Below are 55855 nucleotides of genomic sequence, written 5' to 3'. Positions count from 1 at the left end.
GGAGTACGGGCAGTTGTCCGGGCACAAGATCGACGACGTCCACCAGGGCGAAGGCGTGGCGACCTGCAAACGCGATCAGCGTGACTTCACGCTGTGGAAGGCCGCCAAGCCCGGCGAGCCGTCCTGGCCCACCCCGTGGGGCCGCGGGCGCCCGGGCTGGCACCTGGAATGCTCAGCGATGGCCCGCACGTATCTGGGGCCGGAATTCGACATCCATTGCGGCGGAATGGACTTGGTCTTCCCGCACCACGAGAACGAGATCGCCCAGAGCCGCGCCGCTGGCGACGGCTTCGCCCGCTACTGGCTGCACAACGGCTGGGTGACGATGGGCGGCGAGAAGATGAGCAAGTCGCTGGGCAACGTGCTGGCCATACCGGCGTTGCTGCAGCGGGTGCGCGCCGCCGAACTGCGCTACTACCTGGGCAGCGCCCACTACCGGTCGATGCTGGAATTCTCCGACAACGCCCTGCAGGACGCCGTGAAAGCCTATGTCGGCGTTGAGGAATTCCTGCACCGCGTGCGGGTGCGGGTCGGTGGCGTCGAGCCCGGGCAGTGGACGCAGAAGTTCGCCGACGCGCTGAACGACGACCTGGCGGTGCCCGCCGCGCTGGCCGAGGTGCACCACGCCCGCGCCGAAGGCAACCGGGCGCTGGACTCCGGCGATCACGAAGGCGCGCTGCGACACGCCGGCGCGATCCGCGCGATGATGGGCATCCTGGGCTGCGACCCGCTGGACGAACGCTGGGAAACCCGCGACGAGACGTCGGCGGCGCTGGCCGCCGTCGATGTGCTGGTCCAGGCGGAGCTGGAGAACCGGCAGAAGGCGCGCGAGGAGCGCAACTGGGCGCTCGCCGACGAGATCCGCGACCGGCTCAAGTACGCCGGCATCGAGGTCACCGATACCGCCGACGGGCCGCAGTGGGAGCTTTTGGCCCACGAAGAAAAGCGCGACAAGTAGATGGCCGGCAACTCGCGTCGCCGTGGGGCGATCCGCAAAGAGGGCACCAAGAAGGGCCCGACCGTAGGTTCGGGGGGCCAGCGCCGCCGCGGCCTGGAAGGACGTGGCCCCACCCCGCCCGCGCATATGCGCCCGAACCATCCGGCCGCCAAGCGTGCCAAGGCCCAGAGCCGTCGGCCGGCGCGGGGCCGAACCGACGAAGCCGAGACGGTGCTGGGCCGCAACCCGGTGCTCGAATGCCTGCGCGCCGGGGTGCCGGCCACCGCGCTCTACGTGGCGCTGGGCACCGAGGCCGACGAACGGCTCACCGAATCCGTCACCCGCGCAGCCGATTTGGGGATCTCCATCCTCGAGGTACCGCGTACCGATCTGGACCGCATGACCAGCAACCACCTGCATCAGGGGATCGCGCTGCAGGTGCCGCCATACGACTACGCCCACCCCGACGACGTGGTTGCCGCCGCACTCGCCTCGCCGCCGGCGCTGTTGGTCGCGCTGGACAACATCTCCGATCCCCGCAACCTGGGCGCGATCGTCCGTTCGGTCGCGGCATTCGGCGGCCACGGGGTGCTGATCCCGCAGCGCCGGTCGGCCTCGGTGACCGCGGTGGCCTGGCGCACCAGCGCCGGGGCCGCGGCCCGCATCCCGGTGGCGCGCGCCACCAATCTGAACAGGACACTGACAGATTGGGCCGGCCGCGGCCTGCGGGTGATCGGTCTGGACGCCGGCGGTGACACCACGCTCGACGACATCGACGGCACCGATCCGCTGGTGGTCGTCGTGGGCTCGGAAGGCAAGGGACTGTCGCGGTTGGTGCGGCAGAACTGCGACGAAGTCGTGTCCATCCCGATGGCCGGAAACACCGAATCGCTGAACGCGTCGGTGGCCGCCGGGGTGGTACTCGCCGAAATCACCCGCCAGCGCAGGAGTTAACCCCGGTGCCCGACCGGCCTGCGCGCCTTCGAGGGGCGCTGGCGGTGGTGCTGCTGGCCATCGCGCTGTGGCCGGTCGGCGTTGCCCGGGCCCAGGCGCCCGACTTCGACCTGCAGGCCCACCGTGGGGGCCGGGGCGAGACCACCGAGGAGTCCCTGCGCGGGTTCGCCAAAGCGCTCGAATTGGGCGTCAGCACATTGGAACTCGACATCGTCCTGACCGAAGACGGGCAACCGCTGGTGTGGCATGACCCGACGATTCAGGCCGAGAAGTGCGCCGACACCGCGCCCGCATTCGCCGGTGACCCGCGGTACCCATACGTCGGCAAGCGCGTGAACGAGCTCACCCTGGCGCAGGTCAACACCCTGGACTGCGGCCGCCTGCTCGGCGAGTATCCCCGGGCCGAGGTGGTGCGGGGCAACAAGATAGCGACGCTGCCGCAGGTTTTCGCGCTCGCCGACTCCTACCGCGCCGACGGGATCCGCTACAACGTCGAAACCAAGGTGGAGGCCGACCGGCCCGGCACATCGGCCGAGCCGCAGGAGTTCGTCGATGTGATCCTGGCCGCCGTCAGGTCCGCGGGCAAGGTAGACCGGGTGGAGATCCAGAGCTTCGACTGGCGCACCCTGCCGCTGGTGCGGCGCGCCGAGCCGTCAATTCCGTTGGCGGCCCTGTACGACGGGCACACCTGGGTGCCGGACTCACCCTGGCTGGGCGGCGAAAACCCCACGCTCATCGGCGATCCGCTGATCGGTGCGCGGATGGTGGGCGCCGCCATCGTCTCACCGGATTATCGACTGGTCACCGGCCCGGCGTACGTTGACCGTGCACATGCCTTGGGGCTCAGGGTGATTCCGTGGACAGTCGATGACACCGACGCCATGCGTCAGCAGATCGGATACGGGGTCGACGGCATCATCACCGACTACCCGACGCTGCTGCGCGGCGTGCTCGCCGAATTGGCGATGCCGTTGCCGCCGGCCTACCGGCGGGGCTAGCGGGCGACGCTGCCGGCCAGGTCGCCGTTGTCGCGAGCCGGCTGCTCGTCGCCGCCTCGCGGTCGGCGAAGGTTCGCGCACGCGGCCCGCCACATCATGCCCGGGCGCAGCAGCCGGGAAGCGGGATCGAGAAGTGCGGTGACCCTGACGAACCGATCGACCGCGACGGCGTCGTATTCGGTCGCGGTGAGTATGCGATCGATGTAGCCGTTGAGCAGCCGGGTGAGCAGCGGTGGCGTGCCTTCGATCTCGGGCAGGCACAGATCCGGGTTGGCCGACAGCTCCCACGCCTGGCGGATCGGAACCGCGGCGGCCCGGAAGAATCGCCGCGCCAAATCCTCCGCGCCCTCAGACAGGCAGTCGCGCAGCGCCGCCGCCTCCAGCGCGGCGACCGTCATGCCCTGACCGTAGATCGGGTTGAAGCTGCAGATCGCATCGCCCATCACCAGCAGGCCTTCCGGGAAGCGTTGCACCTTGTCGTAGCGGCGCCACCGGCTGGACGGCTGACCGTGCCGGGTGGGCTCGCCGATGGGTTCGGCGGCTCGGACCGCGGCCAGCAGATGGGCCGGCGCGCAGTCCTCGACGAACTCGCACATCGATGCGAGGTCCGGCTGCGGCCCGTGACCCGCGATGCCGTACACGGTGAACATCCAGGTGTCGTTTTCCGAGCGCAACATGCCCAGCCCGCGCGGCCGGCCCGGCACCGCTCCGACGATGAAACCGAATTCGTGCAGCGCGCCCGGCGCCATGCGCAGGCGTTGGCTCACGTAGGTCAGCTGTACCGGCACATGAACCTCGGCCGGGCGCTGGTAGCCCAGGGTGGTCAGCCACGCCGGGGTGCGCGCGCCCCGCCCGGTGGCATCGAGCACCAAGTCCGCGCTCAGCGTGACGTCGTCGTGGGTGCGACGGTCGACCACCCGGACGCCGGTCACCCGTCTGCGGTCTGATGTCGTGGTCAGGTCCACGATGTCGTGCTCGTCGAGCAGCGTGACGGTGGGGATCCGGCGCAGTCGCGCTCGGACATGCTCCTCGAGGAACGGCCGGGTGGCCAGATAGGCGGCGAACGAAGGGGCACCCCCCGAACGCACCATCAGATGGTCGCCCAAGCAGTAGTACAGCTGCGAGAGATTACGGCCATCCAGGTGATGCGCGCCGTCGATGACCATCGCATCGAGGACGCCGGGGAACAATTGCTCGAGCACCAGGGCGCCGCGAGGCAGCAGGCCGTGCAGATGGCGACCCTGCGGCACACCGCGGCGAGCGCAGGCCGTGTCGGGAGGGATGTCGGGCAGCGGATCGCGCTCCACCACCGTGACCGTGCCGAAGAACTCGCTGAGCGATCGCGCGGCCACCAGACCGGCCATGCTCGCTCCCAATACCACCGCGTGATTGCCGATCCTTGCCATAGCCCACCGCCTGTGCTGAGCGCGTACCCGACGAAGACCATGCTCATGGCCCGAAACGGGGGCCGACAGCGTAGTCGACTACGCCACTGCCCCGGGCCGGCCACTCGCGATGCCAGCGAAGCCGACAAAGCGGCCCCTGGCGATGCCCGCGGCCCGTTATAGTCGCCGAATGATCGGCACCGAGCCGCTGGCCGGGCGTGCCAGCGAATTGGGAACCATTCGCCGCGCCCTGAGTGCGGGCGGCAACCACACGGGCGTGGTGATCGCCGGAGCCCCCGGAGTGGGCAAGACCTGGCTCGCCCACGAGGCGCTGCGGCGCGCCGAGGCGTCCGGGGAGCGGACCAGGTGGATCGTCGGCACTGACTCGGCGCAAGCGCTGCCACTGGGCGCGTTCATCGGGTCGATGACCGAGGCTTTGAATGAGGCGCAGTCGGATCCTTTGACCGATGTGCGACGGGTGATCAATTCGTTTGTCGCGCAACAGCGTCAACGCCGCGTGCTGATCGGGGTCGACGACGCGCACCTGTTGGACGGATTGTCCGCAATGGTCGTCCACCAGTTGGCGCAGTCGGGTGGGGTCCGGCTGGTGGTCACCGTACGCATCGGCCTCGACGAACCGGACGCGGTGACGGCGCTGTGGAAAGACGGGCTGTTGGAAAGGCTTGATCTCAAACCTTTTTCGGCCGCGGCGACACGCGAGGTCATCGAGAGCAAGCTGGACGGTCCGGTCGATGCGCCCAGCGCAGCGCGGTTCCAGAAGCTGACCGGTGGCAACGCGCTGTTCCTGCGACAGCTGCTGGCGGATCAGGTGGCCGCCGGGCGGATGCGTAAGACGGCCGGGGTATGGATGTGGGACGGCGACGTTGCGGTCTCGTCGAGCCTGTCCGAAACGGTGGGCCGTCAGATGGGGCGGCTCAGCCCGGAAGTGGCGATGGTGATCGACACGCTGTCGCAGTGTGAGCCGCTGGCCGTCGAGGTGCTGTGCGATTTGGCGCGGCGCAGCGACCTGGCGGCAGCCGAGCGGATGGGCCTGGTCAGCATCGAACGCACCGGCGCCGGTTTGACGGCCAGACTTGCCCACCCGCTGTTCGGTGAGCTGCGCCGCGCGAGCGCAGGCGAGCTGTATCTGTCGGAGATTCGCGGCAGGCTGGCGGCGCGGCTGGGCGACGACGGCGACGCCGACATGCAGGCAACGGTGCGCCGCGCGTTGCTGCGCCTCGAGTCGGACCTCGATCCCGACCCCGGGCTGTACCTGGAATCGGCGCGGCATGCGATGACCCTGCTGGATCTGGATCTGGCCGACCGGTTCGCCACCGCCGCAACGGAAGCCGGTGCGCCCGGGGCGGCGGGGGTGCGGGCCATGAACCTGGCGCTGCAGGGACGCGGCGAGCCGGCTGAGTTGGCGCTGCGCGCGATGGCCGACAGCGACCTGCCCGACGGCCATCACTGGGCGACCGTGCGGGCGGCCAACCTGATGTGGAATCTCTTCGACCCCAGCGGCGCGGTCGAGATCCTCGACGGGCTTGCCGCGCTTGACTCCGAGGCCCCCGCCCAGCGGGCGGAGCGGTTGGCGGTGCAGGCGTGCCTGGATGCGGTGGCGGCGCGCTGCGAGAGCGCAGCCGCAAATGCCCGGGCCGCCTTGGGTTTTCCCGACCTGCCCGGCTTCCACACGATGATGGCTTCGCTCGCGTTGATCATGGCGATGGGGGCGCTGGGTCAGGTCGACGAGCTCGCGCGCGTGGCGGATCAGACGCTGCGGCGCGCGACGACGTCGTTCCAGGCATCGCATATGCGGTTCTGGTTCGGCGCCGTCTACGGTCGTGCGTGCCGGTTGACCGGTCGGATCGATGAATTTGTCGGCACGGCAACGCAACTGGCCGAATCGTCCCGTGACATCCCCGGCCTTGCGTATGCGAACCTAGCCCTACTGTCCGGCACCGCCGAGCTGGCTCGCGGCGCCGTCGCCGAGGCGGCCCGGCTGGTGCACGAGGCGGTGGCCGGGGTGCAAACACACTATGTGACAACCGGTTTGCGACCAGCGAGCTATTTCGCGCTGGCCGAGGCGCACGCCAAGCTCGGGCAGCCCGACGATGCGAACGCCGCGGTCGCCACGGCGCGGTCCTGCGTGCCGGCCGACTTTCTGTTCATGCACACCGCCCTGTCCCTGGCCGAGGGGTGGGCGATGGCGGCGAGCGGCCGGCTGGGCGAGGCCGTGGCATGTGTGACGGACGCGGCCCGACTGGCCCGCGACCGTGGCCAGCCCACCCACGAGCTCGCCTGCATCCAGGCGGCGGCGCAATGGGGCGACACCACGCACGCGGCGCGGGCGCGGGAGTTGGCCGGCGCGTTGTCGCTGCCGCTGGCCGATGCCGTCGCGGCGCACGCGGAGGCGCTGTCGGCTCGCGATGGGGAGGGCCTGCTGGCGGCCTCGGCGGCGTACCGGGGGATCGGTGATCGGGTCGCGGCCGCCGATGCGGCGGCGCAGGCTTCGGTGGTGTTCGACGAACACCAACACCACCGCCGTGGTCTGTACGCGGCGGCGTTGGCCAGGGAACTGGCCGACGAGTGCGGTGGTCTGCACACGCCGGCGCTGCACACCCCGACAGGCCTCAAGTTGTCTGGCCGCCAGCGCGACGTCGTCGAACTGGTGGTGGCCGGTCTGTCCAATCGCGAGATCGCCGAGAAGCTGGTGATGTCGGTGCGCACCGTGGAAGGCCACGTGTACCGGGCCTGCCAGCGCGTAGGGGCGCAGTCGCGCGAGGAGCTGGCGTCCATCATCCGATCGGGACCCTGCGGCTCGCCCGCGCCCTAGAGACCCAGTAGCCGCGCCGAGGCCCACAGCGCGAGCACCGCCACCGTCAGCGAGGCGGGCACGGTGCACACGCCGAGGCGGGTGTACTCGCCGACACCGGCGTCGACGTCGTGCTGGCGTAACACGCGCCGCCACAACAGGTTCGACAGCGATCCGACGTAGGTCAGGTTGGGGCCGATGTTCACCCCGATCAGCACCGCGAGAACCGCCACCGGCCCGCTGGGGGCGACGAGCGGCAGCAGCACCAGCGTGGCGGGCAGGTTGTTGACGACGTTGGCCAGCAGGGCGGCTATCGCCGCGATGGCGAGCAACGCCGGCAGGCCCGAACCCGACGGCAGCACCGCCGACATCGCCCGGTCCATCCCGTTGCTCATGACCGCCTGCACGACGACGCCGAGCGCCAGCACGAACACCAAAAACGACACGTTCACCGAACGCGCGATGTCGGACACCGAGGTGTGCCGGTGGCGCAGGCTGCGCACCGCCAGGGCGACGGCGCCGCACAGCGCCACCCAGGCCGGCGCGATCCCCACGGATTGGGCGACGGCAAACCCGGCCAGCGTCAGCGCGACGACCACCAACACGAACACCGGCGGGCGCGGCGGCGCGCCCACCTGCTCCGGGTCCGGCTGCACCCGCAGGTCCTTGGCGAAGAACCACCGGAAGATCAGGTAGAGGACGGCCACCGCGCCCACCCACGGCGCCGCCATCACGAGCGTGAACTGGGTGAACGAGATGTTGGCGGTGTGGAAGGCCAGCAGGTTGGTCAGGTTCGACACCGGCAGCAACAGCGAGGCGCCGTTGGCCAGATGGGCGGTGGCGTAGGCGTACGGCCGCACCCGGGTGCGCTGTCGCCGCACGGCGGCCAGCACCACCGGCGTCAGCAACACCACGGCGGCGTCCAGGCTCAGCACCGCGGTGATCACCGAGGCGATGACGAACACCCGCCTCAGCAGGCCGCCCGACCCGACCCGTCCCCGTGTGATCGCCGCGCCAGCGGCCTCGAACAGGCCCTCGTCGTCGCACAGCTTGGCCAGCACCAGCACCGCACCCAGGAACGCCACCACCCCGGACAGGTCGGCGATCTGCTTGGCCGCCTGATGGACCGAGATCGCGCCGACCGCGATCAGGATCAGGGCCGCTGGGACCGCCGCCAGCGCCTCGGGCCAGCCCCCGGGGCGCGCAACGGCGAACGCCAGGACAACAGCAAGCAGCAACAGCGCAAGCGTCAGGGCCAAGGTCAGAACCGCTTCACTGCCACGGGTCTTCGCGTCGCCACACGGTGGGCAGGTGCACCGCGATACCGTCCTGTGCGGCCAGCTCGTCGATGATGCCGACGGAGACGTTCAGGTCGTCACCCGCATAGGGTACGGCGCGCAACGGTTTTGTCAGCGGGCGGAAAAAGTCGTCCCAGTGGATGAGGATCACCCGGCGCGCCCCCACCGCCCGTACGGTCTCGGTCCAGTAGTCGACCAGGTACGACCGCGGCTGCAGCCCGAGCTGCCCGACGGACAGGTACACGGCGTCGGCGCGGTGACCGGCCAGGGCGCCCTTGACGAAGCCGGCACTGCCCTGGATGAGCAGCCGCCGGTCGGTGGGCAGGTGGTGCACCAGCGTCGACCAGGCTTCCCCGCAGCGATACGCCGACGCCTTCACCGGCGGGGTCACCGGTTGGTCGATGACGCCGGGGAACCGGTCGGGCGGGCAGTGGTGCGATTCGATCAGGGTGACGTCGTAGGCGCCCAACCGAATCGGTTCGCCGTCGACCGCGACGACGATCCGGTTCTCGGGCAGCCCGTACCCGCGCCCGACATTGGCCGCGGACTGCCCGCCGACCAGCTGCGCGCCGGTGCGATCGGCGACCAGCGCGGAGTCCAGCACGTGGTCGATGTGGGTGTGCACCGGAATGACCGCCGCCAGCCGCGAGACCTTGGCCCGGGCAAGGCATCCGTCGACCCGCGCCGGCGAGGGCGCCACCTTGCCGGCCACGATCCTGGCCAGGCTCGGCCGGGAGAAGTAGCCGTCGGTCATCAACGCCGACGAGCCGTCGTCGATCAGCAGGGTCGCCACACCTATCCAGGTCACCGAGGGCGCGCCGGGTTCGGCGGCGGGCGCGTCGAACCGGTCCGCGTACCGCGCGATGTCGGGGCGCCCGAGTTTCAGCCGCATCAGCAGAAGGCCCCGATCTCGACGCCGGACGCCTCGAGGCGGTCGCGAACGGCAGCGGCGATCTGTACGGCGCCCGGCGAATCACCATGCACGCAAACGGATTCCGCCTTCAAAGCGAGCTGCGTGCCGTCGGTCGCGGTGACCCGCCCCGAGGTGACCATGTCGGCCACCCGGTCGGCGATCTCCGCCGGGTCGTGCAGCACCGCGCCCTGCTCACGGCGGGACACCAGCCGGCCGTCGGACCGATATGCCCGGTCGGCGAAAGCTTCTGCGACCGTGCGTAACTCGCGGCGGTCGGCTTCGTCGAAAAACGCCGAGCCCGCCATGCCCAGGACCGGCAGCCCGGCGTCCACCAGGCGCACCGCCTCGGCCACGGCGGCGGCCTGCTCGGGGTGGGTCACGATCGTGTTGTACAGCGCGCCATGCGGTTTGACGTAGGACACCGACGTGCCGGCCGCGTGCGCTATCGCCTGCAGCGCGCCGATCTGGTACACCACGTCGGCGATCAGGTCCTCGCCGGCGACGTCGATGAAGCGCCTGCCGAACCCGGCCAGGTCGCGATAGCTCACCTGCGCCCCGATGCGGACCCCGCGCGCGGCGGCCGACCCGCATACCCGCAACAGGCCCGCGGGGTCGCCGGCATGAAAGCCGCACGCGACGTTGGCGCTCGTGACGATGCCGAGCATGGCGTCGTCGTCACCCAGGCGCCAGACGCCGAAGCCTTCGCCCAGGTCGGCGTTGAGGTCGATACCGGCCACCTGCCCAGCTTATGGGGGCGCGGTCGCGCCGGCCCAGGCGAGGAGGCGGTTTGGCGCCCGGCTACTGCTCGCTGACCTTGGCCGCGATCTGCTGGGCGAGGTCGACCGCGGACCCCCCGGGCAGGAAGGAGCCGCAGGTGGCGACGTCGATGACGACGTTGTTGCGCGCGGTCAGCGCCCGCTGGCACGTCCAGCCGTCGCTGCTTTCCTGAACCTCGGACGTGCTGAGCGTGCCCCCGACCTTGTGAGCCTCGCCCACCGCCCACACGATTTCGGGCTTGCCCGGGGGACGTTCGGAAAACTTGCGATTGGCGCAGGCGAACCACCGTCCCACCGAGGCGTCGTAGAACGTGTTTGCCTTCCGCGCGGACGGGTAGGCGATCACCGCCTGGATGGCGGAGTCGTTGCGGACCGCCGGGTCATCGAAGTTGTCGTCGAGGCGCTGGCCGCGCATCGCGGTCCAGCCGGTGTCCGCGTAGACCGCTGCCTGGGCCGGGCCGTCCATTGCCAGGCAGCTCTTGTCGCTGAAAGTCGAGCTCCAGTCCCACATCTCCTGCACGCCGTAGCGGAGCCGCATCCCCGCGCTGAGCAAGGAGTTGATCTGGTCCTTGTCGAGCAGCAGCCCATCGAGGGCCGCGGCGGTCAGCGGGGTCTGGGGCAGCGGGCCGGAGGTATCCGCGGGCGACGCGCGGCCGCCGACCACGGTGGTGCAGCCGGCCGTCACCGCGCACACCGCCGCAAGCATCAGGAACGCGATTCGCCCGCGCACCACTGCCTTCTCCGACGTGGGGCCAATGTGTGCAACCCAGCTTATGCGGCGGCCTCTCGCCGGCGCCCGATCATCCAGCAGACCAGATAGATCAGAAACGAGATGCTGGCGACGAAGACCGACACCGGCACGCCGGGGGCCAGCGACAGCACCAGGCCGCCGACGGCGGACACCTCGGCGAACACCACGGAGGTCACCATCGCCGCTGCGGGCGAGGCGACCACCCGGGCCGCCGCGGCCGCCGGCGTGATGAGCAACGACATCACCAGCAGCGCGCCGACGATCTGCACCGCCTGGGCCGCCACCACGCCGACCAGGGCGGCGAACACGATGCCCAGCCCGTAGACCGGCACGCCGCGGGCCGCGGCGACATCGGGATCGACGGTGGCGAACAGCAGCGGCCGGTAACACGTCGCCAGCACGGCGATGACGAGCAGGCAGACCAGCGCCAGCATGGTCAGGCCCGTGTAGCCCACCCCGACGATCTGGCCGGTCAGCAGGGCGAAGCTGGTCGAGGTGCGGCCCGGGTAGAGATGGATGAACAACACCGCCAGGCCCAGCCCGAAGGCCAGCACCACGCCGATCACCGAATCGCGCTCCCGGTCGCGCCGACCGAGCACACCGAACAGCGCCGCGGCCAGGGCGCTGCCGATCAGCGCGCCCACCCCCACACCGAAGCCGATCAGCAGCGCGAAAGCGGCTCCGGTCAGCGACAATTCGCTCGAACCGTGCACGGCGAACGACATCTGCCGCATCACGATGAACGGCCCGATCAGCCCGGCTACCAGTCCCAGCAGGGCGGCGGCCGCCAGCGCCTGCTGCACGAAGTCATGGCCGAGCAGGTGGGCGGTGATGTCGAAGGAGAACAGATGGTCCAGCAGGCCGGCGAGCCGATGCTCCATCAGCAGTACCCGTCGTCGCGCGCGCCGGCCACTACGTAGCCGTCCTTGACCTTCACCACCTGGATGTCGGATTGGTACAGCGCCGAGAGCGTCTGGCTGGTCATCACCTGCTCGACGGTGCCGACCTCGAACCGGCCGTCGACCAGGTACAGCAGCCGGTCCACGTACGGCAGGATCGGGTTGAGCTCGTGGGTGACGACGATGACCGTGGTCGCTGCGTCCTGGCGGCGCCGCTCGATCAGCGCCGACACCAGCTTGGCGTTGGCGGGGTCCAGCGTCAGCAGCGGCTCGTCGCACAGCAACAGCAGCGGGTCGCTGACCAGCGCCTGGGCGATGCGCACCCGCTGCAACTCGCCGCCCGACATCATCCCGACCCGGACGTCGGCCAGATGTTCGCCGTTCACCTGCCGTAGCGCTTGGCGCGCGGCCGCGCGCCGGCGCTCCCGATCGGCGGACCGCAGCGGGATGGCGCCCCAGCGCGGCCCGTCGATGCCCAGCCGGACCAGGTCGCGCCCGCGCAGCATGACGTCGGCGTCCATCGGACGGTGTTGGGGCACATAGCCGATGCGTCCGCTACCCGAGGTGATCGGCTTGCCGTCCACCAGCCCGGTGCCGGCGCTCAGTGCCAGCTGCCCGAGCAGGACCTTGAGCAGCGACGTCTTGCCGCTGCCGTTCGGGCCCAGCACCGCGATGAATTCGCCGCGCGACACCGACAGGTCCAGCTGGTCCCACAGCACGCGGTCGCCGAACGACAGCCGCGCGCCGCGCAGCGATACGGTCTCCGCGGGGTTTTCGATGGCCGCGACGGGTTCGAGGCTCATGACGGCGGCCGGCTCGACTGCAGTGCGGACTGCAGCTGGTTGACCGTATTGCGTTGCCAGGTCAGGTAATCCGTGCCGTCTGTCAGCGTTTCGGACACGTCGGTGACCGGGACACCCGCGTGCCGCGCGGCGTCGCGCAGGCCGTTGATCGCGGTCGTGGAGGTCTGCGGGTTGATCAGCACCGCCGACACCTGGTGCCGGTTGACCAGGTCGAGGACCGTCGCCATGTCGGCGGGCGCGGGATCGGTCTCGTTCTCGGTGGCCGCCTCGAACGTGGGCGGGGTGCGGTTCACCAACCCCGAAGCCTTCAGCAGGTAGAACGCGACCGGTTCGGTCGCGATCACCGAGGTGTTGGGGTGGGCGGTCGCGATCGCGTGCTCGGCGCCGGCGATGGCGTCGGCGTCGCGGCCGAACGCTGCGGCGTTGGCCCGATAGTCGGCGGCGTTGCCCGGGTCGATCGTCGCGAGGCGGTCGGCGATGGTGGCCGCGACCGCCTTCGCGACGGCCAGGTCGTAGAAGACGTGCTCGTTGCGGGGTTGCCCGCCGTCCAGGAACGAGTAGGCATTGACCGGCTTGGCGTCGGGGTGGCGGGCCAGCACCTCGTCGACCCAGCCGTCATAGCCGCCGCCGTTGTAGACCACCAACGGGGCGTCGGCGATCGCGGCGGCGTCCGCGGGGCTGACGTCGTAGGAGTGCGGGTCGACGTCCGCCCCGCTGAGAATGGATTTGACGGCGACATGGGAGCCCGCGATGGCGCGCGCCACGCTGCCCCACACATCGGTGGAGGCGACGACGGAGATGGCGCGCGAATGCGCGGTGCCGCTGCAGGCAGTGAGGATCGCCCCGCCGGTCAGCACCAGGGCGGCCGCCAGCCATCGCGTCGCATCGGCGGGCGTAGCCTTCGCCGTTCGCCGCCGCGTCGGTGCCATGCGCACGTCCGATTCCTCCCGCCGGCCAGTCAGCCGATCCATAATACTAATGAAAACCGTTTCCATTACAAAGCCGCAAGCTGAAGCGCGTACGCGCGGGCCCCGATCCGCTGTAGCCTCACCGAACGTGAGTCCCACACCGCGCCGGCGTGCGACTCTGGCGTCGTTGGCGGACGAGCTCAACGTTTCGCGCACGACGATCTCGAATGCCTTCAATCGGCCCGATCAGCTCTCGCCGGACCTGCGTGAGCGCGTGCTTGCGACGGCCAAGAGGCTCGGATACGCCGGCCCCGACCCGGTGGCGCGATCGCTGCGTACCCGCAAGGCCGGCGCGGTCGGCCTGGTGATGGCCGAACCCCTGACCTACTTCTTCAGCGACCCCGCCGCGCGGGACTTCGTCACGGGGGTGGCGCAGTCGTGCGAGGCGCTGGGCCAGGGACTGCTGCTGGTCGCTGTCGGGCCCAGCCGCAGCCTCAAAGACGGGACGTCCGCGGTGCTTTCGGCCGGCGTGGACGGCTTCGTGGTCTATTCGGTGTGCGACCAGGATCCCTACCTGCAGGTGGTGCTGCAGCGCCGGCTGCCGGTCGTGGTGGTCGACCAACCGAAGGGGCTGGCCGGCGCCTCGCGGGTGGGCATCGACGACCGCGCCGCGATGCGTGAGCTCGCCGACTACGTGCTGGGCCTGGGGCACCGCGAGATCGGGCTGCTGACCATGCGGCTGGGCCGCGACCGGCGCCAGGGTCTGGTGGACGCTGGCCGGCTGCGGTCACCCGCCTTCGACGTGCAGCGCGAGCGCATCGTCGGCGTGTGGGAGGCGATGACGGCCGCTGGGGTCGACCCCGATTCCCTGACCGTGGTGGAAAGCTATGAGCACCTGCCCGAATCGGGCGGCGCGGCCGCCAAGGTGGCCCTGGCGACCAATCCGCGGATCACCGCGCTGATGTGCACAGCGGACATCCTGGCGCTGTCCGCCATGGATTACCTGCGGGCACACGGAATTTACGTGCCCGGTCAGATGACGGTCACCGGATTCGACGGCGTGCCCGAGGCCATCAACCGCGGCCTGACCACGGTGTCGCAATCCAGCCTGCAGAAGGGCCGCCGGGCCGGGGAGCTGTTGCTGAAGCCGCCGCGATCCGGACTGCCGGCCGTGGAACTGCTGGACACCGAGCTCGTCCGGGGCCGCACCGCCGGCCCGCCGGCGTGAGCCGGTTGGAGACTAGGCCTGTTCGGTGTCGCCGATCAGCAGCCGCACGGCCAGGTCCAGCCGCTTGCTGACGTCGGTGGCCGAGGCCCGCCGGGTGAGCCACGCCAGCAGGTTCGACAGCCACACGTCCGAGATCACCCGGGCGATGTGGTACTGGTCCTCGGTCGGTTCGCCGTCGGCCATCGCGCGCGCGAACATCGAATCGATGAGCTTCTCAACCTGGTCGACCTCGCTGGCCGCCGACGCGTCGGCGAACACGTAGGCACGCGTCATCGCCTCGGTCAGCAGGGGATTGCGCTGCATCGCGCGGTTCAGCTTGCCCACCATGAAGCTGAGCCGCTGGAAGGGTGTGCCCCCGGTCATCGCCGAGCGGTCCGTCTTGGCATCGATGCGGCTGAACTCGCGGCCCAGCGCCGACACCAGCAGGTGCACCTTCGACGGGAAATACCGGTACAGCGTCCCCACCGCGACGTCCGCGCGATCGGCCACCGCACGCATCTGAACCGCCTCGTAGCCGCCCTTGGAAGCGATGGCCATGGTGGCGTCCAGGATGCGCTTGCGGCGTTCCCGCTGCGCCTCGGACCCCAATTCGGATTCCGCCAGTACCGCCACGTTTACGACCTCGCGCGGCTGCGCGTCCGACACGCGGCTCGGATTTGCGTTGGCTGGCATGTGACGGTTTGCTCCTGTTCCCGGCGGTTCGTTTGCAAACGATACGCATTCTGCGTGTGAATTTCCCACCTCCATACCGCCGCGGACAAGCGCTGTGCTGGTGTAATGGCGTTCGACTTGACGGTCGATCACTGGCACTATTAGAACACGTTCTAGTCTGCGGAGAGCGGGTTGCGTGCCAACACGTGCTGGAGACATACCCGCTTGGCGGGCAGATCGCACAATCAGGACAGGGGTTCGACCCCCTTGTCACGTCGAGCCAAGGACGCGGAGGTCCTCTCAGGTGGTAGCGACCGTCACCGACGAACAGTTTGCCGCGCGCGCCCTGGTGCGCGACTGGGCCCGCAATTCGACGTCGGGGCCGGGCGGCACCGCGGCGATACGCGACGTGGAGCAGGGCAAGTCCGACGCATGGCGGCCGGTGTTCTCCCGGCTGGCCGAGCTGGGGATCTTCGGCGTCGCGATCCCGGAGGAGCTTGGCGGCGCGGACGGCAGCATCGAAGACCTGTGCGCGATGGTCGAGGAGGCGGCGAAAGCGCTGGTTCCCGGGCCGGTGGCCACCACCGCGCTGGCCACTGTGCTTCTCTCCGAGGCGGGCTCGGATCCCGAGTTGCTGGGCGCCCTCGCCTCCGGGGAACGCTTCGCCGGGCTGGCGCTGGAAGGCGACATCGAGTTCGACGGCGCGACTTCGACGGCGTCGGGCACCCTGCCATTCGCGTTGGGTGTCGCCGAGGGCGCCGTACTCTTGGCGCCGGCCGATGGGAAGTGGCTGCTGATCGACACCAGCGGTGCCGGTGTGCAGATCGAGCCCCTGGCTGCCGGCGACTTCTCCCGGCCGTTGGCCCGGGTGGTGCTGAACTCCGCCCCGGCCGCCGTGGTGTCGGAGAGCCGCGCACGCGTCGAGGAGCTGGCCGCGACGGTGCTGGCGGCCGAGGCGGCCGGCATCACCCGCTGGTCGCTGGAGACCGCCGTCGACTACGCCAAGGTCCGCGAGCAGTTCGGCAAGCCGATCGGTAGCTTCCAGGCCATCAAGCACATCTGCGCCGAGATGCTGTGCCGCGCCGAGCAGGCCGAGGTGGCCGCCGCCGACGCTGCGCGCGCCGCCGCCGAGGGCGACGAGTCCCAGTTCTCCCTAGCCGCGGCCCTGGCCGCGAGCACCGGCATCGCCGCGGTGAAGGCCAACGTCAAGGACTGCATTCAGGTGCTCGGCGGCATCGGCTGCACCTGGGAGCACGACGCGCACCTGTACCTGCGCCGGGCGCATGCCATCGGCCGATTCCTGGGCGGGGCCGAGACCTGGTTGCGCCGCATCACCGCGCTGACCCAGGCGGGTGTGCGGCGCCGGCTGGGGATCGATCTGACCGAGGTGGAGGACCAGCGGGCGGAGATCGCCGCGGCCGTGGCCCAGATCGCCGGGCTGCCCGAGGAGAAGCGGCAGGCGGCCCTGGCCGAGGCGGGCCTGCAGGCGCCGCACTGGCCGCCGCCCTACGGGCGCGGCGCGGGTCCGGCCGAGCAGCTGCTGATCGATCAGGAGCTGGCGGCGGCCGGGGTGGCCCGGCCCGACCTGGTGATCGGCTGGTGGGCGGCGCCGACCATCCTCGAGCACGGCACGCCGGAACAGGTCGAGCGGTTCGTGCCGGGCACCACGCGCGGCGAATTCCTTTGGTGCCAGCTGTTTTCCGAGCCCGGGGCCGGTTCTGACCTGGCCTCGCTGCGCACCAAGGCTGTCCGCACCGACGGGGGCTGGAACCTGACCGGGCAGAAGGTGTGGACGTCGGCCGCGCACAAGGCGAAATGGGGCGTGTGCCTGGCCCGCACCGATCCGGATGCGCCGAAACACAAAGGCATCACCTACTTTTTGGTGGAGATGAGCTCCCCGGGCATCGAGATCCGTCCGCTGCGTGAGATCACCGGTGACTCGTTGTTCAACGAGGTGTTCCTGGACAACGTGTTCGTTCCCGACGAGCTGGTGGTCGGCGAGGTGAACGACGGTTGGAGGCTGGCCCGCACCACGCTGGCCAACGAGCGGGTCGCGATGGCCAACGGAACGGCCCTGGGCAACCCGATGGAGGAACTGCTCGAGCTGCTGGCCGAGCTCGACCTGGACGCCGCTGAGCAAGATCGGTTGGGACGGTTGATCGTTACCGCGCAGACCGGCGCGCTGCTGGACCAGCGGATCGCCCAGCTGGCCGTCGGCGGCCAAGACCCCGGCGCGCAATCCAGCGTGCGCAAGCTCATCGGTGTCCGCTACCGCCAGGCCCTGGCCGAGTTCACGATGGACGTGTCCGAGGGCGGCGGCCTGGTTGACCGCCGGGCGGACGGCGACCGAGCGGTGTTCGACTTCCTCAACACCCGCTGCTTGACCATCGCCGGCGGCACGGAGCAGATCCTGCTCACCGTCGCGGCGGAGCGACTTCTCGGCCTGCCTCGCTAGCCGCCGTTGCGCCGAGCCGTAATCCGGCAGGCCTTACTCGCAATTTCTCTGCAGGATTACAGGGTCGGCGACTACCCCGAATAGGGGTCAGGAGAACGTGGTGACCGCGCAGGTGCTTGGCGACGTGATGTTGACCCCGGAGTAGACCACCTGGATGTGGGTGCAGGCGATGACGTTGTTGTCGGTCTTGGGTTGCCCCGTCTGCCAGTCGGTGGAGTCGATGCGCCCGTTCGTCTGGTACTTCTCCGGCGGGCCCTCACCCATGTAGATGGTGGTGATCTCGTCGGAACCCATCGATTTCATCACCCGCTCGTACTGGCCGTCGGCGTGCGCGTCGAGGTAGGCCAGCCGGTTCGAGGACCGGATCTCGGTGGTTTGCCGGGCCCACAGGCCGGGCGGGAAGCCGGTCACCCCGCCGGGGGTCAGCATGTCCGCCCCGGCGGTGAAATCGCAGTGGCCGTCGGCCTTGAAGCAATTGAGGATGGCCCGCGTCTCCAGCTGGTTGGGCCCGTCGAGCGGGAACAACGTGGTGGCGGTGTTGCTCGACGCCGCGCACACCGCGGCGGGCAGAAACATCGGCATCACTGCGACGACTGCGATGCCCGATACCAGCCGCATCATCGATGCTTCCCTTCCCGCTGACCCAAGGGTGAACTTAACCCTGCGACTATTCGTCGTAGGTGACTTCTACCGAATCAGATTCCGGGTGAGATTGACAGGCCAGGATCAGACCCTCGTCCAGATCCTGCTGCTCGAGCACGTCGTTGACCTCCATGCTGACGTTGCCCTTGCGCAGCGTGCACGCGCACGCGCCGCAGTGACCCTCGCGGCAGGAGAACGGCGCGTCGAGGCCCTTGGCCAGCAAAACGTCGAGCAGCTTGGCGTTGCGCGGCCACGACACGGTGTGCGTTTCGCCGTCCAGTTCGACCACCGCGGTCGCCGGCGGCTCGTCGCCTTCGGCGGTGTCCTCGATCTTCACGGCTGCGAACGGGTCCGAGTCCAGCGACTTGAACACTTCGATATGTACTTGCGGCGCAGGCACTTTCAGTGTTTCCAGCGCTTCTTTCGCCGAGTCCATGAAGGCGCCCGGGCCGCAGATGTACACGGGCCGATCCGTGTAGGGGGCGGCCAGCTTGGCCAGCGCGGCCACGCTGGGCAGGCCCTGCAGCGATTCCAGCCAGTGCAACACCGTGAGCCGGTCGGGATATTTGGCGGACAGCTCGCGCAGGGCTTCGGAGAAGATCACCGACCGGTCGTCGCGGTTGGCGTAGATCAGCGTCACCTGCCCGCTGCCCTCGGCCAGCGCCGACTTGCAGATCGACATGATCGGCGTGATCCCGCTGCCCGCGGCCATCAGCAGGAAGTCGTCGCCCAGCGTCTTGGGGACGAAGTTGCCCGACGGGGCCAGCACGTGGATCCGCATGCCCTTGTGCGCGTGGTCGCACAGCCAGTTGGACGCGTAACCGTCCGCGGTGCGTTTGACCGTGACGGTGAGCGCGTCGTCGGTGAACGGCGAGCTGCACAGCGAGTAGCAGCGGGCCACCGAGCCGGTGCGCTCGCTGGGCACGCGCAGCGTCAGGAACTGGCCCGGCGCGTACCGGAGCCGCTCGGGTGGGATGGTGGGGTCGCCCGCGTCGTCGGGTACCGCGAACACCAGGGACCGCGCATCGTCGGTCTCGGCGATGACCTCGGCGACCTGCAGTTCAAGGACGTGGTCACCGAGAGGCTCGTCCGGAATCGCCTCGGTCAAGGCCCGTCCCTTCCTTTCGTTGCAACTAGAACATGTTACAGAAAAGCGGATTCGTATCGCTACCAGCCGCAGGATTACCCTGCTCGACACAAATCGGAACGTGTTCTAGTCTCTGGTGTAAGTCCGCTGAGTAAGTCTGGCGCAGGAGGCAAACGTAAGTGACGTCCATTCAACAGCGTGATGCGCAGTCGGTTTTGGCTGGCATCGATGATCTGCTCCCGCAGATTCGCGAACGCGCTCAGGCGACGGAGGACCTGCGCCGGCTGCCCGACGAGACCGTTCAGGACCTTCAGGATGTGGGCTTCTTCACCCTGTTGCAGCCCGAGCAGTGGGGCGGGCTGCAGTGCGATCCGACGCTGTTCTACGAGGCGGTGCGGCGGCTGGCCAGCGCGTGTGGTTCCACCGGCTGGGTGAGCTCGATCATCGGCGTGCACAACTGGCACCTGGCGCTGTTCGACCAGCGGGCGCAGGAGGAGGTCTGGGGCGAGGACCCCAAGACACGCGTCTCGTCGTCGTATGCCCCGATGGGTGCCGGCGTGGTGACCGAGGGCGGCTACCTGGTCAACGGTTCGTGGAACTGGTCGTCGGGATGTGACCACGCCACGTGGGCGTTCCTCGGCGGTCCGGTGATCAAGGACGGGCGTCCGGTCGACTTCGGCAGCTTCCTGATCCCGCGCAGCGAGTACCGCATCGACGACGTGTGGCATGTCGTCGGCCTGCGCGGCACGGGCAGCAACACCGTCGTCGTCAAGGACGTCTTCGTGCCGCGGCACCGGTTCCTGTCCTACAAGGCGATGAACGACGGCACCGCGGGCGGATACGAGAACAACACCGCGGCGGTCTACAAGATGCCTTGGGGCACAATGCACCCCACCACGATCTCGGCGCCGATCGTCGGCATGGCCTACGGCGCGTACGACGCGCACGTCGAGCACCAGGGCAAGCGGGTGCGCGCCGCGTTCGCCGGTGAGAAGGCCAAGGACGACCCGTTCGCCAAGGTCCGCATCGCCGAAGCGGCCAGCGACATCGACGCGGCGTGGCGCCAGCTGAGCGGCAACGTCGCCGACGAGTACGCGCTGCTGTCGGCCGGCAAGGAGATCCCGTTCGACCTGCGTGCGCGCGCTCGCCGCGACCAGGTGCGTGCCACCGGCCGCGCCATCGCGTCCATCGACCGCCTGTTCGAGGCTTCCGGCGCCACGGCCCTGGGCAATGACCAACCGGTGCAACGGTTCTGGCGCGACGCACACGCGGGCCGGGTGCATGCGGCTAACGACCCCGAGCGGGCCTACCAGATCTTCGGGAACAACGAGTTCGGGTTGCCGCCCGGCGACACCATGGTCTGATCCATGACTGCGACCGAGGAATTGACCTTCGAGTCCACCTCGCGCTTCGCAGAGGTGGACGTGGATGGGCCGCTGAAGCTGCACTACCACGAGGCGGGCGTGGGCAACGAGCAGACGGTGGTGCTGTTGCACGGCGGCGGCCCGGGTGCGGCGAGTTGGACGAACTTCTCGCGCAACATCCCGGTGCTGGCGCAGCAGTTCCACGTGCTGGCCGTCGACCAGCCCGGCTACGGCCACTCCGACAAGCGCGCCGAGCACGGGCAGTTCAACCACTACGCGGCGCGGGCGCTCAAGGGCCTCTTCGACCAGCTTGGTCTGGGACGCGTTCCGCTGATTGGGAATTCGCTCGGCGGCGGCACCGCGGTCCGGTTCGCGCTCGACTATCCGGACAAGGCCGGGCGCCTGGTGCTGATGGGGCCGGGCGGGGTGAGCGTGAACCTGTTCGCGCCCGACCCGACCGAGGGCGTCAAGCGACTGGGCAAGTTCTCGGCCGAGCCCACCCGCGAAAACCTCGAGGCTTTTCTCCGGGTGATGGTCTACGACCAGAAACTGATCACCGACGAATTGATCGACCAGCGTTTCGAGTTGGCCAGCACGCCCGAATCGCTGACGGCGACCCGTGCGATGGGAATGTCGTTCGCCGGAGCGGATTTCGAGCTCGGGATGATGTGGCGCGAGGTGCATCGGCTGCGTCAGCCGGTGCTGCTGATCTGGGGCCGCGAGGACCGGGTCAACCCGCTGGACGGCGCGCTGGTCGCACTGAAAACCATTCCGCGTGCACAGCTTCACGTTTTCGGGCAATGTGGGCACTGGGCGCAGGTGGAGAAGTTCGACGAGTTCAACAAGCTCACCATCGATTTCCTGGGAGGTGCGCGATGAGCATCTGCTCTCTGGGTTACTTGCGTATCGAGGCCACCGACATGGCGGCCTGGCGCGAGTACGGCCTGAAGGTCCTCGGCATGGTCGAGGGCAAGGGCACGACCGAGGGTGCGCTGTACCTGCGGATGGACGATTTCCCGGCCCGGCTGGTGATCGTGCCCGGTGAGCACGACCGGCTCATCGAAGCGGGCTGGGAATGCGCGAACGCGGCTGGCCTGCAAGAGATCCGGAACCGGCTCGACGTCGAGGGCACGCCCTACAAGGAGGCCACCGCAGCCGAGTTGGCCGATCGCCGGGTGGACGAGATGATCCGGTTCTCCGACCCGTCGGGCAACTGCCTGGAGGTGTTCCACGGCGCCGCCCTGGAGCACCGCCGCGTGGTCAGCCCGTACGGCCACAAGTTCGTCACCGCCGAGCAGGGCCTGGGGCACGTGGTGCTGACCACCCGCGACGACGAAGAGACATTGCACTTCTACCGCGATGTGCTGGACTTCAAGCTGCGCGACTCGATGCGGCTGCCGCCCCAGGTGGTCGGCCGGCCCGCCGACGGTCCGCCGGCCTGGCTGCGGTTCCTGGGCTGCAACCCTCGCCACCACAGCCTGGCGTTCATGCCCGGCCAGACCCCCAGCGGCATCGTGCACCTGATGGTCGAGGTCGAAGAGGCCGACGACGTCGGGCTGTGCCTGGACCGGGCGCTGCGTAAGAAGGTGCCGATGTCGGCGACCCTTGGTCGCCACGTCAACGACCTGATGCTGTCCTTCTACATGAAGACACCCAGCGGGTTCGATGTCGAATTCGGCTGCGAGGGAAGGCAAGTCGAAGACGACGACTGGATCGCCCGGGAAAGCACCGCGATCAGCCTGTGGGGCCACGACTTCAGCGTCGGCTTCAAGGGGTAATTCGAGGTATGACTGCCGCGCCGATCGACCCGCGCACGTTCCGTAGCGTGCTCGGCCAGTTCTGCACCGGGATCACCATCATCACCACCGTGCACGACGACGCCCCGGTCGGCTTCGCCTGCCAGTCCTTCGCGGCGCTGTCTTTGGACCCGCCGCTGGTGCTGTTCTGCCCCACCAAGGTGTCCCGGTCGTGGAAGGCCATCGAGGCGAGCGGCCGGTTCTGCGTCAACATGCTGACCGAGCAGCAGAAGCACGTCTCGGCCCGATTCGGCTCCAAGGAGCCCGACAAGTTCGCCGGGATCGACTGGCACTTCTCTGAACTCGGCTCGCCCATCATCGACGGATCGTTGGCCCACATCGACTGCACGGTGGCTTCCGCGCACGACGGGGGCGATCACTTCGTGGTTTTCGGTGCGGTGCAGTCGCTTTCGGAGGCACCGAAGATCAAGCCCCGGCCGTTGTTGTTCTATCGCGGCGAATACACCGGGATCGAGCCGGACAAGACGACGCCCGCACAGTGGCGCGACGATCTGGAAGCGTTCCTGACCACCACCACGCAGGACACCTGGCTCTGAGCTGCCCCTGCCATCCGCGTGTCTGACCACTGGTAAGGCGGGGTATGTAATACGACGAGGTCGGTAAATCACCCCAGCCCGGGAAGGCGGGTCGTCGTTGATTCGAGTCGGATGCGTTGCTGTGCTCGTCGCCGTTTCGGCGGTATCGGCATTCCTGGCGATCATGGGATCGTGGGGCTGGTGGATCGTGGCGGCGATGATTGCGGCGGTGGCCGCCGTAGGCGCTTACGACCTCATCCAGCGCAGGCACTCCGTTCTGCGCAACTACCCGGTGCTGGGGCATCTGCGGTTCATGTTGGAGGCGCTCCGCCCGGAAGTGCAGCAATACTTCGTTGAACGCAACTTCGACGGCCGGCCATTCGACCGCGACGTCCGCTCGCTGATCTACCAGCGCGCTAAAGGCACCGTCGCCGAGCAGTCATACGGCACCGAGCGCGACATCGATTGGGACGGCTACGAATACCTGGTCCACTCGACAGCCCCGGTCGAACCGCCGCCGGAACCCTACCGGGTTCGAATCGGTGGACCTGACTGCAAGCAGCCCTACGACATCGCCCTGATGAACGTCTCCGCGATGAGTTTCGGTTCGCTGTCCGCAAATGCGCTACGGGCGCTGAACAACGGCGCCCGCAAGGGTCGCTTCGCGCACGACACGGGCGAAGGTGGGCTGACGCCTTACCATCTCGGCGGTGCGGACGTGATCTGGGAAATCGGATCCGGTTACTTCGGAACCCGGACCAAGGACGGTGCGTTCGATCCAGTTCAGTTCGCGGACAAGGCCGCTCACGAATTGGTGAAATGCATCTCGATCAAGCTCAGCCAAGGCGCAAAACCTGGTATCGGTGGCGTCCTTCCAGCGGCAAAGGTCAGCAGGGAGATCGCCGAGTACCGGGGTGTGCCGATGGGCGAGAAGTGTGTGAGCCCGGCGGCACACTCGGAGTTCGCCACTCCACGCGAACTGATCGGCTTTGTGGCGCGGTTGCGTGAGTTGGCCAAGGGCAAGCCGGTGGGCTTCAAATTGTGCGTGGGGTCGAGGACCGACGTGCTGGGGATCTGCAAGGCGATGCTCGCGGAGGGGGTGACACCCGATTTCATCATTGTCGACGGCGCCGAAGGCGGCACCGCCGCCGCGCCGCTGGAATACGAAGACCACGTTGGTCTTCCCCTCACCGATGGGCTGATGATCGTCCACAACGCGCTGGTGGGCACGGGCCTGCGCGACCGGATCCGAATCGGCGCGAGCGGCAAGGTCGCAACCGGAAACGACATCGTCAAACGTCTCATCCAGGGCGCCGATTACACCAACTCCGCCCGGTCGATGATGATGGCGGCAGGCTGCATCCAATCCCAGCGATGCCATACCAACCGCTGCCCGGTAGGGGTGGCCACCCAAGACCCGGCCCGGGCGCGCGCACTGGACGTCGAGGACAAAAGCGAGCGCGTCTACCGCTACCAGCGGGCGACCGTCGCCCAGGCGATGCTGATCATGGGGTCGATGGGCGTCTCCGACCCGTCCATGCTGAACCCCCACATGCTGCGCAAGCGCGTCTCGGCCGTCGAGCAACGCTCGTACGCAGAGCTTTACGAATGGCTGACAACCGGCGTGCTGCTAGAGAATGCTCCTGCGACCTGGCGGTCAGATTGGGACGTAGCCGATCCCGACTCATTCGCTCCGGTCGGTACTTCGCGTCCGACGCTTTTCTAGAGACGCCGGGCTCTGACTCCGATATTTCGCAGGCGCTGGGACGGGAATGCGTGATGCATGCACGCGACCGCGCCATCACAGGTCCGCACGGTCCGGGGCAACCGGACGCTGGTCGACTATCTCAATACGCAAATCGATCGGACAGAGGCGGGCGACGCCGCTCTGCGCCACGGTGCGGCGACGACACCATTCACGACACCCGGGTGGCGATCCGGCGGTTGCGCAGCACCCTGCGGGTGTTCGCCAAAGCGCTGGACGCATCGCTACCGGAGCATGATGACCGCGCTACGACGCTGGCGCGCCGAACCTCCTATCGCCGGGGCCGTGGCGACCGGAACGCTGCGACAGCGGGCGCGCCGCGCACAGCGCAAGGCGGACCGGCGGTTGGCGGCCGCGCTCGATTCGGAAGACGCCGCAATGCTGCACCGAGCGCGCAAAGCGGCCAAGCGTGCCCGCTACGCCGCCGAACTCTGCCAATCTTTGGGCAAGCCAAATCGCGCCACACGAACCATCAAGCGTTACAAGCGGATACAAAGCACGCTGGGCGTTCATCAGGACGCCGTCGTCGCCGCGGAAGCGCTCCGTAGGATGGATTGGCGGCGGGAACCACGGTCGGAGAGAAGGCTTCACCTTTGGCATGATGTATGCGCGCGAACGGCAGATCGCTAGCGAATGCCGTCACGACGCCCGGCAGCTCTGACCGGCCGCGGCAAAAGCGGTGACTATCGCGTGTCGCGATAGTCGGAGGATTTGCCGTGCTGCGGCACGTCGGCGTCGGTTGGCTGTTCTCCGCTCCGCGCGGTATCGCGCTCGGAGCCGGATTGATCCGTGGCCGCACCCCGGTCGGCGTCCACCCTCGGGTCGATCCTGTCGGCGCGCTCCCATTGCTCTTGGACTTGTTCGCGTGACGTCGCGGCTGCGCTCTGGTGCGCGCCCGCCCGGTCCTGCAGTCGCGCTGCCTCCGCGGCCTTGGCCTCGGCCTCCGCCTGCGCGGCACGCGCCTTTGCTGCCGTCTCCGCGGCAAGCGCCTCACGGCGTTCGACCTTCTCCGTCTGCACACTGGCCTCTTGACGGATCTGTGCGGCTTGGCGCTGACGGCGGTGGATCGTGGCCCTCCTGGCCACGATGATCAGGACAACGATCAAGACGACCGCTACTGCGGCGATCACTATCCAGGCGATCTGGTGGGTACTCATGGCGAGCTCCGTTTGATGTATCGATCTTTGCTATTTCCGGGCTGGCCCGTCCTAGTCGATTGCCCTCTTCGGCACGAATCAAACAAGACGAACGGTTACCCCGAGGTCAGCCACGTCTCGCCGATGGTCCCTTGATCCGCAATCGGCAGCTTGGAAATTCGACCGCACCAGGATGTTGGGGCTCGCCGGCTCGGACAGAATGGTGTCATGACGCTTGACCTGGACGGGTACTTCGACCGCATCGACTATCGCGGCGCCGCCGAGCCGACCCTCGAGGTGCTGCAGGATCTGATGACCGCGCACACGGGGTCGATCCCGTTCGAGAACCTCGACCCGCTGATGGGCGTGCCGGTCGACGACCTGAGCCCGGAAGCCCTGACCGACAAGCTGGTCCGCCGCCGCCGCGGCGGTTACTGCTACGAGCAGAACGGCCTGATGGGGTACGTGCTGACGGAGATCGGGTTCCGGGTGCGACGGTTGGCCGGCCGGGTTGTCTGGATGCTGCCGCCCAACAGCCCCCTGGGCGCCCAGACGCACACGGTGCTGGCGGTGACGTTCCCGGGATCGCAGGGTTCGTTCCTGGTAGACGTCGGGTTCGGTGGCCAGACCCTGACCTCACCCATTCGCTTTCAGACCGGGAACGCGCAGCAGACCACGCACGAGCCGTACCGGCTCAACGACCGCTGCGACGGCCTGGTCCTGCAAGCCCTGGTCCGCGACGAGTGGCAACCGCTCTACGTTTTCGGCACCCAGGCCGTGCCGCAGGTCGATCTGCGGGTAGGCAGCTGGTACGTGTCCACGCACCCGTCGTCGATCTTCGTCACCGGCCTGATGGTCGCGCGGACCACCGCCGACGCCCGCTACAACCTGGCCGGGCGGAACCTCACCATCCATCGCGCCGACGGTAGCGAGAAGATCCGCCTCGACGACGCGGCCGCCGTCATCGAGGTGCTCATCGAGCGGTTCGGCATCGACGTGGCGGGCATCGGCGACCGCGGCGCGCTCGAGGCGCGCATCGCGCAGGTGCTCGACGCGTAGGCGGTCGGCCGCCTTTCGCTAGCGGGCCGACAGCCAGGGACCGAGGCGCCGCACCGCTTCCTCGATGTCGTTCGTCGGGCCCGCGAAAGACAGCCGCACGTACGAGCTTCCGCGCACGGTGTCGAAGTCGATGCCCGGTGCGATTGCAACGCCGGTCTGTGCCAACAACTTTGAACAGAACTCCATCGAGTTGTCGGTGAATTCCGAGACGTCGGCGTACACGTAGAAGGCACCGTCGGTCGGGGCCAGCCGTCCGATGCCGATGCTGCGCAGCCCGTTGAGCACCAGCGAGCGATTGGTCGCGTAGTGATGCAGGTGGCCGTCGGCTTCGGCGGTGGCCTCCGGGGTGAAGGCCGCCACCGCGGCGAGTTGGGACAGCACGGGCGGGCAGATGGTGAAGTTTCCGGTGAGGCAGTCCACCGCGCGGCGCAGCTCGGGCGGCACCAGCAGCCAGCCCAGCCGCCAGCCCGTCATTGCGTAGTACTTCGAAAAGCTGTTGACCACCACCGCATTTCGCGATGTCTGCCACGCGCAGCTGGTCTGCGGTGCCCCTTCGTAGACCAGGCCGTGGTAGACCTCGTCGCTGATCAGCCGCGCTCCGGACGCGTCGCACCAGGACGCGATGGCGGCCAGCTCCGCCGGCGCGATGACCGTGCCCGTGGGATTGGCCGGGCTCGCCACGATGACCCCCTGCACCGGCGGGTCGAGCTCGGCGAGCATCTGCGCGGTCGGCTGGAAACGCGTCTCGGGGCCGCAGGGGATCTCCACGACCTCACATCCCAACGCCGACAGGATGTTTCGGTAGCACGGGTAGCCGGGGCTGGCCAGCGCCACCCGGTCACCGACGTCGAAGCACGCGAGGAAAGTGAGCAGGAAGCCGCCCGAGGAGCCCGTGGTGATCACCACCGCGTCGGGTTCGACGTCGAGCCCGTGCTGGCGCTGATAGTCTGCGGCGATCGCGGCGCGGAGGTCGGGCGTGCCCAACGACACCGAGTAACCGAGCTCGTTGGAATGCACGGCGGCGGCCGCGGCCGCGCGCACTGGCTCGGGCGCCCCCACGCTGGGCTGGCCCGCCGACAGGTTGACCAGGTCGCCGTGGCTGCGCTGGCGTTCCGCGGCCGCCAGCCAGACATCCATCACGTAAAACGGTGGAATGCCGGCGCGCAGCGAGACACGGTCGGTCACGGCGTCTTGAGTACCTCGGATTCCAGTCGCTTAAGCAATTCTTGCGACGAATCCAGCAGATGCGCGCTGCCGTGGGCACGCTTGAAGTACAGGTGCATGTCGTGCTCCCAGGTGATCGCGATGCCGCCGTGCAGCTGAATGCCCTCGGCGGCCACCGTATTCAGCGCCTCGGTCGCGGCCAGGCGGGCGGCGGCGGCGTTGGTGGGAGTGGCGTCATCGCACGCGTCGGCGACGACGGTCTTCGCGGCGGCGACGGTGACGTACAGGTCGGCCATCCGATGCTTGAGGGCCTGGAAGCTGCCGATCGGCCGGCCGAATTGCACTCGGTCCTTGGCGTATTCGACGGTCAGTTCCAAACAGCGCTCGGCGGCGCCGACCTGCTCGGCGGCCAGCAGGACGGCCGCCTTGTCCGCCAGCCCCGGGTCGGTGCCGATCGACTCGGTCTCCTCGGCTGTCAGTCGCGCCAGCCGCCGGGTCGGGTCCATGGCGGTGACGGGCTCCGCACCGAATCGCGTCCACCTGCTCACCTTGCCGTCCTCGACGGCGACCACGACGTCCGCGACATCGCCGTTCACCACGTAGTCGGGATCGAGCACCAGGGCGCCGATCGAGGTGCCCTCGGCGAGACCTTCCAGCGCCGCGGCGTCCGGCTCGGTCGCGCTCAACAGCGCCAGCTCGGCGAGGGTGGTGCCCAGCAGCGGCGAGGGCACCAGGGCGCGGCCGAGCTCCTGCAAAACGGCTGCGGCGTCGGCTAATTCGCCGCCCGCGCCGCCCAACTCCTCGGGTATCACCAGGGCCGCGGCGCCGACCTGCTCGCACAGCAGCTGCCACAGTGATTCGTCGTAGCCGCGGTCGGATTCCATGGCCGCGCGTACGGCCGCCGGGCCAGCGTGCTTGGCCACCAGGGCGGCGACGGTCTCGCGGAGTAGCTCGCGTTCTTCAGTCATGGGCGCCGCTCCTCCTCATCGCCTTCTTGCTCTGCATCGTCGCGGCGCGGGTGGTACTCATAGCGCCTCCAGCACTCGCCGCCGATGTCCCTCCGGCGTCCCCCAGGCCGACCGCAGTGCCTGCACCCGCAGCAGCAACAGCGACAGGTCGTGCTCCTGGGTGAAACCGATTGCGCCGTGGGTCTGCAACGCCGACCGCGCCGCCAGCAGCCCCGCCTCGGACGCGGCCGCCTTGGCCGCGCTGACATCGCGCGGGTCCATCGTCAGCGCCGCGCCGTAGACCAGCGGCCGAGCCAGTTCGATGGCGATGTGCACGTCGGCGAGCTTGTGCTTGATCGCCTGGTACGAGCCGATCACCCGGCCGAACTGGGTGCGCTGCTTGGCGTAGTCGACCGCGCCGTCGCGCAGCGCCTCGGCCGCACCGATCAGCTGGGCCGCGGTGGCCAGTGCGCCGAATTCGTAGGCGCGCTTGACTATTCCTTCCGGAACCTGCCAGCTTCTGCCGGCCGCGGTCACGTCGGAGAGCTTCCGGCTGGGGTCGACGGACTCGTGGACCTCACCCGGTGTCGCCTCGGCGACGCCGTCCTCGCCGGCCAGCAGCACCAGGTCGGCGATGTCGGCGTCGACGGCACGCGGCGTCTGCGGCGGCAGCGCGACGGTGGCGATCAGCTCACCGGACGCCAATCCGGCGCAGCGCTCGGCGTGATCGTCAGAGGCGAGCAATACTGGTGCCACGGCGATGGATTCGGCCACCGGTCCCGGCACGCACCAACGCCCGAGGCGCTCGATCGCGACGACGAGATCGACCGGATGGGCCTCGATGCCGTCGAATTTCTCCGGCACGGCCAGGGCGGTGACGCCGAGGTTGGCCAGCTGCTCCCACACCTTGCGGCCCGGTGCGGTATCGCCCGCGGACCACGCGCGCACCGCGCCGGGCAGATCCGCCGCGCCGAGCGCGGCGTCGATGCTGGCCGCGAAGTCGCGCTGCTGTTCGTCTAGCGCAAATTTCACTTCTTGCCCCCGGACTTCTCGCGCGGCAGGCCCAGCAACCGCTCGGAGATGATGTTGCGCTGAATCTCGTTGGTACCGGCGTAGATCGGGCCGCCCAACGCGAACAGCAGGCCCTCGGTCCACCGGCTGGTGAGCTCGCCGTCGGCGGCCAGCAGGTCGAGCGCGGTCTGGTGCAGTTCGACGTCGAGGTCAGACCAGAACACCTTGGTCACCGACGATTCGGCGCCCAGCTCGCCGCCGAGGGCCAGCCGCGTCACCGTGCCGAAGGTCTGCAGCCGGTAGGCCTGCGCCTTGATCCAGCCGTCGGCGACCCGGTCGGCGAACGCGTCGGGTGAGCCACTGTCCTTCCACAGCTGCACCAGCCGCTCCGCGGTGGCCAGGAAGCGGGCCGGGCTGCGCAGCGACATGCCGCGCTCGTTGCTCGACGTGCTCATGGCCGCGCGCCAGCCCTCGTGCGGGGTGCCGATCACGTCCTCGTCGGGAACGAACACGTCATCGAGGAAGATCTCGCCGAACCCGGTGTCGCCGCCCAGCTGGACAATGGGCCGCACCGTGACGCCCCGGGCCTTCAGGTCGAACATGAAGTAGGTCAGCCCGTTGTGCCGCTCGGCGCCGGGGTCGGAGCGGAACAGCCCAAAACCGCGCTCGGCGAACGGCGCCCGCGAGCTCCAGATCTTCTGCCCGTTGAGCAGCCAGCCGCCGTCGGTCTGGGTGGCGGTGGACCGCAGCGACGCCAGGTCGCTGCCGGACTCGGGCTCCGACCACGCCTGGGCCCAAATCTCCTCGCCGCTGGCCATTTTCGGCAGGATGCGCATCCGCTGTTCCTCGGTGCCGTGCGCGAACAGCGTCGGCGCCAGCATCGAGGTGCCGTTGGCGCTGGCCCGGCCCGGCGCGCCGGCCCGGAAGTACTCCTCCTCGAACACGACCCAGTGCAGCAGCGGAGCGTCACGGCCCCCGTACTTCTTCGGCCAGTTGATCACCGAGAGCCCGGCGTCGAACAGCACGCGGTCCCAATGCCGGTGCTGGTCGAAGCCTTCGGCGTTGTCGTATGACTTCGTCGGGATCGAATCGGCGTTGGCCGACAGGAATTCCCGCACTTCGGCCTGGAAGGCCAGGGTGTCTTCATCGAGTTCCAGATCCATTAGTCCTGCTCTCGAAGTTGTGGTTTGACCACCTTGCCGCCCGCATTGCGCGGCAACGCGTCGACGAACCGCACCGACCGCGGTGCCTTGAAGTTCGCCAGATGCTCACGGGTGTAAGCGATCACGGATTGTTCGTCGAGTTGGGCGCCGGGCCGGGTCACCAGGTATGCCCTGCCCACTTCGCCGAGCCGCTCGTCAGGGACTCCGATCACGGCGGCGTCGGCCACGCCGTCCATGCGCGCCAGCACCTGCTCGACCTCGGCGGGGTAGACGTTGAATCCACCGCAGATGTACATGTCTTTCAGCCGGTCGGTGATCCGCAGGTTGCCGGCGGCGTCGACGGCGCCGATGTCACCGGTGTGCAGCCACCCGTCGGCGTCGATGGCGGCCGCGGTGGCGTCCGGGTCTTCGAGGTAGCCCAGCATCACGTTCGGCCCGCGCAGCAACACCTCGCCCGATTCCCCGGGTGAGTCGGCGTCGATGCGCAGTTCGAAGTCGGCGAAGGGCCGGCCGCAGGTGGTGGCCACGGTGACGGCGTCGTCGTCGGCGCGGCACATGGTGCCCATGCCGTTGGCCTCGGTCAGCCCGTAGGCGGTCAGCACGATGTCGATGTCGAGTTCGGATTGCATGCGCTCGACGAGCACGACCGGCACGGTCGCGGCGCCGGTCACCGCGAACCGCAGTGAGCTCAGGTCGTAGTCGCTGCGCGCCGGGTGGTCCAGCAGCGTCTGGTAGATGGTGGGTGGCCCGGGCAACACCGTGATGCGGTGTTGCTCGATGGCTTGCAGCGCGCGCAGCGGGTCGAAGGTCAGATGCGGGATCAGCGTCGCGCCGGTCTGCAGGCAGGCCAGGATGCCGGCCTTGTAGCCGAAGTTGTGAAAGAACGGGTTGATGCACAGGTAGCGGTCGTCACTGGTGATCTTGCCGTTGGCCGCCCAGGCCGCCGAGGCCGACAGCGACTGCCGGTGCGCGCACAACACGCCTTTGCTGCGGCCGGTGGTACCGGACGTGAAGAGGATGTCGCTCACGTCATCGGGTACGACGGCGGACGCGCGAGCGGCAACCGCGTCGAGGTCGTTGCCGCGCGCGACGAATTCGTCCCAGGTTCCGTCGTCGGCGTCGATCGGTATCCGCACGATGTGCCGCAGCGCGGGCAGCGCCGCACGGTCCAGGTCGGCGATGCGATCGTTGCCCAGGAATCGGCCCATCCCGAACAGCACGGGCGCGCCAGTGCGGGCCAGGATGTCGCTGGCCTCGGCGGCGGTGTAGCGGGTGTTCAGCGGCACCATCGCCGCTCCGGCGTGGTGGATCGCCAGGCAGGCCACCACCCAATGCCAGGTGTTCGGCGACCAGACCGCCACCCGGTCGCCCGCCCGCACGCCGAGGTCGATCAGGGCGGCGGCGGCGCGACGCACTTCGTCGCGCAGCGCGGCCGCGGTGAAGGACCGTTCGTCGGTGATCAACGCGTCGTGATCGGGGAGCTGGCCCGCGAAACGATCCAGCGCCGCGGGCACCGTGCGCGGATCGTTGGTCATCGAATGCTCCTAAGAGTTCCGTCCGCGAAGCGCAGTCACCGACGGTCTAACAAAGCAAGTGCTTGGTAGGTTAGCCTACAGGGCATGCAGGACGTCGAGGAGTTCCGGGCCGAGGTCCGTCAGTGGCTCGCCGACAATCTGGTCGGCGAATTCGCAGCTCTGAAGGGCCTCGGTGGGCCCGGACGCGAGCACGAGGCGTTCGAGGAGCGCCGGGCATGGAACCAGCATCTGGCCAAAGCCGGGCTGACCTGCCTGGGCTGGCCGGTCGAGCACGGCGGCCGCGGCCTGTCCACCGCGCACCGGGTGGCGTTCTACGAGGAGTACGCCAAGGCCGACGCCCCGGACAAGGTCAACCACTTCGGCGAGGAGCTGCTCGGCCCCACGCTGATCGCCTTCGGGACGCCCGAGCAGCAGCAGCGCTTCCTGCCGCGCATCCTCGACGTCACCGAGCTCTGGTGCCAGGGCTATTCGGAGCCCGGCGCCGGCAGTGACCTGGCCAACGTGGCGACCACTGCCGAACTCGACGGCGACGAGTGGGTGATCAACGGCCAGAAGGTGTGGACGTCGCTGGCGCACTGGGCGCAGTGGTGCTTCGTGGTCGCGCGCACCGAGAAGGGGTCCAAGCGCCACGCCGGGCTGTCGTATCTGCTGGTGCCGCTGGATCAGCCGGGCGTGGAAGTCCGTCCGATCATCCAGCTGACCGGCGACTCGGAATTCAACGAGGTGTTCTTCGACGACGCCCGCACCGAGGCCGGCCTGGTGGTCGGTGAGCCCGGCGACGGCTGGCGGGTCGCGATGGGAACGCTGACCTTCGAGCGCGGCGTGTCGACGCTGGGACAGCAGATCCGTTACGCCCGTGAGCTTTCCAACCTAGCCGAGCTGGCCCAGCGCACCGGTGCCGCCGACGACCCGTTCATCCGTGAGCGGCTGACCCGGGCCTGGACCGGGTTGCGGGCGATGCGCAGCTACGCGCTGGCCACCATGGACGTCGAGCAGCCCGGCCAGGACAACGTGTCGAAGTTGTTGTGGGCCAACTGGCATCGCGATCTGGGCGAGCTGGCCATGGACGTCATCGGTAAGCCGGGACTCACGCTGACCGACGGCGAGTTCGACGAATGGCAGCGGCTGTTCCTGTTCACCCGCGCCGACACCATCTACGGCGGCTCCAACGAGATCCAGCGCAACATCATCGCCGAGCGGGTGCTCGGCCTACCCCGAGAGGTCAAAGGATGAGTCTGTCCGAAGCTCCGAAAGAGATTGCCGGACACGGGCTTCTGCAGGGCAAGGTGGTGGTCGTTACCGCGGCCGCGGGCACCGGCATCGGCGCGTCGACGGCACGACGGGCGCTGGCCGAGGGTGCCGACGTGGTGATCTCGGATCACCACGAACGCCGGCTGGGGGAGACCGCCGACGAGCTCGCCGCGCTGGGACAGGGCCGGGTGGAAAGCGTGTTGTGCGACGTGACGTCGACCGCGCAGATCGATGCGCTGTTCGCGTCGGCCACCGCGCGGATGGGACGCATCGACGTCCTGGTGAACAACGCCGGGTTGGGCGGGCAGACCCCGGTGGTCGACATGACCGACGAGGAATGGGACCGCGTGCTGGACGTCACCCTCACGTCGGTGTTTCGCGCCACCCGCGCGGCGCTGCGCTACTTCCGCGATGCCCCGCACGGTGGGGTGATCGTCAACAACGCCAGCGTGCTCGGCTGGCGCGCGCAGCACTCGCAGTCGCACTATGCCGCGGCCAAGGCCGGGGTGATGGCGCTGACCCGTTGCAGCGCAATCGAAGCCGCCGAATACGACGTGCGAATCAATGCGGTGTCGCCGAGCATCGCGCGGCACAAGTTTTTGGAGAAGACGTCGTCGTCGGAGTTGCTCGACCGGCTGTCGGCCGGCGAGGCCTTCGGGCGGGCCGCCGAGCCGTGGGAGGTGGCGGCCACCATCGCGTTCCTCGCCAGCGACTACTCCAGCTACCTCACCGGCGAGGTCATCTCGGTTTCCAGCCAGCACCCGTGAGCTGCGATCGCGCTGACTAGCGCGAGCCCGCGACGTGTTTACAATTGTCGACCTACGCGGTTGATGCAGGTGGGAGGGCGCTGTGAGCGAAGGACCGGGCCACCGGCCGGGTGAGAACCCGACTCCCGCAAGCACACCCGGCCAGCCGCCTGGCGACCCTGGCAATCGGGCGCGGGCTGGCCGGAACAGTGGGGCCGAGGCGGCCAGGCGACGCCTTTCGAGCAGCCCGCATACGGGCCGCCCCGGGGCGGGAAACCACACCTCAGTGGCCAAGCAAGCGCTTGGTTGATACTCTGATCGGGTGGACCGAGTGCCCGGTCAGGCCAACAGCCGGCGAGACGAGCTACTGGAGCTTGCCGCGACCATGTTCGCCGAGCGTGGATTGCGTGCCACCACCGTGCGCGACATCGCCGACAGCGCGGGCATCCTGTCCGGCAGCCTGTATCACCACTTCTCCTCGAAGGAGGAGATGGTCGACGAGCTCCTGCGCAGTTTCCTGGATTGGTTGTTCGCGCGCTACCGCGAGATCGTCGACAGCGAGGCCAATCCGCTGGAGCGGCTCAAGGGATTGTTCATGGTGTCGTTCGAGGCGATCGAGCACCGGCACGCGCAGGTCGTCATCTACCAGGATGAAGCCCAGCGACTGCTGTCCCAGCCACGGTTCTCCTACATCGAGGAGATGAACCGGCAGCAACGCAAGATGTGGCTCGAGCTGCTCAATCAAGGCGTGGCGGAGGGCTGTTTCCGGCCCGACCTCGACGTCGACCTCATCTACCGCTTCATCCGGGACACCACGTGGGTGTCGGTGCGCTGGTATCAGCCGGGCGGGCCGCTCACCGCGGAGCAAGTCGGCCAGCAATACCTCGCCATTGTTCTTGGCGGAATTACTGCGGAATCGAAGAAGATCGAAGAAGGAGTCTGAAATGCCAGAGGCGTACGTCATCGACGCTGTGCGTACCGCGGTCGGCAAGCGCGGCGGATCGCTGGCCGGGGTTCACCCCGTGGATCTGGGTGCCCTGGGTTGGCGCGGACTGCTTGACCGGGTCGACGTCGATCCCGCCGCCGTTGACGACGTGATCGCCGGCTGTGTGGATGCCATCGGCGCGCAGGCCGGCAACATCGCCCGCCTCTCGTGGCTGGCCGCCGGCTATCCCGAAGAGGTTCCCGGCGTCACCGTCGACCGGCAGTGCGGATCCAGCCAGCAGGCCATTTCCTTTGGGGCACAGGCGGTTCTGTCCGGCACGGCCGACCTCATCGTCGCCGGCGGCGTGCAGAACATGAGCCAGATCCCGATCTCGTCGGCCATGACGGTGGGCGAGCAGTTCGGGTTCACCTCGCCCACCAACGAGTCCAAGCAGTGGCTGCACCGCTACGGCGACCAGGAGATCTCGCAGTTCCGCGGTTCGGAGCTGATCGCCGAGAAGTGGAACCTGTCTCGCGAGGAGATGGAGCGCTACGCGCTCACCAGCCACGAGCGCGCGTTCGCGGCCATCCGTGGCGGCCACTTCGACAATGAGATCATCACCGTCGAAACGGAATCCGGGCCGTTCCGGGTCGACGAGGGCCCGCGTGAGTCGTCGCTGGAGAAGATGGCCGGCCTTAAGCCGCTGGTCGAAGGGGGCCGGCTGACGGCGGCCATGGCCAGTCAGATCTCCGACGGTGCCAGTGCGGTGCTGCTGGCGTCCGAAAAGGCCGTCAAGGAGCACAATCTAACGCCGCGGGCGCGTATCCACCACATCAGCGCCCGCGCCGCCGACCCGGTCTTCATGCTGACCGGACCCATCCCGGCGACCCGCTATGCGCTGGACAAGGCCGGGCTGTCCATCGACGACATCGACACCGTGGAGATCAACGAGGCCTTCGCGCCGGTGGTGTTGGCCTGGCTCAAGGAGATCAAGGCCGACCCGGAGAAGGTCAATCCCAACGGCGGCGCGATCGCGCTCGGTCATCCGCTGGGTGCCACCGGTGCCAAGCTGTTCACCACCATGCTCAACGAGCTGGAGCGCATCGGCGGGCGCTACGGTCTGCAGACGATGTGCGAAGGCGGCGGCACGGCCAACGTCACGATCATCGAGCGTCTGTAACTCGTTGCGGCGCTAGCGGGTTGCCACGACCAGCCCGATGCTGCCCAGGGCGAGCAGCCAGCTCGTGAAGCTGCCGACCAGGAAGTACTCGGTCACCTCGTCGATGCCGACGCCGCCGTTACGGTTGGTTTGAGCGTTCAATTCGGGAAACCGGATGATGCCCTTGGCGGCGACGACGGCGCTGGCCGCGGCCACCTGTCCGCCGACACCGAGGCTCAGGATCAGCAGGCGCTCCATCGGTCCCAACAGCCTGCCGCCCTTGAGCCGGTCCGACGGCTGCGGCTCACCGGCCGGGCGCACCGCCCCCACCGAGCCAAGCACCAAGCGCACCAACTGATTTGCGGTGGCGAACTGGACCAGGAGCACGCCGACGAGCATCAGCAGCCGGGTGGGCGCGACATGGTCGAGCGGCAGGTGAACCCAGGCCGACCACCGCGCGACGGCGCCGTTGGCCGGCGAGGACCAGCCGGACGCCACCGCCAGCAGCGCCACCGCAACGCCGAAGACGGCCAACGGTGCGCCGTGCGCGGTGCCGCTGCGCTCGCTTCGCGCGCATAGCCATTCCCAGGCGACGACCGCCGCGGCCGCCAACACCAGCAATGCGATGTCGCCGGCATGCCACAGGGCCCCCAGCGCGGCACACGCCAGCACCACCACCGGCCCGATTAACAGCGGCGGCCAGACCGCGCGGGTCGCCCGCCGGCAGAGGTCGGCGACTCCCAGTGCGATGAGAAAGACCGCGATGACGCTCACGGCAGGCTCCGAAGATATTGGCTGGCAAGAACAACGAGATCCAATCCGTCGCGGCTGGCGCGCTGGGACACCGCCGACGGGCTGATGCCCTCGGCGGCGGCGAGCTCCTTTTTGGTCCGGCCTGTCATCAGCCCCGTCACAATCCGCAACGACCTCTCATCGAGCGATCCAAGCAGATGGTCCCGACAAATCAGGGCCGCGTTGACCGCGGCGACGTCGTAGCGTGTGTCGCCGTCGGCCCGGAACGTCGTGCGCACCAGCGTGAGGCCCGGCTGCCGCTGAGCCGCCGCGGTCTGCTGGATGGCCTCTCGCGCGCTCCACCAGCCCGACCCGTCCTGGATTCCCGCGTCGGCATCCAGGACGGTGACCGCGCCCCAGCCGATGCCGAAGCGGACGTCGACGTCGGGGCCGACTGCCAGCCGCAGCGACAGCGCGGCATCGATCGCGGCGCCAACGGTCGGGTAGCTGCCCTGAAACTCGTCGCCGACGGTGAACGCCGGCGGGTCGATGGCGTCGGTGGCGATATGCCGCAGGGCGCTCGCCAGGACCCGGTGCAGTTTCGAGCGGTCGGTGGTGCGGCGGGAGCCGACGACGTCGCCGATGAGGGTCGCTCGCGGTGAAGAATACTGCTTCATCCGGACCATATGAAGACTATAGCTTAATAGTGCCCAACTTTAGCTAGGCACTTAAATCGACGGCCGACTCAGTCGTGTTACGAGCCCTCTACCAGCCCGGATGCCGCCTGCAGGTGTGTGACCGCGTCGCGCACGATCGATTCGATCAGTTCGGCGCACGACGGCAGGTCCTCGAGAATGCCGGCCACCTGTCCGGAAGCCAACACGCCGGCATCGGTGTTCCCGTCCACCAGGCCGGCTTTCAACAGCATCGGGGTGTTGGCCGCCATCACCACCTGTGACCAGGTCAGCTCCTTGCCGTGTCGCATCGCCAGGCCGTCGGTGATCATCGACCGCCAGGTCATCTGCGACATGTGCTTGAACTTGGCGGCGTTGCGCACCGCGGCGGTCAGACCCCTGATCGGCGTGCCATTTTCCAGCTTCTCGACCAGGCCGGTGCGCAGCACCCGGTGCGGCATGCCGTCAACACGCGTCGTGACGACCGTGCCGTCCAGCGCCGACTCCAGGTAACGGCGCTTCACCGCATCGGGCACGGTCGAATCCGAGGTCAGCAGGAAGCGGGTGCCCATCGCGACGCCGGCGGCGCCGTAGCTCAGCGCGGCCGCAAGGCCGCGCCCGTCGAAGAAGCCACCGGCCGCGATCACCGGAATCCCGCTGCCCTGCACGGCATCCAGCACCGAGGGCAGCAGCAAGGTGGTGGCCACCGGACCGGTGTGGCCGCCGCCCTCGCCGCCCTGCACGATCATCGCATCGGCACCCCAGCTCGCCACCTTGCGGGCGTGCTTGGCCGCGCCGATCGACGGAATCACTACGGCACCGGCATCTTTGAGCCGGGCGATGAGTTCCTGCTTGGGAGCCAGGGCGAAGGACGCCACCTTGACGCCTTCGCGGATCATCAAATCGACGCGGTCGCCGGCGTCGGCGGCGTCGGCGCGGATGTTCACGCCGAACGGCTTGTTGGTGGCGGCCTTGACCTTCGCGATCGCCGTGGCCAATTCGTCCAGCGTCATGGTGGCCGAGGCCAGAATGCCCAGCCCGCCGGCGTTGGCCGTGGCGGACACCAGCCGGGCGCCGGCCACCCAGCCCATCCCGGTCTGGACCACCGGGTGCTCGACACCGACCAGCTCGGTCAGCGGCGTGCGCAGCTTCATCAACGGATCTCTCTGTCGCGCAGCGCCTTCGGGTCGATGACCTCGCGGATCAGGCGCAGCTCGTCGTCGGTCGGCAGCCGCGTCTCCGCGGCGCCGTCCAGGCCGTGCACCTCGAACGAGGTGTTCTCGGCGACCTCGTCGGCCGTGACGCCGGGATGCAGGGACACCGCCCGCATGGTTCGATCCGGCCCGCCGAAGTCGAACACGCCGAGGTTGGACACCACCCGATACGTATTCGCGAAGCGGAACGCCGGGTTGTCGGTGTCCACGTTGTCCCAACCGATTCCGCAGACGACGTCGACCTTCTCGCAGAACACCCGCTTGGAGTGGTTGCCCACCCAGTAGCTGGTCGCGTGGTTGATGGCGTTGCCGGGTGCACCCCGGACACCGAACATCTGGCGCTTGGGCTGCTGCAGCGGACCGAACGCCGAGATGTTCTGATTGCCAAAGCGGTCAACCTGATTGGCGCCCATCACCACGTGCCGCCGGCCCCAGGCCAGGGTTTCGAAGACCCGGCCGAACGGCATCCAGCCCTCGACGGGGGCGGACGCGCCAAGGGCCGGGGTCTCGGCGAGCAGCTGCGCCTCGCCGTCGGTCAGCAGGATGTCCGGTGAAAAGGTCAACCGGGCCAGACGCGCACCGACCGAGGCCATGTTGGTCATCGGGCTGACCATGATCTCGCCGGCATCCCGGAACAATTCCGCGCAGGCGACCGCGCAGATCTCGGGTCGAGTGATCACAACGCCGCTCATGACGAGGCCTCCTTTTTGAACGCGCGCACGGCCGCCTGATAGTCCTCTTCGCTGCCCGACAGGAAGGTCTGCACGAACTGCTGCCAGCCCTCGTCCGTCGAGGCCGCCTCGGCGTAGTGCCGCTGAAACTTCTCATCGCGGCCGTAATCCGGTGCGGCGGTGGTGAAGTGGGCGCCGCCCGGCGCCTCGACCACCCCGTCGACCATCATGCGGTTCACTAGCAGCGCTTGCGGGGGCACCGCCTTGACCAATTCCTGGGTGGACACGACGCGCTCCACCGACAGGAAGCGCTTCTCGGCGGCCATCAGGAACAGGTCGTCGAAGTACGGGTCGATCCCGGTGTAGGCCGCATTGCCTTGCGCGTCACCGAGATTGAGGTGTGCGAACGCGGCATCCAGGCGCAGCGCCGGCATCGCGATCAGGGTTTCGTGCCCACCGCCGGGTGCCGGATACGGGCTGGTCACCGTCTGCAGCTCGCCCTCCCAGAAGTCCAGCACCGAGCTGCCCAGCCCGGCGCGGATCGGCAGGAACGGCAGGCGCTGCGCGGCGGCCTGCAGTCCGCAGCGCAGCATCCCCTCGTCCATCTCCCGGGCCTCGATCGCGCCGTTGGCACGGGCCTTTGCGAACCAGGGGTCGTAGAAGGGCGGGGAGTCCAGCGAGACGAATCCGTAGTAGACCCGCTTGACCTTGCCGGCCGAGCACAGCAGGCCCAGGTCCGGCCCGCCGTAGGTCACCACCGTCAGGTCGGTGATGTCGGTGCGCAGCAGCGCGCGCACGAACGCCATCGGCTTGCGCCGCGATCCCCAGCCGCCGATTCCGATGGTCATGCCGCTGCGCAATTGCGCGACGGCCTCGTCGAGGGTGGTTCTCTTGTCGGCCACTACTTTTTGCCCTTCTCGGTACCGGCAAACGCGTCACGGTGCTCGTCGGACACCCCGGCGAGGTTGAGCTCGAACGTAAAGCCTTGCTCCATGCGGTAACTCGAGTTGACTCGTTGCACGTCGATCAGGTTCAGCGCTTCCTTGGCCGCGCGGATGACGCGGGTGTCCTTGGCGGCGATGTCGCGCGCGACCCGCAGGGCGGCCTCGTCGAGCTCGTCGCGCGGCACCACCTCGTGCACCGAACCGAAGTGGTGCAGGGTGGCGGCGTCTACGGTGGCCGCCGTGAAAAAGAGCCGCCGCATCATGTGCTGCGGAACCAGTCGCGACAGGTGGGTCGCCGCGCCGAGCGCGCCGCGTTCTACCTCCGGTAGCCCGAAGGTGGCGTCGTCGGAGGCAACGATGACGTCGGAGTTGCCGACCAGGCCGATGCCACCGCCGACGCAGAATCCGTTGACGGCGGCGACGACGGGCACCGCGCACTCGTAGACCGCGCGGAACGCGGCGAAGCAGCCGCGGTTGGCGTCGATCAGCGCGGTGAATCCCTCGGTGCGCTGCATCTCCTTGATGTCGACCCCGGCGTTGAAGCCGCGGCCGTCGGCGCGCAGGATCACCGCGTGGGTGTTGAGATCTTGGCCGGCCGCGGTGATGGTGTCGGCAAGTTCGAACCAGCCGCGCGACGGGATGGCGTTGACGGGCGGGAAGTCGACGGTGACCGCGACGATGCCCGGTTCGGTGGTTGTGGATGTGATGGGCAAGGTGCCACTTCCTTGTGGGGGTAACTACCTAAGCAAGCACTTGCTTGGTACGCTAGCACAGTGACTCGCGCCGAAGCATCCGACGCCATCAACTTGGGGCTGGCCGGACGGGTGGTTCTCGTCACCGGCGGTGTCCGCGGGGTGGGTGCCGGCATCAGCTCCGTTTTCGCCAAGCAGGGCGCCACCGTCGTCACCTGCGCGCGCCGGGCGGTCGAGGGACTGCCCTACGAATTCCACTCGTGCGACGTCCGCGACGACGACGCCGTCAAGGGATTGGTCGACACCATCGTGGACCGGCACGGGCGGCTCGACGTCGTGGTCAACAACGCCGGGGGATCACCCTACGTGCTGACCGCGGAGTCCAGCGCCAAGTTCAACCGCAAGATCATCGAACTCAATCTGATTGGTGCGCTGTCGGTTTCGCAGCACGCGAACGCCCACATGCAAACCCAGCAGCAGGGCGGGTCGATCATCAACATCTGCAGCCTCAGCGGCCGTCGGCCGTCCCCCGGGACAGGCGCCTACGGCGCGGCCAAGGCCGGCCTGGAAAGCCTGACGCAGACCCTGGCGGTGGAGTGGGGTCCGAAGGTCCGGGTGAACGCCTGCGTGGTCGGGATGGTGGAGACCGAGCAATCCGAACTGTTCTACGGCGATGCCGACTCCATCGCCTCGATCTCGAAGAATGTGCCACTCGGCCGTCTGGCCGAGCCCGCCGATATCGGTTGGGCCGCAGCATTTCTGGCCTCCGACGTGGCGTCCTACATCAGCGGGGCCTCGTTGGAGGTGCACGGCGGCGGCGAGCCGCCGCACTATCTGGCAACCACGAACGCGAGCGCGATCAAGTAGAGGAGACAAGGACTATGGGAGTGGTTGACGGCCGTGTCGTCATCGTCACCGGAGCGGGCGGCGGTATCGGTCGCGCGCATGCGCTGGCCTTCGCCGAAGAGGGCGCGCGTGTGGTGGTCAACGACATCGGGGTGGGCCTGGACGGTTCGCCGGCCGGCGGTGGCAGCGCCGCCCAGGGTGTGGTCGACGAAATCGTCGCCGCCGGTGGTGAAGCCGTCGCCGACGGATCCAACATCGCGGACTGGGACCAGGCGGCGAGCCTGATCCAGACCGCCGTCGAAAACTTCGGCGGCCTGGACGTTTTGGTGAACAACGCCGGCATCGTGCGCGACCGGATGATGGCCAACACCAGCGAAGAGGAGTTCGACGCCGTCATCGCCGTGCACCTCAAGGGCCACTTCGCCACGATGCGCCACGCCGCGTCGTACTGGCGGGGGCTGTCCAAGGAGGGAAAAACCGTTGACGCCCGGATCATCAACACCAGTTCGGGTGCCGGCCTGCAGGGCAGCGTCGGGCAGGGCAACTACAGCGCCGCCAAGGCCGGCATCGCGGCGATGACGTTGGTCGCCGCCGCCGAGATGGGGCGCTACGGCGTCACCGTCAACGCGATCGCACCCTCGGCCCGCACCCGCATGACCGAGACGGTGTTCGCCGAGATGATGGCGACGCAGGACCAGGACTTCGATGCGATGGCGCCGGAAAACATTTCACCGCTGGTGGTTTGGCTGGGCAGCGCCGAGGCGCGCGACGTCACCGGGAAGGTGTTCGAGGTCGAGGGCGGCAAGATTCGGGTCGCGGAGGGCTGGGCCCACGGGCCGGAGATCGACAAGGGCGCGCGGTGGGATCCCGCGGAACTGGGACCCGTCGTCGCCGATCTGCTCGCCAAGGCACGCCCGCCGGTCCCCGTGTACGGCGCCTAGCGACGCTCGCACACCACCAGCGGGATGACCCGCTCGGCGGCCTCACGGTACTTGCGGTACGGCGGGTACATCCACGTCAGCGGCGGCCAATAGCGTTCGCGCTCAGCGTCTGTCGCGTCACGGGCCACCAGGTCCAGGCGCTCGGCCCGGATCTGCACCCGCACCCCGGGATTCTCCTTCACGTTTTCGATACCACAACGGGTCTTCGTCGCGTCCACCGAAAGAGGCTGGGAGAATCACCTTTTCGCCGTCGCGCAGGTACAGCGTCGCGGTGGTACGAGGCGCGTCCGACTTGCGTCCCGGTCGTCGTCGGCAGCGCCGCAGGGAACCGCAGCAGCTTCCCAACCTGGGGCGAGGGAAACGTTACGGGTCGCAGATGACGATGGGGATGACGCGGTCCGTCCACGATCGGTAGTCGCCGAACGACGGGTACATGGCGTCCAGCTTCGGCCAGTACTCGGCGCGTTCCGCCTCGGTGGCATCGCGCGCCTGTAGCTGCAGGACCTCGTCCTTGATCTGCACGGAGACTTTGGGATTGGCCTTGAGGTTGAGGTACCACTGCGGGTGTTTGTCGCTGCCGCCCTTGGAGGCGACCAGGATCACCCGGTTTCCCTCGCGCAGGTAGAGCAGCGGGCTGACCCGCGGTTCGCCACTCTTGCGGCCCGTGGTGGTGAGCAGCGCGACCGGAGCCTTCTGAAAGGTGTTGCCGAGCCTTCCGTTGCTGCGCTTGTAGATCCACGTGTTGCCCTTGGCCATCCACTTGATGATGAAGCCGACCCAGGGCGCATTGAGTGAACGTGGCTTCGGTTTCGGCATGGGAGCTCCTTGAATGTCCCTAACGCTGGATAAAGGGTTGGAAGCGAACCTTGATGTGGTGGATTTCGGCCTTCCCGCTTGCGCTTTCGGCCGGGATCACGAAGGTCTCGTGGACGTGCGCGGCGAGCCGCCGGCCGCCGATCGCGGCCTTGGTCAGCACCTGGTACGACGCGTGCACCCGGTCACCGTCGATGCGGTAGTCCGGCGGCGTCGTGTCCGCGAGCAACCGGTACTGCAGCCCGCGATTGAGGCTGCGCCGCAGATGATTTCCGGAGAAACCATTCTTGATTCCCTGCTCGACACGGGTGCACGTCCGCGCGAACGGAACGGCGTCGCCGTCATGGTTGACCAGCGCATCGATGTAGGCCTGCGCCGCGGCGATGCGGCTGTCGTCGGAGACGCTCACCAGGTATCAGAACGATCGAGCGCTAGATGCGTTCGATGATGGTGCCGGTCGACAGGGCACCGCCCGCGCACATGGTGATCAGCGCGGTGCTCTGGTCGGTGCGCTCCAGTTCGTGCAGCGCGGTGGTGATCAGCCGGCTGCCGGTGCTGCCCACCGGGTGGCCCAACGCGATCGCCCCGCCGTTGACGTTCACCTTGTCCATGTCCGGGTTGTGCACCCGCGCCCAGGACAAGACCACCGACGCGAACGCCTCGTTGATCTCGGTGATGTCGATGTCGCCCATCTTCATGCCGGCCTTCTCCAGCACCTTGGCGGTGGACTGCACCGGGCCGTCGAGGTGGTAGTACGGCTCGGCGCCGACCAGCGCCTGGCTGACGATGCGGGCCCGCGGGCGCAGCCCGAGCGCCTTGGCCTTGTCTTCGTCCATCCACAGCACCGCCGCGGCGCCGTCGGAAATCTGCGACGACGTTCCCGCCGTGTGGATTCCGCCCTCCAGCACCGGCTTCAGCGCGGAGAGCCCCGACAGCGTGGTGTCGCGCAGGCCTTGGTCGCGGCTGATGGTGACGCGCTCGGACGTCGGCTGCTTGTTCTCGTCCAGCGCCGGGGCCTCGATCGGAGAGATCTCGCGGTCGAAGCGGCCTTCTTCCCAGGCCTGCTTGGCCTTGGTCTGGGACGCCAGGCCGAACTCGTCGATCTCCTCACGAGTGATGCCGCGCCGCTTGGCGATCCGCTCGGCCGCGGTGAATTGGTCGGGCAGATCGATGTCCCACGAGGAGGGACGCAGGATGGTCCGGTCCGGACCGGCGTTCGCGCCGAGCCCGACGCGGCTCATAGCCTCGATTCCGCACGCGATGCCGATGTCGATGGCACCCGCCGCGATCAGGCCGGCGACCAGGCCGTTGGCCTGCTGACCGCTGCCGCACTGACAGTCCACCGTCATGGCGCCGACGTGCTCGGGCAACCCGGCGACGAGCCAGCTGACCCGGGTGATGTTGTTGGACTGCTCGCCGTACTGAGTGACGCAGCCGCCGACGATCTGTTCGACGTCGCCCGCGTCGATGCCGGCCTTCTCCACAAGAGCCTTCTGCGTGGCGCCCAGCAGCTCGGTGGCGTGCAAACCGGACAGCCATCCGTTCCGCTTGCCGATGGGGCTACGAGTGGCTTCAACGATGACAGGGTTACCCATTCCGTCAGGCTAGAACACGTTTCATTACTCTGACAAGCGAGGATGGTGACCTGCCTTTTATCTGCGCAGGAGGCGTGTTTTACTGGCACTAGAACACGTTGCAATTAGTGTTGAAAAAGGAGCGCACTCTACATGGCACCCCCCAACATTCCCGCTGACTTCGACTTTCTCGACCCCGACGTCAACCTCGCCGGATTGCCCGTCGAGGAGCTTGCCCAGCTGCGTAAGGCAGAGCCGATCCACTGGGTTGACATCCCGAATGGCGCGGGCGGGTTTGAGGACCACGGCTATTGGATCGTCACCAAGCACGCCGACGTCAAGGAGGTGTCGAAGCGCAGCGACATCTTCTCCAGCTGGATGAACGGCGCCATCCCGACTTGGCCGCCGGAGATGAAGCGTGAGCAGGTCGAGCTGCAGCGCAGCGTCATGCTCAACATGGACGCGCCGCACCACACCCGGCTGCGCAAGATCATCTCCCGCGGGTTCACGCCGCGGGCTATCGGGCGGCTGGAAGCCGAGTTGGCCGAGCGCGCGCAGAACATCGCTGAGACCGCCGCGAAAGAGGGCAGCGGTGACTTCGTCGAACAGGTGTCGTGCGAGCTGCCCCTGCAGGCCATCGCGGGTCTGCTGGGCGTTCCGCAGGAGGATCGCGACAAGCTCTTCCGCTGGTCCAACGAGATGACCGGTGGCACCGACCCCGAGTACGCCAACGTCGACCCCGCGCAGTCGTCGATGGAACTGATCATGTACGCGATGGCGATGGCGGCGGAGCGCAACCAGAACCCCACCGACGACATCGTCACCACGCTCATCCAGGCCGACATCGACGGCGAGAAGCTCTCCGACGACGAGTTCGGCTTCTTCGTGGTGATGCTGGCCGTGGCGGGTAACGAGACGACGCGGAACTCGATCACCCACGGCATGATCGCGATGGCGAACAACCCCGATCAATGGGAGCTCTTCAAGAAGGAGCGCCCGGCGACCGCGGCCGACGAGATCATCCGTTGGGCCACACCGGTTTCGGCCTTCCAGCGCACCGCCAACGAGGACACCGAGTTGAGCGGCGTGCAGATCAAGAAGGGCCAGCGGGTGGTGATGTCATACCGTTCGGCCAACTTCGACGAAGAGGTTTTCGAAGACCCGCACAGCTTCAACATCCTGCGCGACCCGAACCCGCACGTCGGCTTCGGCGGCACCGGAGCCCATTACTGCATCGGTGCGAACCTGGCCCGCATGACGATCAACCTGATCTTCAACGCGGTCGCCGACCACATGCCGGATCTCAAGCCGATCGGCGAGCCCGAGCGGTTGCGATCGGGCTGGCTCAACGGCATCAAGCATTGGCAGGTCGACTACGCCGGTAAGGTCGCGGTGACGTCCTGATGGACTTCGATCTCACCGCGACGCAACAGGCCGTCGCCGATGTGGTGACGTCGGTGTCCGAGCGCGAATTGAGCTGGGACGCTTTGGTCAGCGGGGGTGTGACGGCGCTTCCGGTGCCCGAACGCCTCGGCGGCGACGGCGTGGGTCTGCCCGAGGTCGCCACCGTGCTGACCGAGATCGGCCGCCACGGCGCCATCACGCCGGCGCTGGTGACCCTGGGTTTCGGCGTGCTGCCGCTGCTCGATCTGGCCTCCGACGAACAACAGGACCGGTTTTTGGCCGGCGTCGCCAAGGGCACGATCCTCACCGCAGCCCTCAACGAGCCGGGCACCGCGCTGCCGGACCGGCCCTCGACCACGTTCGCCAACGGACGGCTGTCGGGCACCAAGGTCGGCGTCGGCTATGCCGGACAAGCGGATTGGATCCTCGTCACCGCCGACAGCGCGGTTGTCGTGGTGTCGGCGAAGGCCAACGGGGTCGAGGTGGTTCAAACCCCGACCTCGAACGACTCCGAGGAGTGCACGGTCACGTTCGCCGACGTCGCGGTCGAAGACTTCAACGTTCTGGCGGGTGCGACGGCTTCCCGGGTCAACCAGTTGGTGCTGGCCGCCATCGGCGCCTACACCGACGGGCTGGTGGCCGGGGCGCTGCGCCTGACCGCCGACTACGTGGCCAACCGCAAGCAGTTCGGCAAGCCGCTGTCGACGTTCCAGACCGTGGCCGCACAGCTCGCCGAGGTCTACATCGCCTCGCGGACCATCGATCTGGTGGCGAAGTCGGTTGCCTGGGGGCTGTCGGAAAGGGGCGGATCCGCCCCTCAAGTACAAGACGACCTGGATGTCCTCGGCTACTGGATCACCTCGCAGGCGCCGCCGGTGATGCAGATCTGCCATCACCTGCACGGCGGGATGGGAATGGACATCACCTATCCGATGCACCGGTACTACTCCACGATCAAGGACCTGTCCCGGCTGCTCGGCGGTCCTTCTCATCGTCTCGACCTGGTGGGAGCGCAATGTTCATAGACCTGACTCCGGAGCAGCGCCAGCTGCAAGCGGAACTGCGGGAATATTTTTCGAACCTGATCTCGTCCGACGAGATGAAGGCGATGGAGCAGGACCGCCACAACGAGGCCTACCGCGCGGTGATCCGGCGGATGGGCCGCGACGGCAAGCTCGGTGTCGGATGGCCAAAGGAGTTCGGCGGCTTGGGGTTCGGCCCGATCGAGCAGTCGATCTTCGTCAACGAGGCGCACCGGGCCGACGTGCCGTTGCCCGCGGTGACGTTGCAGACGGTCGGCCCGGTTCTGCAGCAGTTCGGCAGCGATGAGCAGAAGAAGAAGTTCCTGCCTGCCATCCTGGCGGGCGAGGTTCACTTCGCGATCGGCTACACCGAGCCCGAGGCGGGCACCGACCTGGCCTCGCTGCGGACCACCGCTTTTCGCCAGGGCGACGAGTACATCGTCAACGGGCAGAAGATCTTCACCACCGGCGCCCACGACGCGGACTACATCTGGCTGGCCTGCCGCACCGATCCGGAAGCCGTGAAGCACAAGGGCATTTCGATCCTTATCGTCGACACCAAGGATCCCGGTTACTCCTGGACGCCGATCATCCTGTCCGACGGCGCCCACCACACCAACGCCACCTACTACAACGACGTACGGGTGCCCGCGGACATGTTGGTCGGCGAGGAGAACGGCGGCTGGCGGCTGATCACCACCCAGCTCAACAACGAGCGGGTCATGCTGGGCCCCGCGGGCCGCACCGCCGGCATCTACGATCGGGTGCACGCCTGGGCGTCCAAGCCGGGCAGTGACGGCGTCACGCCGATCGACCACCAGGACGTCAAGCGGGCACTCGGTGAGATCCACGCGATGTGGCGGATCAACGAGCTGCTCAACTGGCAGGTGGCCGCCGCGGGCGAAGACATCAACGTGGCCGACGCCGCGTCGACGAAAGTATTTGGTACCGAGCGCATCCAGTACATCGGCCGGCTCGCCGAGGAAATCGTCGGCAAGTACGGCAACCCCGCCGACTCGGACACCGCCGACCTGCTCAACTGGCTGGACTCCCAGACCAAGCGCAACCTGGTCATCACCTTCGGCGGGGGCGTGAACGAAGTGATGCGCGAGATGATCGCCGCGTCCGGCCTCAAGGTGCCGAGGGTGCCTCGATGACCGATATCGAAGAAGCGGTCGCGGAAATCACCGCGACCGTCGTCGCTAAGCCGCGGGACGCCCGGGATCCGGTGAACCAGCCGACGATCAACAACTGGGTCGAGGCGCTCGGCGATGCCAACCCGATCTACGTCGACGAGGCCGCCGCCAAGGCCGCCGGTCATCCCGGAATCGTCGCACCGCCGGCCATGATTCAGGTGTGGACCATGTTCGGACTGGGTGGCGAACGCCCGACCGACGACCCCATGGGCCCGATCATGCAGCTGTTCGACGATGCCGGCTACATCGGTGTGGTCGCGACCAACTGTGAGCAGACCTATCACCGGTATCTGCGTCCGGGCGAGCAGGTCACCGTCCACTCCGAGATGCGCGACGTGGTCGGCCCCAAGCAGACCGGCCTCGGCGAGGGCTGGTTCATCAACCAGCACATCACCTGGCGGGTCGGCGACGAGGACGTGGCCGAAATGGCCTGGCGCATCCTGAAGTTCAGGCCGCGTGAGGATTCCGGCGCCACGGGCTCCGTCCCGCAGGACCTGGACGCCGACGCCATGATGCGCCCCGCGGTGTCGCGCGACACCGCCTTCTTCTGGGAGGGCGTCAAAGCGCACGAACTGCGCATCCAGCGCCTCGCCGACGGCACGCTGCAGCACCCGCCGGTGCCGGCGGTATGGCAGGACAAGGCCGAGCCCATCGATTACGAGGTGGCCAGCGGCCGCGGCACGGTGTTCAGCTTCGTGGTGCACCACGCGCCAAAGGTGCCCGGTCGCACTCTGCCGTTCGTGATCGCGCTGATCGAACTGGAGGAGGGCGTTCGGATGCTCGGCGAGCTCCGCAACGTCGACCACGCCGAGATCAAGATCGGAATGCCGGTCCGCGCAACCTATATCGACTTCCCGGCCGGAGAGTCCGGCCCGGAGTGGAGCCTCTACGCCTGGGAGCCCTTGGGAGATCAAGCATGAGCGCACCCGCAGTCGAAGTGGGCACCACGCTGCCCGAGCTCAAGTTGCACGGTACGCCGACGTTCATCATCTCAACGGCCCTGGCCACCAGGGACTTTCAGGACGTGCACCATGACCGGGACCTGGCCCAGGCCAAGGGCTCCAAGGACATCTTCGTCAACATCCTCACCGACACCGGCCTGGTGCAGCGCTACGTCACCGACTGGGCGGGCCCGACGGCGCGGATCAAATCGATTGGGCTGCGGCTCGGCGTGCCGTGGTACGCCTACGACACCGTCACCTTCACCGGTGAGGTGACCGCCGTCGACGACGGTCTGATCACGCTGAAGGTATTCGGCCGCAACAGTCTTGGCGATCACGTCATCGCGAACGTGACGCTCACGATCGGGGGTTCCTGATGTTGTCGGGTAAAGCTGCGATCGTCGGCATCGGCGCCACCGACTTCTCCAAGGACTCCAGCCGCAGCGAGCTGCGACTGGCGGCCGAGGCGGTACTGGATGCGCTGGACGACGCGGGGTTGAGCCCCTCGGACGTCGACGGGCTGACCACGTTCACGATGGACACCAACAACGAGACCGCGGTGGCGCGTGCGGCCGGAATCGGTGACCTGAAGTTCTTCTCGCAAATCGGATACGGCGGCGGCGCGGCCTGCGCGACCGTCCAGCAGGCGGCGATCGCCGTGGCCACCGGGGTGGCCGACGTCGTCGTCGCGTACCGGGCGTTCAACGAGCGCTCGGGCATGCGGTTCGGACAGGTACAGACCCGGCTGGTGGGAAACGCCGGCGTGCAGGCAGATTCGACGGCGGCGGACAACTCGTTCTCCTACCCGCACGGGCTGTCTACGCCGGCCGCGCAGGTCGCCATGATCGCCCAGCGCTACATGCATCTGTCCGGCGCGACCAGCCGGGACTTCGGTGCGATTTCGGTGGCCGACCGCAAGCATGCGGCCAAGAACCCGAAGGCGTATTTCTACGAGAAGCCGATAACCATTGAGGACCACCAGAATTCGCGGTGGATCGCCGAGCCGCTGCGGCTGCTGGATTGCTGCCAGGAGACCGACGGCGCGGTCGCCATCGTGGTGACGTCGCCGGAGCGCGCGAAGGATCTCAAGCAGCGACCGGCGATCATCGAGGCGGCGGCCCAGGGCTCCAGCCCCGACCAGTACACGATGGTCAGCTACTACCGGCCCGAGCTCGGCCTGCCCGAGATGGGGGTCGTGGGCCAGCAGCTGTGGGGACAGTCGGGGTTGAAGCCGACCGACATCCAGACCGCGATCCTGTACGACCACTTCACGCCGTTCACCCTGATTCAGTTGGAAGAGTTGGGATTCTGCGGCAAGGGCGAGGCCAAGGACTTCATCGCCGACGGTGCCATCGAGATCGGTGGGCGACTGCCGATCAACACCCATGGTGGCCAACTCGGCGAGGCCTACATCCACGGCATGAACGGCATTGCCGAGGGCGTGCGGCAGTTGCGTGGCACCTCGGTCAACCCGGTGCCCGACGTCGAGCACGTCCTCGTCACCGCCGGAACCGGCGTGCCCACCTCCGGCCTGATCCTGGGCTAAGGCCTGGATCTCGGGGCGAAAAGCGCCGAAAACCTTTAGGCGGGCACCAATTCGACACCCGACAGCACGACGGCGTTGTCGCGCGAGGGTGCGACAACGCTGGCCAAAAAGCGGCCTTCAGAAGACGTCGAGTCCTTCCAGATGCCGACCTTGAGCGTTTCGCCGGGAAAAGCTACCCCGGCGAAACGTGCACCGTAGGCCGCCACCGCTCCGGTATCGCCGTCGAGCAGCGCATCGGTGATCGCCTTGCAGGTCATGCCGTAGGTGCACAGACCGTGCAGGATGGGCTGGGAAAAGCCTGCGGCCGCGGCGAATTCGGGATCGGAGTGCAGCGGGTTGCGGTCGCCGCACAGCCGGTAGAGCAGCGCCTGCTGCGGCAGGATCGGCACGTCGACCTCGAGATCAGGGGCACGGTCGGGCGCGCCGTCCGACGTCGACGGCCCACGTTCGCCGCCGAATCCGCCTTCGCCGCGGGCGAAGATGGACCGGCGCTGCGTCCACAGCAGCGTGCCGTCCGGCGCGGTCACCGTCGTCTCGCTCCAGATCACCGCGGCCTTGCCCTTGTCCCAGATGTCCGTGAACCGGGTGACGGCCTTGGCCGAGCCCGCCGGCGGCAGCGGGGCGGGCGCCTCGACGCGCTCGCTGGCATGCAGCACCTTGCTCAGCTCGATGTCGATGCCGGGGAACTTGACGGTCGGCGGCTTCGTGACATGGAAGGTGGCGGCGACGTTGCCGAACGTCGGCAGCACCTGCGGGGTGTCGTCGATCAGGTAGCGCAGCTCACGCGGGTCCATCGGATCGGCGCCAGCGCCCAGCCCGAGGTGGTAGAGCTGCACATCACTGCTGGCCCAAGAGAATTCAATGGGATCCAGCTCGGCATTCAGCGCGACGTCTACGTCGATGGGCATCTCGGTTACCTTTCCTCGGCTCCGCCGGCTATGTGCAACGCCGCCAGGTAGCCGAACGTCATGGCCGGGCCGATGGTGCCACCCGGACCGGGGTACGTGTGGCCCATCACCGGAGCACTGACGTTGCCCGCGGCGTAGAGGCCTTCGATGATACTGCCGTCATCGCGCAGCGCCCGGCCGTGGATGTCGGTGCGGATGCCGCCCTTGGTGCCCAGGTCACCGGGCACCATCTTGGCCGCGTAGTACGGCGCGTGACTGATCTCGCCGAGGTTGGGGTTCGGCTTGTTGGTCGGGTCGCCGTAGTACTTGTCGTAGGCGCTCTCGCCGCGGTGGAAGTCGGCGTCGATGCCGGAGCGGGCGAAGCCGTTGAAACGTTCCACGGTCGCGGTGAATTCGCTCACCGGGAGGCCGGCCTTCTGCGCCAGCTCCGCCAGCGTGTCGGCGGTGATGATGACGCCCGACTCCAGCCACTTGCGCGGAATGCGTTGTCCGGGCTGCAATCCCGCGAAGATATAGCGGTCCCGGTACTGCTGGTCGAACACCAGCCAGGCGGGGATGTTCTCACCCGGTCCAGGCCCCTGACCGTATTCGCCGCCGTACATGTGATGGCAGGCTTCGACGTAGGGCATCGATTCGTTCATGAACCGCTTGCCCGACATGTTGACGATGATCGAACCTGGCGAGTTGCGCTCGGACAACGCGAACCACGGCGCACCCACCAGCGGGACGGTCGGCCCCCACCAGGCGTCTTCCATGACGTCCAGTGCGGCGCCGAGCTTTTCGCCCGCCAGAATCCCGTCGCCGGTGTTGGCCACCGCACCGACGGTCCACTCGGTGGTGATCGGGGCGCGCTGGTACTTCACCCGCATCTGTTCGTTGTGCTCGAACCCGCCCGATGCCAGAATCACGCCGCGCCGTGCCCGGATCAGCTGCGGCTCACCCGATTCGGCATCGCCGGCGGCGAGCACGTAGACACCGCGCACCACACCGTCTTCGACGTAGAGGTCCGTGAGCGCGGTGTTGAGCACTACCGGAACCCCGGCCCGCTGCAAGCCGATGCGCAGCGGCCCGATCAACGCCCGGCCCATGCCGACCAGGTTCTTGCCGGTCGCCTTGGCCCACATGGTGCGCGCCCCGACCTTGAGGCTGCGCAGCACACCGCGCGGGTGACGCTTCAGCTGGTTCAGCCGCACGTAATCCTGTTGCATCACCACGACGTTGAGCGGGACCTTGCCGTAGGCCGGCTCCAGGCCGGCTTCGTCGGCCCCGAGCCTGCGGGCGTTGAACGGCTTCGGCTCGATCGATCGGCCCTCCGCGCGGCCGCCCGGGGACTCAGGGTAGTAGTCGGAGTACTTCGGCACCCAGCACATCTTCAGCGGGGTGTGCTTCAGCACAAACGACAGCATCTCGGGCCCGCGCTCGAGGTAGGTGTCGATGCGTTCCGGCTCGACGACGTTGCCGACGATCCCGTGCAGATAGGTCCGGGCGGCCTCGGCGGTATCGCGGACCCCGTCACGCTTGAGCACTTCGTTATTTGGGATCCAAACGCCGCCGCCTGAGCGTGCGGTCGAACCACCGAAGTGGGGGGCCTTTTCGATGACCATGGTGGAAAGACCCCGGTGAGCAGCGGTAAGGGCGGCCACCATGCCGGCCCCGCCGCTGCCGACCACGACGACGTCGTACTCCTGCGCTGACATGTAGAACACGTTATAGAATTGCCCCGGGCGGCCGCTACTGGCCCGGTCGACCGTACGAGGAGACGTGAAAAATGCTCAGTGTTGCCACGCGCGACGAGCTAGCTGCCGACTTGGCGCAAGCCGAGCGGAGCGGCGAGCCGATCGCCCCGCTTACCGCCGCCTATCCGGACATCGACGTCGTCGACGCATACGAGATTCAGCTGATCAACATCCGCCAGAGAGTCGCGGAGGGGGCCCGGGTGCTGGGCCACAAGGTGGGGCTGTCGTCGTTGGCAATCCAGCAAATGATGGGCGTCGACGAGCCCGACTACGGACATCTGCTCGACGAGATGCAGCTGTTCGAAGACACCCCGGTCAAGGCGAACCGCTACCTGTACCCCCGGGTGGAAGTCGAAGTCGGGTTCGTCCTGAACGCGGACCTGCCGGGAGCCGACTGCACCGAGGACGACGTGCTGGCGGCCACCGAAGCGCTCGTCCCCTCCATCGAGCTGATCGACACCCGGATCACCGACTGGAAGATCGAACTGTGCGACACCATCGCCGACAACGCGTCGTCGGCGGGTTTCGTGCTCGGTGAGGCGCGCGTTTCCCCCCGTGACATCGACGTCAAGGGGATCGACGCCGTGTTGCGCTGCAACGACGAGGTCGTCGCGGAAGGCCGTACCGACGCGGTGCTGGGCAATCCGGTCACCGCGGTGGCCTGGCTGGCCCGCAAGGTGGACGGCTTCGGTGTCCGCCTGCGCAAGGGCGACGTCGTGCTGCCCGGATCATGCACGCGGGCGATCGACGCGCACCCCGGTGACAACTTCATCGCCGACTTCGCGGGCCTCGGTTCGGTGCGTTTATCGTTCGAATAAGCTCGAATTAAATCATCTAACTTAAATCTCAAAAGCTTCGAAAAGGGGCATCATGCCGACTAAGGCGAGTGTGGCCATTGTCGGGTCGGGGAACATCAGCACTGACCTGCTCTACAAACTGCTGCGTTC

At 68.1% G+C, this 55855-nt stretch carries 55 protein-coding genes and 2 pseudogenes (1 of these 57 cut by a window edge); 28 read left to right on the top strand and 29 right to left on the bottom strand.

The window, feature by feature from the left end; all coding sequences use genetic code 11:
• The 3 genes in view from cysS to B8W69_RS23865 are tightly spaced (at most 38 nt apart) and all read left to right on the top strand, a layout consistent with a single transcriptional unit that may run on beyond the window.
• Nucleotides 1–958: the 3' portion of a cysteine--tRNA ligase gene (cysS, locus tag B8W69_RS23875; protein WP_085292201.1), read on the top strand. 461 nt of this gene lie to the left of the window's left edge; only the last 958 of its 1419 coding nucleotides appear in the window; its start codon lies beyond the left edge, outside the window; the stop codon is at nt 956–958.
• Nucleotides 959–1891, top strand: coding sequence for a 23S rRNA (guanosine(2251)-2'-O)-methyltransferase RlmB (rlmB, locus tag B8W69_RS23870; protein WP_085292200.1), 933 nt, complete (start codon nt 959–961; stop codon nt 1889–1891). It abuts the gene before it with no gap.
• A 38-nt stretch (nt 1892–1929) separates the two neighbouring features.
• Nucleotides 1930–2889: a glycerophosphodiester phosphodiesterase gene (locus B8W69_RS23865; RefSeq protein ID WP_085292222.1), complete on the top strand. Its 960-nt coding sequence runs from the start codon at nt 1930–1932 to the stop codon at nt 2887–2889.
• Here B8W69_RS23865 and B8W69_RS23860 read toward each other — a convergent pair.
• Nucleotides 2886–4295 (bottom strand): FAD-dependent oxidoreductase, encoded by a 1410-nt coding sequence (locus tag B8W69_RS23860; protein WP_085292199.1) that lies wholly within the window; start codon nt 4293–4295, stop codon nt 2886–2888. The two genes, B8W69_RS23865 and B8W69_RS23860, sit on opposite strands and share 4 nt — an antisense overlap.
• 169 nt (nt 4296–4464) lie before the next feature.
• On the opposite strand from B8W69_RS23860, the gene B8W69_RS23855 reads away from it, so the two are divergent.
• Nucleotides 4465–7107: a helix-turn-helix transcriptional regulator gene (locus B8W69_RS23855; RefSeq protein ID WP_085292198.1), complete on the top strand. Its 2643-nt coding sequence runs from the start codon at nt 4465–4467 to the stop codon at nt 7105–7107.
• Here the strand turns inward: B8W69_RS23855 and B8W69_RS23850 are convergent.
• The 7 genes from B8W69_RS23850 to B8W69_RS23820 all read right to left on the bottom strand — a co-directional run bounded on the left by B8W69_RS23850 (nt 7104) and on the right by B8W69_RS23820 (nt 13455).
• A complete protein-coding gene (locus tag B8W69_RS23850; RefSeq protein ID WP_085292197.1) occupies nt 7104–8345 on the bottom strand; it encodes an SLC13 family permease in 1242 nt (413 codons plus the stop codon). The genes B8W69_RS23855 and B8W69_RS23850 overlap by 4 nt on opposite strands.
• Before the next feature lie 13 nt (nt 8346–8358).
• Nucleotides 8359–9276 (bottom strand): MBL fold metallo-hydrolase, encoded by a 918-nt coding sequence (locus tag B8W69_RS23845; protein WP_085292196.1) that lies wholly within the window; start codon nt 9274–9276, stop codon nt 8359–8361.
• A complete protein-coding gene (locus B8W69_RS23840) occupies nt 9276–10034 on the bottom strand; it encodes a LamB/YcsF family protein (RefSeq protein ID WP_085292195.1) in 759 nt (252 codons plus the stop codon). Before B8W69_RS23840 ends, B8W69_RS23845 begins: the two co-directional genes overlap by 1 nt.
• Before the next feature lie 61 nt (nt 10035–10095).
• Nucleotides 10096–10806, bottom strand: a complete 711-nt coding sequence (locus B8W69_RS23835; protein ID WP_085292194.1) for a sensor domain-containing protein — start codon at nt 10804–10806, stop codon at nt 10096–10098.
• A 38-nt stretch (nt 10807–10844) separates the two neighbouring features.
• Nucleotides 10845–11705 (bottom strand): metal ABC transporter permease, encoded by an 861-nt coding sequence (locus B8W69_RS23830; protein ID WP_085292193.1) that lies wholly within the window; start codon nt 11703–11705, stop codon nt 10845–10847.
• Complete coding sequence (locus B8W69_RS23825) at nt 11705–12526, bottom strand: metal ABC transporter ATP-binding protein (RefSeq protein WP_085292192.1); 822 nt, start codon at nt 12524–12526, stop codon at nt 11705–11707. The genes B8W69_RS23830 and B8W69_RS23825 overlap by 1 nt, the downstream gene beginning before the upstream one ends.
• Complete coding sequence (locus B8W69_RS23820; protein WP_085292221.1) at nt 12523–13455, bottom strand: metal ABC transporter solute-binding protein, Zn/Mn family; 933 nt, start codon at nt 13453–13455, stop codon at nt 12523–12525. The genes B8W69_RS23825 and B8W69_RS23820 overlap by 4 nt, the downstream gene beginning before the upstream one ends.
• Nucleotides 13456–13582: 127 nt before the next feature.
• Here B8W69_RS23820 and B8W69_RS23815 point away from each other — a divergent pair, with 127 nt between their 5' ends.
• Nucleotides 13583–14662 (top strand): Rv3575c family transcriptional regulator, encoded by a 1080-nt coding sequence (locus B8W69_RS23815; RefSeq protein WP_085292191.1) that lies wholly within the window; start codon nt 13583–13585, stop codon nt 14660–14662.
• Between the two features lie 12 nt (nt 14663–14674).
• Here B8W69_RS23815 and kstR read toward each other — a convergent pair whose 3' ends face one another.
• Nucleotides 14675–15334, bottom strand: coding sequence for a cholesterol catabolism transcriptional regulator KstR (kstR, locus tag B8W69_RS23810; protein ID WP_085292190.1), 660 nt, complete (start codon nt 15332–15334; stop codon nt 14675–14677).
• Between the two features lie 283 nt (nt 15335–15617).
• Between kstR and B8W69_RS23805 the strand changes: the two genes are divergently transcribed.
• The gene (locus B8W69_RS23805) at nt 15618–17768 is read left to right on the top strand and encodes an acyl-CoA dehydrogenase family protein (protein ID WP_085292189.1); all 2151 of its coding nucleotides are present in this window, start codon (nt 15618–15620) and stop codon (nt 17766–17768) included.
• 87 nt (nt 17769–17855) lie between these two features.
• On the opposite strand, the gene B8W69_RS23800 is transcribed toward B8W69_RS23805, so the two are convergent.
• Together B8W69_RS23800 and B8W69_RS23795 are read right to left on the bottom strand one after the other, a co-directional pair.
• On the bottom strand, nt 17856–18389 hold the full coding sequence (locus B8W69_RS23800) for a hypothetical protein (RefSeq protein WP_085292188.1): 534 nt from the start codon (nt 18387–18389) through the stop codon (nt 17856–17858).
• Between the two features lie 46 nt (nt 18390–18435).
• Nucleotides 18436–19518 (bottom strand): ferredoxin--NADP reductase, encoded by a 1083-nt coding sequence (locus B8W69_RS23795; RefSeq protein WP_085292187.1) that lies wholly within the window; start codon nt 19516–19518, stop codon nt 18436–18438.
• A 158-nt stretch (nt 19519–19676) separates the two neighbouring features.
• On the opposite strand from B8W69_RS23795, the gene hsaA reads away from it, so the two are divergent.
• The 7 genes and pseudogenes from hsaA (at nt 19677) to B8W69_RS32110 (ending at nt 25588) form a co-directional block, all read left to right on the top strand.
• Nucleotides 19677–20861, top strand: coding sequence for a 3-hydroxy-9,10-secoandrosta-1,3,5(10)-triene-9,17-dione monooxygenase oxygenase subunit (gene hsaA / locus B8W69_RS23790; RefSeq protein WP_085292186.1), 1185 nt, complete (start codon nt 19677–19679; stop codon nt 20859–20861).
• A gap of 3 nt (nt 20862–20864) precedes the next feature.
• On the top strand, nt 20865–21740 hold the full coding sequence (gene hsaD / locus B8W69_RS23785) for a 4,5:9,10-diseco-3-hydroxy-5,9,17-trioxoandrosta-1(10),2-diene-4-oate hydrolase (RefSeq protein ID WP_085292185.1): 876 nt from the start codon (nt 20865–20867) through the stop codon (nt 21738–21740).
• On the top strand, nt 21737–22639 hold the full coding sequence (gene hsaC / locus B8W69_RS23780) for an iron-dependent extradiol dioxygenase HsaC (protein ID WP_085292184.1): 903 nt from the start codon (nt 21737–21739) through the stop codon (nt 22637–22639). Before hsaD ends, hsaC begins: the two co-directional genes overlap by 4 nt.
• Nucleotides 22640–22647: 8 nt before the next feature.
• On the top strand, nt 22648–23214 hold the full coding sequence (gene hsaB, locus B8W69_RS23775; protein ID WP_085292183.1) for a 3-hydroxy-9,10-secoandrosta-1,3,5(10)-triene-9,17-dione monooxygenase reductase subunit: 567 nt from the start codon (nt 22648–22650) through the stop codon (nt 23212–23214).
• A gap of 163 nt (nt 23215–23377) precedes the next feature.
• Entirely contained in the window at nt 23378–24919 is a 1542-nt protein-coding gene (locus B8W69_RS23770; RefSeq protein WP_342744713.1) for an FMN-binding glutamate synthase family protein, read from the top strand.
• Nucleotides 24802–25170: pseudogene (locus B8W69_RS32115) on the top strand (hypothetical protein); the annotation flags it as partial. The gene B8W69_RS23770 and the pseudogene B8W69_RS32115, both read left to right, overlap by 118 nt.
• Before the next feature lie 22 nt (nt 25171–25192).
• Nucleotides 25193–25588 (top strand): CHAD domain-containing protein, encoded by a 396-nt coding sequence (locus B8W69_RS32110; RefSeq protein ID WP_369332970.1) that lies wholly within the window; start codon nt 25193–25195, stop codon nt 25586–25588.
• 53 nt (nt 25589–25641) lie between these two features.
• On the opposite strand, the gene B8W69_RS23760 is transcribed toward B8W69_RS32110, so the two are convergent.
• Entirely contained in the window at nt 25642–26115 is a 474-nt protein-coding gene (locus B8W69_RS23760) for a hypothetical protein (RefSeq protein WP_085292180.1), read from the bottom strand.
• A 207-nt stretch (nt 26116–26322) separates the two neighbouring features.
• Here B8W69_RS23760 and B8W69_RS23755 point away from each other — a divergent pair, with 207 nt between their 5' ends.
• The gene (locus B8W69_RS23755) at nt 26323–27153 is read left to right on the top strand and encodes an arylamine N-acetyltransferase family protein (RefSeq protein ID WP_085292179.1); all 831 of its coding nucleotides are present in this window, start codon (nt 26323–26325) and stop codon (nt 27151–27153) included.
• An 18-nt stretch (nt 27154–27171) separates the two neighbouring features.
• On the opposite strand, the gene B8W69_RS23750 is transcribed toward B8W69_RS23755, so the two are convergent.
• Genes B8W69_RS23750 through fadD3 form a run of 5 tightly spaced genes read right to left on the bottom strand, consistent with a single transcriptional unit; the run spans nt 27172 to nt 32973 of the window.
• Nucleotides 27172–28338 (bottom strand): pyridoxal phosphate-dependent aminotransferase, encoded by a 1167-nt coding sequence (locus tag B8W69_RS23750; protein ID WP_085292178.1) that lies wholly within the window; start codon nt 28336–28338, stop codon nt 27172–27174.
• Nucleotides 28335–29285, bottom strand: coding sequence for an acyl-CoA dehydrogenase IpdE2 (ipdE2, locus tag B8W69_RS23745; protein WP_085292177.1), 951 nt, complete (start codon nt 29283–29285; stop codon nt 28335–28337). The genes B8W69_RS23750 and ipdE2 overlap by 4 nt, the downstream gene beginning before the upstream one ends.
• 57 nt (nt 29286–29342) lie before the next feature.
• Nucleotides 29343–30296 carry an acyl-CoA dehydrogenase family protein gene (locus B8W69_RS23740; RefSeq protein WP_085292176.1) on the bottom strand — a complete coding sequence of 318 codons (954 nt, stop codon included), beginning with the start codon at nt 30294–30296 and terminating at the stop codon, nt 29343–29345.
• On the bottom strand, nt 30293–31438 hold the full coding sequence (locus B8W69_RS23735; protein ID WP_085292175.1) for an acyl-CoA dehydrogenase family protein: 1146 nt from the start codon (nt 31436–31438) through the stop codon (nt 30293–30295). The genes B8W69_RS23740 and B8W69_RS23735 overlap by 4 nt, the downstream gene beginning before the upstream one ends.
• Nucleotides 31438–32973 (bottom strand): 3-((3aS,4S,7aS)-7a-methyl-1,5-dioxo-octahydro-1H-inden-4-yl)propanoate--CoA ligase FadD3, encoded by a 1536-nt coding sequence (fadD3, locus tag B8W69_RS23730; protein WP_085292174.1) that lies wholly within the window; start codon nt 32971–32973, stop codon nt 31438–31440. Before fadD3 ends, B8W69_RS23735 begins: the two co-directional genes overlap by 1 nt.
• A gap of 84 nt (nt 32974–33057) precedes the next feature.
• Between fadD3 and ipdE1 the strand changes: the two genes are divergently transcribed.
• From ipdE1 to fadA6, 4 genes are all read left to right on the top strand, one after another.
• The gene (gene ipdE1 / locus B8W69_RS23725; protein ID WP_085292173.1) at nt 33058–34206 is read left to right on the top strand and encodes an acyl-CoA dehydrogenase IpdE1; all 1149 of its coding nucleotides are present in this window, start codon (nt 33058–33060) and stop codon (nt 34204–34206) included.
• Nucleotides 34203–34991 (top strand): (5R,7aS)-5-hydroxy-7a-methyl-1-oxo-2,3,5,6,7,7a-hexahydro-1H-indene-carboxyl-CoA reductase, encoded by a 789-nt coding sequence (gene ipdF / locus B8W69_RS23720; RefSeq protein ID WP_007772408.1) that lies wholly within the window; start codon nt 34203–34205, stop codon nt 34989–34991. Before ipdE1 ends, ipdF begins: the two co-directional genes overlap by 4 nt.
• A gap of 301 nt (nt 34992–35292) precedes the next feature.
• The gene (kstR2, locus tag B8W69_RS23715; protein WP_085292172.1) at nt 35293–35913 is read left to right on the top strand and encodes a TetR family transcriptional regulator KstR2; all 621 of its coding nucleotides are present in this window, start codon (nt 35293–35295) and stop codon (nt 35911–35913) included.
• A gap of 1 nt (nt 35914) precedes the next feature.
• The gene (gene fadA6, locus B8W69_RS23710; RefSeq protein WP_085292171.1) at nt 35915–37075 is read left to right on the top strand and encodes a steroid 3-ketoacyl-CoA thiolase FadA6; all 1161 of its coding nucleotides are present in this window, start codon (nt 35915–35917) and stop codon (nt 37073–37075) included.
• A 12-nt stretch (nt 37076–37087) separates the two neighbouring features.
• Here fadA6 and B8W69_RS23705 read toward each other — a convergent pair whose 3' ends face one another.
• The 6 genes from B8W69_RS23705 to echA20 all read right to left on the bottom strand — a co-directional run bounded on the left by B8W69_RS23705 (nt 37088) and on the right by echA20 (nt 42002).
• A complete protein-coding gene (locus B8W69_RS23705) occupies nt 37088–37828 on the bottom strand; it encodes a hypothetical protein (protein ID WP_085292170.1) in 741 nt (246 codons plus the stop codon).
• The gene (locus B8W69_RS23700) at nt 37825–38472 is read right to left on the bottom strand and encodes a SatD family protein (protein ID WP_085292169.1); all 648 of its coding nucleotides are present in this window, start codon (nt 38470–38472) and stop codon (nt 37825–37827) included. The genes B8W69_RS23705 and B8W69_RS23700 overlap by 4 nt, the downstream gene beginning before the upstream one ends.
• A 68-nt stretch (nt 38473–38540) precedes the next feature.
• The gene (gene ipdC / locus B8W69_RS23695) at nt 38541–39614 is read right to left on the bottom strand and encodes a (3aS,4S,5R,7aS)-5-hydroxy-7a-methyl-1-oxo-octahydro-1H-indene-4-carboxyl-CoA dehydrogenase (RefSeq protein WP_085292168.1); all 1074 of its coding nucleotides are present in this window, start codon (nt 39612–39614) and stop codon (nt 38541–38543) included.
• Nucleotides 39614–40366, bottom strand: coding sequence for a cholesterol ring-cleaving hydrolase subunit IpdB (ipdB, locus tag B8W69_RS23690; protein ID WP_085292167.1), 753 nt, complete (start codon nt 40364–40366; stop codon nt 39614–39616). The genes ipdC and ipdB overlap by 1 nt, the downstream gene beginning before the upstream one ends.
• On the bottom strand, nt 40363–41247 hold the full coding sequence (ipdA, locus tag B8W69_RS23685; RefSeq protein WP_085292166.1) for a cholesterol ring-cleaving hydrolase subunit IpdA: 885 nt from the start codon (nt 41245–41247) through the stop codon (nt 40363–40365). Before ipdA ends, ipdB begins: the two co-directional genes overlap by 4 nt.
• Nucleotides 41247–42002, bottom strand: coding sequence for a (7aS)-7a-methyl-1,5-dioxo-2,3,5,6,7,7a-hexahydro-1H-indene-carboxyl-CoA hydrolase (echA20, locus tag B8W69_RS23680; RefSeq protein WP_085292165.1), 756 nt, complete (start codon nt 42000–42002; stop codon nt 41247–41249). The genes ipdA and echA20 overlap by 1 nt, the downstream gene beginning before the upstream one ends.
• Before the next feature lie 87 nt (nt 42003–42089).
• On the opposite strand from echA20, the gene B8W69_RS23675 reads away from it, so the two are divergent.
• Nucleotides 42090–42848: an SDR family oxidoreductase gene (locus tag B8W69_RS23675; protein WP_085292220.1), complete on the top strand. Its 759-nt coding sequence runs from the start codon at nt 42090–42092 to the stop codon at nt 42846–42848.
• A 14-nt stretch (nt 42849–42862) separates the two neighbouring features.
• Entirely contained in the window at nt 42863–43768 is a 906-nt protein-coding gene (locus B8W69_RS23670; RefSeq protein WP_085292164.1) for an SDR family oxidoreductase, read from the top strand.
• Here B8W69_RS23670 and B8W69_RS23665 read toward each other — a convergent pair.
• From B8W69_RS23665 to B8W69_RS23650, 4 genes and pseudogenes are all read right to left on the bottom strand, one after another.
• Nucleotides 43765–44108: pseudogene (locus B8W69_RS23665) on the bottom strand (nitroreductase/quinone reductase family protein); the annotation flags it as partial. The gene B8W69_RS23670 and the pseudogene B8W69_RS23665 sit on opposite strands and share 4 nt — an antisense overlap.
• A 23-nt stretch (nt 44109–44131) precedes the next feature.
• Nucleotides 44132–44584, bottom strand: a complete 453-nt coding sequence (locus B8W69_RS23660) for a nitroreductase family deazaflavin-dependent oxidoreductase (protein ID WP_085292163.1) — start codon at nt 44582–44584, stop codon at nt 44132–44134.
• Nucleotides 44585–44603: 19 nt separating this feature from the next.
• A complete protein-coding gene (locus B8W69_RS23655) occupies nt 44604–44993 on the bottom strand; it encodes a DUF8021 domain-containing protein (RefSeq protein WP_181447471.1) in 390 nt (129 codons plus the stop codon).
• Between the two features lie 19 nt (nt 44994–45012).
• Nucleotides 45013–46176, bottom strand: a complete 1164-nt coding sequence (locus B8W69_RS23650; protein ID WP_085292161.1) for a steroid 3-ketoacyl-CoA thiolase — start codon at nt 46174–46176, stop codon at nt 45013–45015.
• Nucleotides 46177–46308: 132 nt separating this feature from the next.
• Here B8W69_RS23650 and B8W69_RS23645 point away from each other — a divergent pair, with 132 nt between their 5' ends.
• From B8W69_RS23645 to ltp2, 6 genes are read left to right on the top strand one after another with little or no spacing between them, the layout of a single operon-like run.
• Nucleotides 46309–47559, top strand: coding sequence for a cytochrome P450 (locus B8W69_RS23645; RefSeq protein ID WP_085292160.1), 1251 nt, complete (start codon nt 46309–46311; stop codon nt 47557–47559).
• On the top strand, nt 47559–48584 hold the full coding sequence (locus tag B8W69_RS23640; protein WP_085292159.1) for an acyl-CoA dehydrogenase family protein: 1026 nt from the start codon (nt 47559–47561) through the stop codon (nt 48582–48584). Before B8W69_RS23645 ends, B8W69_RS23640 begins: the two co-directional genes overlap by 1 nt.
• The gene (fadE29, locus tag B8W69_RS23635; RefSeq protein ID WP_085292158.1) at nt 48575–49738 is read left to right on the top strand and encodes an acyl-CoA dehydrogenase FadE29; all 1164 of its coding nucleotides are present in this window, start codon (nt 48575–48577) and stop codon (nt 49736–49738) included. Before B8W69_RS23640 ends, fadE29 begins: the two co-directional genes overlap by 10 nt.
• The gene (locus B8W69_RS23630; protein WP_085292157.1) at nt 49735–50697 is read left to right on the top strand and encodes a bifunctional MaoC family dehydratase N-terminal/OB-fold nucleic acid binding domain-containing protein; all 963 of its coding nucleotides are present in this window, start codon (nt 49735–49737) and stop codon (nt 50695–50697) included. Before fadE29 ends, B8W69_RS23630 begins: the two co-directional genes overlap by 4 nt.
• Nucleotides 50694–51095 (top strand): MaoC family dehydratase, encoded by a 402-nt coding sequence (locus tag B8W69_RS23625; RefSeq protein WP_085292156.1) that lies wholly within the window; start codon nt 50694–50696, stop codon nt 51093–51095. Before B8W69_RS23630 ends, B8W69_RS23625 begins: the two co-directional genes overlap by 4 nt.
• Nucleotides 51095–52264 (top strand): 17-hydroxy-3-oxo-4-pregnene-20-carboxyl-CoA lyase, encoded by a 1170-nt coding sequence (gene ltp2, locus B8W69_RS23620; RefSeq protein ID WP_085292155.1) that lies wholly within the window; start codon nt 51095–51097, stop codon nt 52262–52264. The genes B8W69_RS23625 and ltp2 overlap by 1 nt, the downstream gene beginning before the upstream one ends.
• Nucleotides 52265–52299: 35 nt before the next feature.
• On the opposite strand, the gene chsH3 is transcribed toward ltp2, so the two are convergent.
• The gene (chsH3, locus tag B8W69_RS23615) at nt 52300–53172 is read right to left on the bottom strand and encodes an enoyl-CoA hydratase ChsH3 (protein ID WP_085292154.1); all 873 of its coding nucleotides are present in this window, start codon (nt 53170–53172) and stop codon (nt 52300–52302) included.
• Between the two features lie 5 nt (nt 53173–53177).
• A complete protein-coding gene (kstD, locus tag B8W69_RS23610) occupies nt 53178–54869 on the bottom strand; it encodes a 3-oxosteroid 1-dehydrogenase (RefSeq protein ID WP_085292219.1) in 1692 nt (563 codons plus the stop codon).
• A 71-nt stretch (nt 54870–54940) separates the two neighbouring features.
• Between kstD and B8W69_RS23605 the strand changes: the two genes are divergently transcribed.
• The gene (locus tag B8W69_RS23605; RefSeq protein WP_085292153.1) at nt 54941–55726 is read left to right on the top strand and encodes a 2-keto-4-pentenoate hydratase; all 786 of its coding nucleotides are present in this window, start codon (nt 54941–54943) and stop codon (nt 55724–55726) included.
• Nucleotides 55727–55778: 52 nt separating this feature from the next.
• A partial coding sequence (locus B8W69_RS31610) for a hypothetical protein (RefSeq protein ID WP_245843264.1) occupies nt 55779–55855 on the top strand: 77 nt, incomplete at its 3' end.

Source organism: Mycolicibacterium vulneris (assembly GCF_002104765.1).
Classification (GTDB): Bacteria; Actinomycetota; Actinomycetes; order Mycobacteriales; family Mycobacteriaceae; genus Mycobacterium; species Mycobacterium vulneris.
Note: the sequence above shows the minus strand (reverse complement) of the source record. Positions and strands in the feature narration are given on the sequence as shown.

Coding starts and splice junctions, on each gene's coding strand:
- fadA6 (WP_085292171.1), top strand. CDS start 35,915: ATGCCAGAGGCGTACGTCATCGACGCTGTGCGTACCGCGGTCGGCAAG.
- B8W69_RS23755 (WP_085292179.1), top strand. CDS start 26,323: ATGACGCTTGACCTGGACGGGTACTTCGACCGCATCGACTATCGCGGC.
- B8W69_RS23625 (WP_085292156.1), top strand. CDS start 50,694: ATGAGCGCACCCGCAGTCGAAGTGGGCACCACGCTGCCCGAGCTCAAG.
- B8W69_RS23800 (WP_085292188.1), bottom strand. CDS start 18,389: ATGATGCGGCTGGTATCGGGCATCGCAGTCGTCGCAGTGATGCCGATG.
- B8W69_RS23645 (WP_085292160.1), top strand. CDS start 46,309: ATGGCACCCCCCAACATTCCCGCTGACTTCGACTTTCTCGACCCCGAC.
- B8W69_RS23660 (WP_085292163.1), bottom strand. CDS start 44,584: ATGCCGAAACCGAAGCCACGTTCACTCAATGCGCCCTGGGTCGGCTTC.
- B8W69_RS23855 (WP_085292198.1), top strand. CDS start 4,465: ATGATCGGCACCGAGCCGCTGGCCGGGCGTGCCAGCGAATTGGGAACC.
- B8W69_RS23650 (WP_085292161.1), bottom strand. CDS start 46,176: ATGGGTAACCCTGTCATCGTTGAAGCCACTCGTAGCCCCATCGGCAAG.
- hsaD (WP_085292185.1), top strand. CDS start 20,865: ATGACTGCGACCGAGGAATTGACCTTCGAGTCCACCTCGCGCTTCGCA.
- kstR (WP_085292190.1), bottom strand. CDS start 15,334: ATGCCAGCCAACGCAAATCCGAGCCGCGTGTCGGACGCGCAGCCGCGC.
- B8W69_RS23700 (WP_085292169.1), bottom strand. CDS start 38,472: ATGGTCCGGATGAAGCAGTATTCTTCACCGCGAGCGACCCTCATCGGC.
- B8W69_RS23830 (WP_085292193.1), bottom strand. CDS start 11,705: ATGGAGCATCGGCTCGCCGGCCTGCTGGACCATCTGTTCTCCTTCGAC.
- kstD (WP_085292219.1), bottom strand. CDS start 54,869: ATGTCAGCGCAGGAGTACGACGTCGTCGTGGTCGGCAGCGGCGGGGCC.
- ipdF (WP_007772408.1), top strand. CDS start 34,203: ATGAGTCTGTCCGAAGCTCCGAAAGAGATTGCCGGACACGGGCTTCTG.
- fadD3 (WP_085292174.1), bottom strand. CDS start 32,973: ATGACCAACGATCCGCGCACGGTGCCCGCGGCGCTGGATCGTTTCGCG.
- B8W69_RS23630 (WP_085292157.1), top strand. CDS start 49,735: ATGACCGATATCGAAGAAGCGGTCGCGGAAATCACCGCGACCGTCGTC.
- B8W69_RS23820 (WP_085292221.1), bottom strand. CDS start 13,455: ATGGCACCGACGCGGCGGCGAACGGCGAAGGCTACGCCCGCCGATGCG.
- B8W69_RS23860 (WP_085292199.1), bottom strand. CDS start 4,295: ATGGCAAGGATCGGCAATCACGCGGTGGTATTGGGAGCGAGCATGGCC.
- B8W69_RS23640 (WP_085292159.1), top strand. CDS start 47,559: ATGGACTTCGATCTCACCGCGACGCAACAGGCCGTCGCCGATGTGGTG.
- rlmB (WP_085292200.1), top strand. CDS start 959: ATGGCCGGCAACTCGCGTCGCCGTGGGGCGATCCGCAAAGAGGGCACC.
- chsH3 (WP_085292154.1), bottom strand. CDS start 53,172: ATGCCCATCGACGTAGACGTCGCGCTGAATGCCGAGCTGGATCCCATT.
- ipdC (WP_085292168.1), bottom strand. CDS start 39,614: ATGAAGCTGCGCACGCCGCTGACCGAGCTGGTCGGTGTCGAGCACCCG.
- fadE29 (WP_085292158.1), top strand. CDS start 48,575: ATGTTCATAGACCTGACTCCGGAGCAGCGCCAGCTGCAAGCGGAACTG.
- B8W69_RS23770 (WP_342744713.1), top strand. CDS start 23,378: ATGGGATCGTGGGGCTGGTGGATCGTGGCGGCGATGATTGCGGCGGTG.
- B8W69_RS32110 (WP_369332970.1), top strand. CDS start 25,193: ATGATGACCGCGCTACGACGCTGGCGCGCCGAACCTCCTATCGCCGGG.
- B8W69_RS23735 (WP_085292175.1), bottom strand. CDS start 31,438: ATGGATCTGGAACTCGATGAAGACACCCTGGCCTTCCAGGCCGAAGTG.
- hsaB (WP_085292183.1), top strand. CDS start 22,648: ATGACTGCCGCGCCGATCGACCCGCGCACGTTCCGTAGCGTGCTCGGC.
- B8W69_RS23605 (WP_085292153.1), top strand. CDS start 54,941: ATGCTCAGTGTTGCCACGCGCGACGAGCTAGCTGCCGACTTGGCGCAA.
- hsaC (WP_085292184.1), top strand. CDS start 21,737: ATGAGCATCTGCTCTCTGGGTTACTTGCGTATCGAGGCCACCGACATG.
- ipdE1 (WP_085292173.1), top strand. CDS start 33,058: ATGCAGGACGTCGAGGAGTTCCGGGCCGAGGTCCGTCAGTGGCTCGCC.
- ipdB (WP_085292167.1), bottom strand. CDS start 40,366: ATGAGCGGCGTTGTGATCACTCGACCCGAGATCTGCGCGGTCGCCTGC.
- ipdE2 (WP_085292177.1), bottom strand. CDS start 29,285: ATGACTGAAGAACGCGAGCTACTCCGCGAGACCGTCGCCGCCCTGGTG.
- B8W69_RS23845 (WP_085292196.1), bottom strand. CDS start 9,276: ATGCGGCTGAAACTCGGGCGCCCCGACATCGCGCGGTACGCGGACCGG.
- B8W69_RS23670 (WP_085292164.1), top strand. CDS start 42,863: ATGGGAGTGGTTGACGGCCGTGTCGTCATCGTCACCGGAGCGGGCGGC.
- B8W69_RS23760 (WP_085292180.1), bottom strand. CDS start 26,115: ATGAGTACCCACCAGATCGCCTGGATAGTGATCGCCGCAGTAGCGGTC.
- B8W69_RS23825 (WP_085292192.1), bottom strand. CDS start 12,526: ATGAGCCTCGAACCCGTCGCGGCCATCGAAAACCCCGCGGAGACCGTA.
- ltp2 (WP_085292155.1), top strand. CDS start 51,095: ATGTTGTCGGGTAAAGCTGCGATCGTCGGCATCGGCGCCACCGACTTC.